This window comes from Rhizobium sp. R339 (assembly GCF_002211395.1).
Lineage (GTDB): Bacteria > Pseudomonadota > Alphaproteobacteria > Rhizobiales > Rhizobiaceae > Rhizobium.
In genome coordinates this window covers 1-56547 of record NZ_LOKV01000026.1, presented here as the reverse complement: position 1 = coordinate 56547, position 56547 = coordinate 1, and the positions used below count along the sequence as shown (strand labels likewise).

The following is a 56547-nucleotide window of genomic DNA, read 5'->3' as shown; positions in this document are numbered from 1 at the left end:
GCCGAATATCGGCACCGCCCTTCTTGCCGGCGGCATGCTCGCTTTCGCGCTTTCCTTCGATGAGGTCATCGTCACCACCTTCACCGGCGGCCAACAATCGACCCTGCCGATCTGGATGCTCGAAGAACTCATCCGCCCGCGCCAGCGCCCCGTGACCAATGTGGTCGCCATGGTCGTGGTGCTCGTCACCTTCCTGCCGATCCTGGCAGCCTATTACCTCACCCGCGACGGCGACCAGATCGCCGGCGCCGGCAAATGACAGGGAGAACGTCATGGACACCCAAATGCTGATCGGTTCCCGCTTCGAAAAGGGCACGGAGACGGACGAGCACATCCTGAACCCGAAGACCGGCGAGACGGTGATCGACCTTCCTGAAGCTTCGCTGTCGCAGATCGATGCCGCCGTCGACGCCGCGGAAAAGGCCTTCACGAGCTGGTCGCAGACGACGCCTTCCGAGCGTTCCGGCTACCTGCTGAAGATCGCCGACGCCATCGAGAAGGATGCCGCGGGCTTCGCCACGCTGGAGGCGCTGAACTGCGGCAAGCCGATCAATTCAGTGCTGAACGACGAGATTCCGGCGATCGTCGATTGTTATCGCTTCTTTGCCGGCGCCGTGCGCAACCTCCACGCACCGGCCGCCGGCGAATATCTGCCCGGCCACACCTCGATGATCCGCCGCGACCCGATCGGCGTCGTCGGCTCGATCGCGCCGTGGAATTATCCGCTGATGATGATGGCCTGGAAGCTGGCGCCGGCGATCGCCGGCGGCAATACCGTCGTCTTCAAGCCTTCGGAACAGACGCCGCTGACGGCGCTGAAGATGGCGAAGCTGCTTTCCGATATTCTCCCCGAAGGCGTCGTCAACGTCATTCTCGGCCGCGGCGAAAGCGTCGGCAACGCGCTCATCAACCACCCCAAGATCGGCATGATCTCGATCACCGGCGATATTGCCACCGGCAAGAAAGTGCTGCAGGCCGCCGCCAAGACGGTCAAGCGCACCCATCTCGAACTTGGCGGCAAGGCCCCGGTCATCGTCTTCGACGATGCCGATATCGACGCCGTCGTTTCAGGCATCCGCACCTTCGGCTATTACAATGCCGGCCAGGACTGCACGGCCGCCTGCCGCATCTATGCCGATGCCAGGGTCTACGACAATTTCGTCGCCGATCTCTCCTCGGCCGTCTCCAGCATCCGCTTCAACCAGGCCGACGATACCGAAAACGAGATCGGCCCGCTGATCTCCAGGCGTCAGCGCGACCGCGTCGAAAGCTTCGTCGCCCGCGCGTCCGAGCACAAGCACATGGAGATCACCACCGGCGGCGCGGTCTCCGGCGACAAGGGCTTCTTCTTCACCCCGACCGTCATAGCAGGCGCCCTGCAGGACGACGAGATCGTCCGCCGCGAGGTTTTCGGCCCGGTTGTCTCGGTCACCCGCTTTTCCCAAGCCGATGACGCCATCGCCTGGGCGAACGACAGCGATTATGGCCTCGCCTCCTCCGTCTGGACCAAGGATATCGGCCGCGGCATGAAGACGGCCGCCCGCCTGCAATATGGCTGCACCTGGATCAACACCCATTTCATGCTGGTCAACGAGATGCCGCATGGCGGCCTCAAGCAATCGGGCTACGGCAAGGACATGTCGGTTTATGCGCTGGAGGATTATACCGCCGTTCGTCACGTGATGATCAATCACGGTTGAGCGGCGGAAGGTAATATATCGCATGAATAAAAGGTTCGCGTGAAGCAAGCAGGCGAACCTTATCGCAGAGGAACAATAAGCCGACAAACATTGCCTGTTATTGTCCTATCGTTGTTACGACAATACGCTTAGATCGTGACGGTAGGTTCGAGGACAGGCCCCGCAACAGATACGATGAGGCAGCATCTTCATGGCGACTCGCATCGATATCTCCGAGCTTGAAAAGGCCATGGACGGGTTGCTGGAATCCGCCCTGGCCCCGGAAAAATGGACCGGTACGCTGGAAGCGATCTCCCGGGCGACCGGCTCTGCAGGTGCCCATATTTTGCCGGCCGTCGGCAAGTTTTCTCCGGGCTTCCTGACGACGCCCAATCTGCTCGAAGCCTTCGGCGTCTATTTCGCCGAAGGCTGGTACAAGCGGGATTTCCGCGAGCGCGGGCTTCCGGTCGCACTCGCCAAAGGCATCATCATCGAGCACGACATTGCCTCGGAAGAAGAGTTCCGTCGGCACGAATTCTACACCGAGTTCCTTGCCCGCTTCGGCCTGCGTTATTCCGCCATGATTGCGTTTACCTCGGGCGATACGCTGCTCACCCTCAACTTGCAGCGCCGCATCGACGATCCACCCTTCGATCGGGAGGAGGAACGCATCCTGCTCTCCATGCAATCGAAGCTGACCGCCTCGGCCGAAATCATCCGTTCGCTGCAGGCGGCAAAGATCGACGGCATGAGCGAGGCTTTCGAACTCAGCGGCACCGCCGCCGTCTTCTTCGACCGCACCGGCCATGTCAGCCATCTGAACAATCGGGCCGAAAGGCTGCTCAACGGCGATATCCGCATCGTCGACCGTGAACTGGTTTCCGCCAGCCAGGAAGAGACCGGCCTGCTGCGGCGGCACTTGAAGGCGGTTCTTGCTGGAGACCCTTTCCTCAGCCCGGCCGTGTCGACGCCGGTGCTTTTCTCCCGCGCCGGCAAGGCCCCGCTCATCATTCGCGCCCAGGCCCTCCGGGGCCTGCCCGCCGATATCTTCGCCCATTCGCGCGCCGTCGCCATCATTACCGACCTTTCCGAACGCGCAAGAACGGACGGCGATCTCCTGCGGCGGCTCTTCGCCCTGACGCCGCAGGAGGCGACCGTCGCCCGGCTGCTGATGGAGGGCTCCTCGCCGCGCGAGATCGCCGAGATTTGCGGCCTCAGCTATGAAACGGCACGCGGCTACGTCAAGAAGCTGCTTGCCAAGACCGGGACGCAGCGCCAGTCGCAGTTGATCTCGCTTCTCTCAGCCGTGAAAATCTAGGGCCTTCCGTTTAACGAAGCATCCTTCAACGATGCCGGAACATTTTCCCCGCTGCCGCGTCTTCTCAGGCAAAGGTAAAAGGATGCTGCCATGCTGAAATGGGCTCTGATATTTTTCGTCATTTCGATCATCGCCGGCTTCTTCGGCTTCTCCGGCGTATCCGCGGCCACCGCGACGATCGCGCGTGTTCTCTTCGGTATCGCCCTGGTGATCTTCCTGATCTTCCTCGTCCTTGCGCTGATGGCAGGCCAGGCAGTCCTCTAAGTGGTCCCAACTATAGGCCGTTGCCGGGAACGCGATCATCGCGGTGATCGCCCGGCTGGCCGGATGTGCCGTCAATGACCTCCTCCACTCTCACCCGCATTGCGGTGAGCAAATCGGCTACAGGATTGCCCTGAGCAAAGGATGCATCTTGCCCACGCGCTTTTCCAGCAGATGGTCGATCGAGGTCGATCCCGCGCCGACGGCTACGAGAGCGAACATGCCGCCGGCAATCGCCAGGTCTTTTTCGAAATGCAGCAGCTCGTTCTGGCTTGCAAAATTGGTATGGAAGAGAAAAGCCGTCGTCAGGCAGAAAAGCGCCAGCGCCAATGCCCCGAGCCGGCTGAGGAAGCCTGCGGCGACGGAAAGGCCGGCGCTTATCTGAAGCGCGATCGTGGCATAAGCAATCGGCGCCGACAGGCCCAGTTTCTCGAAAATCTCGATGGTCGCGGTGAGATTGGCCGCCAGTGACAATCCCTCATGCAGGAAAATCAGGGACAAGAGAAGCCTGCCGAGGAGAAGAATGAAATCGGCCAGGCCCGGCCGGCTTGAGGCGCTTTCCATCATACCCTCCGATTTTGCAGGGCGAGCGGGCCGCCCGCTTTTATTCAGATCCTGTCCGACAGGTCGAGCCCGCGACGGCTCACATTATAGCAGGCTCGCCCCGACATTGATCGCAAGCGCCAGGATCGTCGTGTTGAACAAAAACGACAGCACGGCATGCAGCAGCGTCAGCTTGCGCATGCTGGTCGAACTGACCGCGACATCCGCCGTCTGCGCGGCAACGCCGATGGTGAAGGAGAAATAGAGAAAATCCCAGTAGCCGGGCTCGTCGATGCCGTCGGGGAATTTGAGGCCGCTCTCTTCGTCCGCCCCGCCATAGAAATGGTGGGCATAATGGATGGTGAAGAGCGTGTGCAGAAAGACCCAGGAGATCAGGATCGTCAGCACCGCGCCGCCCGCCCTTGCCAGCGCGACGTCAGGCGCCGCCTCCTTGATCGAATGAAGCTCGAGCCCGATGCCGGCGATACTCGCGAGCGACGCGCCGATCGAAAGCGCTAGCAGGACCGTGTCGGAAAAATCGAGATCCTCGGCGCGTTTGCGGATGCTTTCGACCGTCGCCCGCAGCATCTTGCGCCAGCTGAGCGCAATGAAGACGCCGGCGCTGGCATTCCATCCGAACAGCACATTGCGGGCGCTGACCTCCCGCGATGTCACGGCCAGAAAGACCGCCAGGCCGGCAAGGAAAGCGATGATGAAACTTGCGTGCCGGGAGGAAAGCGCCGTCAGAGACCTTGTCCGTTCCTCGTCCTCCATCTTCGCCTCCGGCCGCATAGGTCCTTGATAACAGCATGAAAAAGGCGCGGTCGCCAGCGGGCCACCGCGCCTTCGATCGTTTTGCCGTGCCCGATCAGGCGGCAGCGAGCTGCAATTCCTTCTGCACCATGGTGCGCAGCGTCGCCAGGTCCTTTGCAAAGGCGCGGATGCCTTCGGCGAGCTTTTCGGTCGCCATCGCGTCTTCGTTCATCATCCAACGGAATGTCTTCTCGTCGACGGCGATCTTCGAAACAGGCTTGATCGTCTCGGACGACAGCTTGCGCTCAAGCTTGCCCTGGTCGTTCGAAAGCTCGTCGAGCAGGTTCGGAGCGATGGTCAGGCGATCGCAACCGGCCAGCGCTTCGATTTCGCCGGTGTTGCGGAAGGATGCGCCCATGACGACCGTCTTGATGTCGTTCGCCTTGTAGTAGTTGTAGATCTCGCGAACGGACAGCACGCCCGGATCTTCCTCGGCGGTGAAATCCTTGCCTGTCGACTTCTTGTACCAGTCGAGGATGCGGCCGACGAAGGGCGAAATCAGGAAAACCTTGGCGTCGGCGCAAGCGATCGCCTGTGCCTTGGAGAAGAGCAGCGTCAGATTGCAGTCGATGCCTTCCTTCTGCAGGATTTCCGCTGCGCGGATGCCTTCCCAGGTGGAAGCGAGCTTGATGAGGATGCGGTCCTTCTCGATGCCGCGCTCCTTGTAGGCGGCAATGATGCTGCGGGCCTTGTTCAGCGACGCTTCGGTATCGAAGGACAGGTCGGCGTCGACCTCAGTCGAAACGCGGCCGGGAACGAGCTTCACCAGGGCGGCGCCAACGGAGATGGCAAGGCGGTCGGCAACCGCTGCGGCGGCAACATTGGCATCACCGCCGAGCTTCTTGCCCCAGGCGATCGCTTCCTTCATGTCGTCGGCGAACATCTCGGTGCCGAGCGCCTTGAGAACGATGGACGGATTGGTCGTGCAATCGACCGGCTTCAGGCGGGCGACAGCCTGAATATCGCCGGTATCGGCGACGACGGTGGTAATCTCGCGGAGTTGGTCAAGCTTGGATGTCATGGTTGGTAATCCTTGTTGAATTTGGGCTGCGGACCGGCGCGAGTTCCGCCCGGCAAAGAGGTGATCTAGGGACAGACGGTTTGCATGCTGCGGACGGAAATACGCGCATCCGTCACGGATGATTGGTAAACGTGAGGGACAGTGGACCTGTTCCGGCCGCGTGCGAACGGCTGTTCGAACGCAAGCGGCGCTGCCTGCGGCTCAAGGGCCGGTCGTGACTTTCGGCATGCCCGCACTATGTCCTCCTCGGACGGACAAGAACGACTTCATCTCGCGAGGACTATCGCCGCGCGGCTAAGGAAAAGTCAAGGACATTTGTGCATTTCAATTGACATAAGTGTCACACCCGTCATTATCCCGACAGCAAGCGCGTCATCGCAGCCTTTGTCCTCGCAAGGGATTTAGGACAGAAATCGTGCGGGAGGAGATGTGGTCAAGCTCAAACGCGGCACACACACGGCCTATTCAGAAGCGTCATCGCTGCGGCTGAGGGCCGCATGGCTCTATTACAATGAGGGCCTGACCCAGAAGGACGTCGCCGAACAGCTCGGCATCAGCCGCACCACCGTCATCCGCCTGCTCGACGAAGCGATGAAGCGCAGCGAAGTCCAGATCTGGATCAACGATTCGATCGGCGATTGCGTCGAGCTTTCGGTAAAGCTGGAGCGCGCCTATGGCCTCGACGAGGCGATCGTGGTGCCGAAGCCCGTCGATTGCGACGTCAACGGGCTGGCGAAGAATGTCGGGCTGGCGCTCGGCCAGTTCCTCTCCGAAGCGATCCCCGACGATTACACCATCGGCGTCGGCTGGGGCCGCACCATGACGGCGTCGCTCGCAAGCTTCCGGCCGCCGCGTCGCGACAACTGCAAGATCGTTTCGCTGCTCGGCGGCATCGTCGCCGTGCACCAGACGAACCCGATCGATTATACGTGGCGGCTGGCAAACCAGCTCGGCGCCGAATGCTATATGTTCCTGGCGCCGCTGCTCGTCGATTCTATCGAGACCAAACGCAATCTCATCGAAAAATGCGGGCTGGACACGATCTATCGCCTTGCCGAGAATCTCGACCTCGCCATCGTCAGCTGCGGCGATATCGGCCCGCACTCGACCTCGCTGTCGGAAGGCTGGATATCGAAAGCCGAGTTGCAGGAACTGATCGACGCCGGCTGCGTCTGCGACACCATGTTCAACTTCCTCGACAAGGACGGCAATTCGGTCGATCACTCGATCAACCGGCGCGTCATGTCCGTCGATCTCGATACGCTGAAGGAGGCCAGACACATCGTCCTCTCCTCCGGCGGCGCGCACCGCGCCGTCGCCATCCGCGCCACCATCAAGCGCATCGGCTGCAACACGCTGATCACCGATGAAAGCGCAGCGCGGGCATTGCTGGAATTGGCTGAACAGAGCTGACGCATGTCTCGCTGAAGAGGCGAGCCGCTCAGGCGTGCGCCGATTCCCAGCCGAGCATCGCCCGCTTGCGGGTCAGTCCCCAATGATATCCGGTCAATGCTCCGTTCTTGCCGAGCGCGCGATGGCAGGGCACGACGAAGGAGATCGGGTTGGCCCCGACGGCAGCGCCCACGGCGCGCATCGCGGTCGGCCGGCCGATGTCCCTGGCGATATCGCTATAGGTCACGGCCTTGCCGAAGGGGATCTTCAACAGGCTCTGCCACACGCTGACCTGGAAATCCGTTCCGATCAGAACCACACGCAGCGGCTGGTCCGAGGTCCAGCGGCCCGGCTGGAAGATCCGTTCCGCATAGAAAGCCGTCGCCTGCCGGTCCTCGATATAACTGGCGTTCGGCCAGCGGCAGCTCATGTCCTCAAAACAAGCCTTCTCGTTGCCGGCATCGCTGAAGGCGAGGCCGGCAAGGCCGCGGTCCGTCGCCATGACGAGCGCCGTGCCGAACGGGCAGGTGTGAAACCCGTAGCGGATTGTCAGGCCGCCGCCCTTCGCCTTCCATTCGCCCGGAGACATCGCCTCGTGGGTGACGAACAGGTCATGCAGGCGGCTCGGACCGGAAAGCCCGACTTCGATCGAGGTTTCGAGCAGCGGCATCTCTTCCCTGCGCAAGAGCCGCTTTGCATGGTCGAGTGTGACAGCCTGCAGGAACGCCTTCGGGGAAAGGCCGGCCCAGCGGGTGAAGGTCTTCTGAAGCTGCGTCGGCGACTGGTTCAGCCGCGCCGCGATCGCCTCCAGCGAGGGCTGGTCGCGATATTCTTCGCTGATGAGTTCGATGACTTGGCGGACGGTATCGTAATCCGGGCCATCGGGGGTGATATCGGTGTCGAGCTTCGCGATCATATTCATCGTTTTTCTCCTTTAGACAGGAGATAATCAAGGGCGGCCGGCCAAACCACCCGTTTCTTGCGCACCATTGCTATCAGCGCATCAGATACGCTGCTTGACCGTGGCGAGCGCCCCTTTGAAAGCCTTGGCGAACGTCTCACGATCCTCGGGATTGAGGAAAGAGCCGATATCGGTGCGCCGGCCCTCACCGAAAATCTGCATGGACAGGATGCCGATCTCCTGATGCCGGCGCACGCGGAAACGCGCCCAGAACGGGTTGAAATGATGCTCCACCATCCGCCCCGACGGTGCGAACTTGCGCACCGAAACATCCGTGCGCGATACCGTGACTTCCTCGCGCGCCCTTCCGGAGCGGTAGCTCAGCCAGAACGCGCCGTAGAGCAGCACGAAATCCAGCCCGAAGAAGAAGCCGATGGGCCAGGCGCCGGTGACGGTGAAGAATAGGCCGTAGAGAAAGCAGACGGCGCCCGACAAAATGAGCAGCACCTTTAAGCCCTTGCGCCCGAGAGACCGGTGGGGAAAGAGTTCGGCGGCGAAAACAGGCTTTTCGTTGAAGCTGTCGGCGTTGCTTTCCATCATGGCCGTTGAGTATAGATTCTCCATGGCGAATCCGAAACTCAAATCTGTTGGCAAACCCTCGCAAAACTCGAATGTGATTGCCCGCCGCAAACCGGCAGCGGCGGTGAAAACCGCCTATTCCGTGGCCGAGCGCGAGGAGATCTTCCGCCGCTTCTCGGTGCAGCGGCCGGAACCGAGGGGCGAGCTCGAACACACCAATCCCTTCACCCTCGTCGTCGCCGTGGCGCTTTCCGCCCAGGCCACCGACGCCGGCGTCAACAAGGCGACGCGGGCGCTCTTCAAGATCGCCGACACGCCGCAGAAGATGCTCGATCTCGGCGAAGAGAGGGTCCGCGATTACATCAAGACGATCGGCCTTTATCGCAACAAGGCAAAGAACGTCATCGCGCTTTCCCAGATGCTGGTCGACGAATTCGCAGGTAAGGTGCCCGAAACGCGCGAGGAACTGGTCCGCCTGCCCGGCGTCGGGCGCAAGACCGCCAATGTCGTGCTCTCCATGGCCTTCGGCCAGGCGACCATGGCCGTCGACACCCACATCTTCCGCATCGCCAACCGCATCAGACTCGCCCCTGGCAAGACGCCCGACGAGGTCGAAGCGCGGCTGATGAAGGTCGTGCCGAAACATTACCTCTATCACGCCCATCATTGGCTGATCCTGCATGGCCGCTACACTTGCAAGGCGCGCCGCCCCGAATGCGAGCGCTGCGTCATCGCCGACATCTGCAAATCGCCGGAGAAGAGTTCGGATATTCCGGCGCCGCTCGTCGAGCTACCGCCGCAGGTGATCGGCGAGGCCGTCGAGTAAGGCCGCGATCGCCCGCTCGTAATCCCGCCGCTCCCCACCGGCGTCGATCGCGATCGCGGCGCGGTCGAAAGCCGCCGACAGCAGTGACGTCAGCGGGTCGAGCAAGGCGCCTGCCTCAGGAAGAAGCGCCGCAAGTCCTTCCCGCAAGCTCGCCTCCGCATTCTCCGCGTCCAGTGCCGCGGCCGTCGGCGATCCGAGAACGGCAGGCGCCTCCATCAGCAGCAGCCGCGTTCGTCCCGACTGCGCCATGGCGGTGAAATAGGCAGAAGCGCCGGCGATCAGCGCAGCCCGGGGCTCTTTTTCCGGCGCCGAAGACGCCTCGATCGCCTTGGCCACGTCTTGCGCCTCGCGGTTGATGACAGCCTCGAAAAGCGCCTTCTTGTCCTCGAAATGATGGTAGAGCGCGCCGCGCGTCACCCCTGCCGCCGCGACGATCTCCGGCGTCGCCGTCTCGGCATACCCCTTCTCGACGAAGATGCGCCGTCCGGCGTCGATCAACGCCTGCCTCGTCTGTTCCGTTCTCTCGCGATTGCTGCGGCTCATGCAATGTATTTACATACAAACTGCATGTATGTTAATACATGAAAACATACAGGCTGTATGTAAAATCGAAGGGAGCGAGAAATGAAATCGACAAGCTATTACCCTGTCATCATGACGAGCGACGTTCAGGGCACCGCCGCCTTCTACTGCACCCACTTCGGCTTCAAGGCGCTCTTTGAAAGCGATTGGTACGTTCACCTGCAATCGGCCGAGACGGAGCAAGTCGCACTCGCCATCCTCGACGGCAGCCACGAGACCATCCCCGCCGCCGCCCGCGGCGAGGTTCGCGGTTTGCTGCTCAATTTCGAGGTCGAGGATGTCGATCGGATCTACGAGGCCTGCGGAAACGCCGGCCTGCCGATTTTGAGAGAGATCCGCGATGAGGATTTCGGCCAGCGGCATTTCATCACCGCCGATCCGAACGGCGTGCTGATCGACATCATCAAGCCGATCCCGCCGAGCGCGGAATTCGCCGCGATGTACGACGCCTCCGCCCTGCCCGGCTGAGCCTCAGGCTCGCGAACCCTCGCGAGCCGAAATCAGCTTGTGCAAATGCACCATCATGCCGGCGGCGAAGAGCGGCGTCAGCAGATTGACGAAGGGGATCATCAGGAAAAGCGCAATCGCCAGCCCGCCGAGGAAGACGGTAGGCGCATGTTTGGCACGGAAGAGCCGCGCCTCCTGCGGCGGGCGGAAACGCATGGCGGCGAATTCGAAGAATTCCCGTCCGAGGAGGTAGCCGTTCACCAGAAAGAAGGCGATGAGATTGACGCCGGGAATCAACAGCAGCAGCAGGGCGACGATATTGCCGGCGATCACCACGCCGAGGAACTTGACCGAGCTTGCCATCGCCGGCCCGATCGGCATGGCGGTGCCCGGCGCGTCCGCGGGATAGTCGCGTTTTTCGATGACATCGGCGACATCGTCGAGAAACAGGCCCGCGATCAAGGCCGTCACCGGCGATAGCAGCAGCGCCAGCAGGAGCGCAAGGCCGATACCCGCAAGAATCGCGAAGACCAGGGTGAACCATCCCGCCCATTCCGGCAGATCGGGAAAAAAGCTAGTCAGCCAGGGAAAGACAAAGGCCATGAAGGCTCCGCGCAACGCGAACCAGAGGCCGACCAACACCAGGATCGTCAGCCCAAGCACTTTCCAGAACACCGAACGTGTTTCGGCGGCGAGTAGGTTGACGAGCGAAAGTCGTGCGGCATCAAGGATCATGTCTTCGGCGTCTCCGGTTGCGCGGAAGATGTAGGGAAGGCGAATGCCACCGGCAAGAGAGAATAAAATTGCATGCTTTACTAGAAACTTGTCGCAAATTAAATGCTAATATAATATTGTGTAACAGCACAATATACATGGACCTGAGAAGCAGCTTCCGAAATAGTTGCAAAGACAAGGGGTCGCAACAGCGCATCCGCGGAACGCCTCTGAGGAAAGACGGGGGAGGCTGATGTGGAAGACTTTGTGCAGAAGCTCAGACAATACGCAAAAACGGGAACGCCTGCTGAGCGTCGTATCGCGAAATATTTCTCCGAACATCTGAACGACCTGCCGTTCGAGACGGCTGCGTCCGTCGCCGACAGGCTGGATCTGTCGCCGATGACTGTCGGGCGCTTCCTGCGCGCCCTCGGCTATCAGGGGTTGGACAGCGTCAAGGTCGAGATTCGCGAGACCGTCGCGACGTCGCCGGCGCAATTGCAGAGCGCCATGACCGAGCTGCATCAGGACGCGGCGGAGGGCAAGCCGCTGGCCGTTCTGGTCGCCGAACAGATCCAGGCGCTCCATCACATCTATCATCTGACGGCGCAGCCGAACTGGTCCGAAGCCGTCAGCCTGATCAGCACGGCCCGCGAAGTGTCGATCGTCACGCATGCGCGGCTCGCAAGCCTCGCCAATCATTTCTGTCAGCGTCTGACGCAGGCCCGTGACGGCGTGCGCACGCTCGACGGCGCCGAAAACCGTTTTGCCGAACTCTTTGCCCGGCTGGCGGTCGACGATGCGCTGCTCGTCATCATCGATTGTCGCCGCTTCGCCAAGGCGCGGCTGCTTGCCAGGACTGCGCGGCGTTACGGCTATAAGGTCGTGCTGATTTCGCCTCAGCATGCGGACTGGATGGCGGACCAGTCGAACGTCATGCTGCCACTGCCGGCCGCCCGCGCTCCGGATCTCGACAATCTTCCGCCGCTGATCGCGCTGCTCGATTGCCTGTCGGAGGCCGTCATTCTCGCAGTCGGAGAGGAGGCAGCGCTTCGCCGCCGCCGCATGCTGGAATTCGCGACAGTCCTCGGCGAGACCGTCAGTCACTAAGCAACAGTGAAAAAGCGGTTTCGCGTCCGGGATAGCGCGTCGCTTTAACTGCTTACTGCATCGCTTCCAGCTCGGCGCGATGCCGGTACATGGCGAGAAGGCGACGGTAATCGCGGTCGTAGAGCGCCTGCTTTGACTTGTCGGGGAGCCTCTCCTCGCCGCCCGGATACATCGCCTCGCCGGCCGACGCCAGATCCCTGTGCAGGCCGCAGGCGACGGATGCCGCGATCGCCGTGCCGAGCAGCACCGCCTCGTTCATCTTCGGCACCACGACCTTGCAGCCGGTGGCGTCGCAATAAAGCTCCATCAGTACAGGGTTCTTCACATGCCCGCCGGCGATATGCAGTGTGTCGGGCACGTAGCCGTATTCCTTCATCCTTTCCAGGATATGGCGAATGCCGAGCGCGATCGCCACGGCGGTCCGCCAATAGAGCGCGCAGAGCCCGTCGAAGGAGACATCGAGCGTCAACCCGCTAACGACGCCGACGGCATGCGGATCGGCAAGCGGCGAGCGATTGCCATGAAAATCCGGCAGGACGAAGATGCGCTCTCCGAAGGCATCGCCTTCCTCGGCCCGCAATTCAGCAATCCGGCTCACGATCTTCTGATGCAGCGCCGAGGTCGGTTCGCCGCCGGCCGCGTGCATGCGCACGATGTGATCGAGCAGCGCCCCGGTCGCCGATTGCCCGGCCTCCACCAGCCAGCATTGCGGGAAGACCGCTTCGTAATAAGGTCCCCACATGCCGTGGCTCGGCTTGCGCTCCTGCGAGAAGGCGACGATGCAGCTCGACGTGCCGGCGATCAGCGCCAGCTGGTGCTCGCGTTTGACGGGATCGGCGGCATAGCCACCGAGCGCGCCGAGTGCGCCGGCATAAGCGTCGATCATCCCGGCCGAGACGTGGCAATCGACGGTGAGCCCAAGTGCTTGGGCTGCATCGGGCGTCAGCCGGCCGACGCTGTCTCCGACGGGCGCGGTCTCATCCGGCAGATTGCCGCGCGCCTGAAGGTCTTCGAGGCCGATCCGCTCCAGGAAATCCTGCTGCCAGCCTTTCTCGAGATGGGCGAGATAGTTCCATTTCGCCGTCAGCGTGCAGCGCGAACGGGCAAGCGATCCGGTCGATTTCCACGTCATGAAATCGGCGAGGTCGAAGAAATAGCCGGCCTTCTCCCATGTGGCGGGCAGTTTCTTCTTCAGCCACATCAGCTTCGGCATTTCCATTTCCGGCGACATCACATGGCCGGAATGCTCGAGCACTCTGTGCTCCGTCGCCGTGCAAAAATCGGCTTCCTTCAGCGCCCGGTGATCGAGCCAGACGATCGTGTCGAAACGTTTCTCGCCACCGGTCGAGACGCTGATCTGCCGTCCTTCGACGTCGCGCACGACGAGCGAGCAGGTGGCGTCGAAACCGATCGCTCCGACCGAGGCCGCAGCAATGCCCGACTGCTCCATCGCGCGGCGCACCGCCGTGCAGACGGCCGACCAGATATCCTCGGAATCATGCTCGGCATGGTTTTCGCGGGGCCGGTTCATGATGATCGTCTGCTCGGCCTTGGCAAGCAGCCGGCCGCGCGCATCGAAGACGCCGGCACGCGCACTGCCGGTGCCGATATCCACCGCAACCACATGATCACGCATCAAAATTTGGTCCCGTCCAGCTTATGGTTGCGGACAAGGTGTATCAAATCCGGCATGGCGTCAAACACCGCTTCCGGCGAAAGCCGGTCGAGTTCGGCGCGGTATCCGGCGAAATTGGCATGCGATCCGCCGGTGAAGGCAAAGACCGTCATACCCGCCGCCTTGGCCGCCGCGATACCGGCCGGACTGTCCTCGATAACGAGGCAGGAAGCCGGTTCCACATGCATTTGCCGGGCCGCATGCAAGAAGAGATCGGGCGCCGGTTTGCCGCGCTTGACCATCGTCGCGCTGAAGATGTCGGGCAGCTTGTCGAGAAGTCCGGTGACGGAGAGCGACAGCCGGATCCGCTCCATCTGGCTGGAAGAAGCGACGCAGCAGGGAATACCGAGCCCGTCGATCGTTGCCGCGATACCCTCGATCGGCTTCAGCTCGGTGCGGAAACGGGAATAGAGATCGGTGCGGATACGCTCGAGGAATTCCTCGCCGGCATGGACGTTGAATTCGGTTTCCAGCGTATCGATGAGGGTCGAGAGACTGCGGCCGAGAAACCGCTCATAGGCCTGATCCTCGGTGATCGAGACGCCGAGATCGTTCATTGCACCGACAAGAACGCTGATCGAGATCGGTTCGCTGTCGACGAGCACGCCGTCGCAATCGAAGATGACCAGCCGTGGTTCAGCATCAGCCATGAAAGACCCAACCTGAGTTCGATTCGGACGCGACCCGCTGTAACCGCAAGGCCGGATGGACGGCGGCAATGGATGCCGCCATGCCCATTCCTACACTGCCAGTTTGCCGTCGAGATAGAGCTGCAAGGTCTCCCGCGTGCCCTTTTCCCACAGGGTTTTGAGCGCATGGGCAAAACGCTTGCGGAAAAGTTCGGATTTTGCCACCTCACCGAAAATGTCGTCGAAGGCGAGGAAGGCTGCGGGATCGTCCTTGGCTTTCAGCGCCGCAGCATGCAGCCGATCGGCACTGGCGTCGTTGAAGACGATATCCTTGCCGCTGTCGGTCTTGCCGGCGAAATAGCGGCACCAGAGCGCCGAGACCAGCGCCAGACCGACGATATCCCTACCCTGGTGGAGATTGTCGAGCGTCGACGGCAGGATGAATTTCGGCTGGCGGTTCGATCCGTCCTGCGCCAGGCGCGGAATGGTGTCGGCAATCTTCGGATTGAGAAGCCGATGTTCGATCAGCGCGAAATAATCGGTCAGCGAGGTGTTCGGCACCGGCGGCACGATCGGGATGATCTCGTCCTTTTCCAGCTTCGCCAGGAAGGCACGGATCAGCGGGTCCTCCATGGAATCATGCACGAAATGAATGTCCATCAGCGCCGCCGGATAGGCGATCGCTGCGTGCCCGCCGTTGAGAATCCGGATCTTCATATGCTCGTAAGGCGTGACGTCGGGAACGAAGGTGACGCCGACTTTCTCCAGCGCCGGCCGGCCGGCCGTGAACTTGTCTTCGAGCACCCATTGCTTGAATTCTTCGCAATAGACCGGCCAGTTGTCTTCGATGTCGAAATTCTCTCGCAGGAAATCGATCTCCCGCTGGCCGGTCGCCGGTGTAATGCGGTCGACCATCGCATTCGGGAAAGCGACATTGGCCCGGATCCAGTCCGCAAGAGCTGGGTCGGAAAGCGCCGCCGTACCGATCACGGCATTGGCGGTGACGACACCGTTATGGGGAATATTGTCGCAGGACATGACGGTGAAGGGCACGAGGCCCTTGTCCTTGCGCGCCTTCAGGCCGGCAACGATCAGGCCGAAGACCGTCTTCGGCGCACCCGGATTTTTCCCGTCGGCGGCGATCGCCGGGTGCGCCGGATTGAACGTGCCTGAAGCATCGATGAAATAACCGCCTTCGGTGATCGTCAGCGAGACAATGCGGATTTCAGGATCGGCGAGCTTCGCGATGGTCGCGGCGGGATCGCCGACCGGCAGGATGTCGATCATCGGCGCGGTCACGCGCGCCGCGGTCTTGTTGTTGTCCTGCTCCACCACCGTCGTCAGAAAATCCTGCGCTGCAAGCTTTTCGCGCATGGCGGCATCGGACGGCAGCACGCCGGCGCCGACGATCGCCCAGTCATGATCGGCGCCCTGGTTGAAGAGATCGTCGAGATAGATCGCCTGGTGGGCGCGGTGGAAATTGCCGACGCCGAAGTGCACGATGCCGGCTTTCAGCGACGCCCTGTCATAGGAGGGGACGGCGGCAGTGCGCGCCGCGTCCGAAAGCGTTGCCAGCGATAGTTTGCACGTCATGTTTCAGTCCTCTTGAAGGTCTTGCCGAGACGGCCGGGCGCCATCGCCCGGCTCGCATGCCTGCCCCCAGCCGGCTGCCCGCCTCAGATGGCGAGGCCGCCCTCGTTAAATTTGTGAATGCGCGAACGGTCCGGCGTCAGGTAGACCGTATCGCCCGCCTTGGCGGCAAAATCGCCGCTGCCGCGCGCCGTCACCATGCCGATGCCGTCGGCATCGATATGCAGGAAGGTGTCGGAACCGAGATGTTCGGCAACCACCACCCTGCCCTTCCAGTCGCCGCTTTCCATCGACAAAAGCACATGTTCGGGACGGATGCCGATCGTATGCGCGCCGAGCTCGGCCGCGTTCTGGCCCTTGATGAAATTCATCTTCGGCGAGCCGATGAAGCCGGCGACGAAAAGGTTGCGCGGGCGGCTGTAGAGTTCGAGCGGCGAGCCGACCTGCTCGATATTGCCCCTGTTCAAGACGACGATCTTGTCGGCCATGGTCATGGCCTCGACCTGGTCGTGGGTGACGTAGACCATCGTCGTCTTCAGCTGCTGATGCAGTTCGCTGATTTCGAGGCGCATGTTGACGCGCAGCGCTGCGTCGAGGTTTGACAGCGGCTCGTCGAAGAGGAAGGCCGAAGGCTGGCGCACGATGGCGCGGCCGATCGCCACGCGCTGGCGCTGGCCGCCGGAAAGCTGACGCGGCTTGCGCTCCAGATAATCGGTGAGATTGAGCACGCGGGCGGCATCCGTCACCTTGCGGTCGATCTCAGCCTTATCGACGCCCGCCATCTTCAGCGGGAAGGCGATGTTGTTGCGCACGCTCATATGCGGATAAAGCGCATAGGACTGGAACACCATCGCAAGGCCGCGTTCCGAGGGAGCCTTTTCGGTGGCGTCCCTGCCGTCGATGACGATTTTGCCGCCGGACACATCCTCAAGACCGGCGATCAGCCGGAGCAGCGTGGACTTGCCGCAGCCCGACGGGCCGACGAAGACGACGAATTCGCCGTCATTGATATCGAGATCGATCGAAGGGATGACCTTGGCTTCGCCGAAGACCTTGGAAACCTTCTGAAGGGTAATGCTGCCCATGTTTCTCTCCCTTTTCTTATTTCACTGCGCCGAAGGTCAGGCCGCGGACGAGTTGTTTCTGGCTGAACCAGCCGAGGATCAGGATCGGCGCGATCGCCATGGTCGAGGCAGCCGAGAGCTTGGCGTAGAACAGGCCTTCCGGGCTGGAATAGGAGGCGATGAAGGCCGTCAGCGGCGCCGCCTTCGAGGCGGTGAGGTTGAGTGTCCAGAACGCCTCGTTCCAGGCAAGGATGATGTTCAGGAGCAGCGTCGAGGCGATGCCCGGCACCGCCATCGGCGTCAGCACGTAGATGATCTCCTTCATCAGCGACGCCCCGTCCATGCGCGCCGCTTCGAGGATCTCGCCGGGAATTTCCTTGAAGTAGGTGTAGAGCATCCAGACGATGATCGGCAGGTTGATGAGGGTAAGCACGATCACCAGACCGGTGCGCGTATCGAGCAAGCCGGAATTGCGGAACATCAGATAGATCGGGATGAGCGCGCCGACCGGCGGCATCATCTTGGTCGACAGCATCCACATCAGCACGTCCTTGGTCCGCTTGGTGGGCGCGAATGCCATCGCCCAGGCGGCCGGGATCGCGATGATCAGGCCGATCAGCGTCGAGCCGAAGGAAATGACCACCGAGTTCATGAAGTGGCTGAGATAATTCGACCGGCTCTGCACCTCCGCATAGTTTTCCGTCGTCCAGTGGAAGAACAGGAACTGCGGCGGCGAGGCGATGGCGTCGGCTTCCGATTTGAAACTGGTCAGGAACGTCCAGAGGATCGGGAAGAAGATCAGGATGCCGAGCGTCCAGGCAATCGCGGTGACGATGACCTTGCGCTGGGTTGTGACTTTTCGAGCCATCTCAAGCCTCCAGATTCTTGCCGACGAGGCGGACGAGGAAGATCGCAACGATATTGGCAAGCACGACCGCGACGATGCCGCCCGCCGAGGCGCCGCCGATATCGAACTGCAGCAGCGCCTGCGCATAGACGAGATAGGTGAGGTTGGTGCTGTCGGTGCCCGGCCCGCCATTGGTAGTGACGAGGATTTCGGCGAAGACCGAAAGCAGGAAGATCGTCTGGATCAGGATCACCACGGTGATGGCGCGAGCCATGTGCGGCAGGATGATGTAGATGAATTTCGAGATCGCCCCGGCGCCGTCCATTTCGGCCGCTTCCTTCTGCTCCTCGTCGAGCGACTGCAGCGCTGTCAGCAGAATGAGGGTGGCGAAGGGCAGCCACTGCCAGGCAACGATGAGGATGACGGAGAGCAGGGGCGCATTCGCCAGCCAGTCGATCGGCTGCAGGCCGAGCGCCTTGGCAAGATGCGCGAAGAGGCCGTTGACCGGGTTCGTGAACATGTTCTTCCAGACCAGCGCCGCGACCGTCGGCATGACGAAGAACGGCGCGATGACGAGGATGCGCACGATCCCCTGCCCGTACATCGGCTGATCGAGCAGCAGCGCGAAGGCGATGCCGCCGATGACGGTGATCACGAGCACGCCGGCGACGAGCAGCAGCGTATTGACCAGCGCCGCGAAGAAGGCCGGGTCCGACAGGAAATATTCGTAGTTCAGAAAGCCGACGAAGCTTTCCATACCGGGATTGAGCAGATTGTAGTTCAGCAGCGAGAAATAGATCGTCATCGCGAGCGGGACGATCATCCACGCGAAGAGGAAAAGCACGGAAGGTGCAATCATCAGGCGCGCTGCGGAGCGTGTGTGTAAAGTTGCCATGGCAATCACCGATCTGATCTGACGCGGGGGCCGGTCGCAGGATAATTTTCTCTGAAAAATGTGGCCGCCGATGCAATTCGGGCGATCGGCGGCCCAGAGGGGCGGATTGTCAAGTATCCGCCTCTTGGCTCAGGAGGTTTTATTTGATGTAGCCGGCTTTGGTCATTTCGCGGGTCGCGAGCTGTTGCGCGCTCTGCAGTGCCTGATCGACCGAAATCTGGCCAGCAAGGGCTGCCGAGAACTGCTGGCCCACGGCCGTGCCGATGCCCTGGAATTCCGGGATCGCCACGAACTGGACGCCGACATAGGGGACCGGCTTGACGGTCGGCTTGGTCGGATCGGCCGAGTTGATCGAGTCGAGTGTCATCTTGGCGAAGGGAGCGGCCTTCTGGTACTCCGCATTCTCATAGAGCGAGGTGCGGGTGCCGGGAGGTGCGTTCAGCCATCCTTCCTTCTCGGCGACCAGCTTGGTGTAATCCTTGCTCGTTGCCCAGGCGACGAACTTCTCGGCGGCTTCGACCTTCTGCGAGCCTGCCGGGATGGCGAGGTTCCAGGCCCAGAGCCAGTTGCCGCGCTTGCCGAGGCCCTTGTCCGGGGCGAGTGCGAAGCCGACCTTATCGGCGACGGTGGAATCCTTCGGGTTGCTCACGAAGGAGGCAGCGACGGTCGCATCGATCCACATGCCGCACTTGCCGGTCTGGAAGAGCGCCAGGTTTTCGTTGAAGCCGTTGGAGGAAGCACCCGGAGGGCCGGCATCCTTCATCAGGTTGACGTAGAAGGTCAGCGTGTCCTTCCACTCGGGCTGATCGAACTGCGGCTTCCACTGCTCATCGAACCAGCGCGCGCCGAAGGAGTTCGACATGGCCGTCAGGAAAGCCATGTTCTCGCCCCAGCCGGCCTTGCCGCGCAGGCAGATGCCGTAGATTTCCTTGTCCTTGTTGGTGATCTTGCGGGCAGCGTCGGCAATGAAATCCCAGGTCGGAGCGTCGGGCATCTTCAGCCCGGCGGCATCGAACAGGTCCTTGCGGTACATGACCATCGAGCTTTCGCCGTAGAACGGAGCCGCATAAAGCTTACCATCCTGGCTAATGCCGCTGCGGATTGCCGGCAGCAGGTCATTCACGTCGTAGCTGTCGCCAAGATTGTCGAGCGGCAGCAGCCAGCCCTGCTTCGCCCAGATCGGAACCTCATAGGTGCCGATCGTCAGAACGTCGTACTGGCCGCCCTTGGTCGCGATGTCGGTCGTAACCTTCTGGCGCAGCACGTTTTCTTCGAGGGTGACCCATTCGAGGTCGATGCCGGGATTCTTCGCCTTGAAGTCATCCGTCAGCTTCTGCATCAGGATCATGTCGCCGTTGTTCACGGTCGCGATTGTCAGCGTCTCGGCCGAAGCCATGCCGGCAAACGCCAGTGCTGAGCAGGCGCCCAGCAGAAAAGTTCTCAATGTCATATCTTCCTCCCAGAAGACGAGATGTGAGCATTCGCTTTGCTCATGGGCAATTACTCACCAAGCGACAAAAAATGTCAATCGGCATTCGATGCTGCGATGCCGAAGAGAATGCCTATCTCATTGATCTAAAATACGAAATTTTTTGCTCAGTTCTTGAGCAAAAACTCAGCCGTATCCTCGTCGGTGATCAGGCCGTTGATCTGATGGCCGACGACGGCGGCTCTGATCGCCTTGTATTTCCGCTTGCCCTTGGCGAGCCCGATGACCGTCGACGACTCGCGCGACGGGATCGGCGCGGAGGCGACGCGCTCGTTGATCGGGTTGTCGATCAGCCTGCCGTCGGCGTCGAAGATCCAGCCGCAGATCTCGCCTGCAGCGCCGCCGCGCATCAGCTCCATCATCTCGTCCTTTTCCAGGAAACCGTCGACGCAGAGCGGCCCGTCGATGCCAAGCTCGCCGATGCCGACGAAGGTGACGTCGGCCTGCGCACTCATGTCGAGCGTCGAGCGCACGAGTTGCTGGCCGTGCAAGAGTTCCCGCTCTTCCGCCGACGTGACGAGCACCGGCAGCGGCATCGGATAATGCCGCGCCTTCACTGCATCCGCCATGCTGAAGATGACGTTGTAATAGGCGGCCGATCCGTCCGGCGCGATGTTGCCGGTAAGCGAAACGATGCGGTGGCCGGGACATTCGATTGCCGGCAGCTGGTCGACGGCCGCCTTCAGTGTGCGGCCCGTGCCGACCGCAAGCACGATCGGCTCCGGCCGCTTCAGCCAGCGCTCGATCTCGGCGGCAGCCGCCTCGGCGATGCCGACGGTTGTCGATGAGGAGCCGGGGTCGCTCGGCACGACCTCCACATGTTTCAGCCCGAATTTCCGTCGCAGCTGGTTGGCCAGCTCGAGACAGGCCGCGATCGGATGGTCGAGCCGCACCTTGATGAGACGTTCGGCGACCGCCAGCGACACCAGCCGCTGTGCCGATTGCCGCGAGATCCCCATCGAGGCTGCGATTTCGTCCTGCGTGCGCCCGGCGACGTAATAAAGCCAGCCGGCGCGTGCCGCATCGTCGAGCCGTCCAGGGGTCTCGGATCTTTTTGCCATTGAATGCCTACCGCACAAAGTGAGCCGGCTTGCTGCCGTCGAACATGATTTTTGAGTCTGTATCGCGCCAGATCAAAACAAAATTCCTGGAAATGTCGAGCCCGTTGCAACCGAGCCCGTGAAATAACCGATGCCGCTCAGGCAAACCATCGCATGACGAGATAGATCGCCGCCTTCGCCAGACCGTAAATCACGCCGCCGGCGATGACGAGCGATACGGCTGTCATGATGAAACCGGCAAGCGCGAATAGCCCGTCGCGCCCCAATATGCCGAAAGCAAAGACCGAGATCGTGATTGCCGGCAGGATATTGCCGAGCGGAACCGGCAGCACCAGCACGATCGACAGCAGCAGGCATGCGAGACCGGCGAAATATTCCGCCGGCGGCTCGGCAAAGATCGCAAGCCTCGGCTTCAGCATGCGCTCGGCCCAGGCGAGCCAGCGATGAATGCGCCCGACGATGGTCTCGAAATCCTCCCGCCGCATCGAGCGGTTGGCAATCGCCTTCGGCAGCCAAGGTTTCAGCCCGAAGGTCAGTTGCACCGCCAGGAAAACCAGCGGCGCCCCAAGCACCGCCGAGGTACCGGGCGGTGTGGGAAAGGCGTTCGGCAGCGCAAAGATCAGCATCAGCGCGCTGATCGCCCTGTCGCCCATGGTCTGGAACAGATCGCCGATCGAAATCCATTCCCGGCTCCGGTCGCCGGCCAGCTGCCGCAGGACGGCTGAGAGGCGGCGGCCCTTGGCGCGGGGTGGACGTGGTCTTCTGCGTCTCTGGGATTCGGCGTTTTCGATGGTCATGATACCAGTGGATGGTGGAAATGTAGGCTGCGATTTTGGCTGCGCAATATGCCAATTGAATGACTTATGAGACAGGATAGTGATGAGGACGAGCCTGTAGCGATTTAAACTCGATCATCGCTCCTTTGTTGCGCGGCGACGGCGGCAGAAGGAATGCAGGCTTGTAATTCCACTGCAACAGTGCGAGCAGACGCTTGCGACCAGAGAGACGGCAGAGTGCAATGATCATTTCATTCGACATCGGCGGTTCCGCCATCAAGGGCGGCATCGCCCGCTCCGAGACAGACATCGTCCCCCTCGGCCGCCGCCCGACGCCGAAGGACGATTTTGCCGCTTTCGTCGAGACCTTGCGCGCCATCATCGCCGAAACAGGCGAACAACCGAGCCGCATCGCGCTCTCCATCGCCGGCGTCGTCGATCCCGATACGCAGCGCCTGACCTGCGCCAATATTCCCTGCATCCATGGCCGCACGCTCGCGGCCGATCTCGAAGCCAAGCTCGATCGGCCTGTTTTGATCGCCAACGATGCCGATTGTTTCGCCATGGCCGAAGCCGGTCTCGGCGCCGGCCGCGGCCACCGCATCGTCTTCGGCGCCATTCTCGGCACCGGTGTCGGCGGCGGCCTGGTAGCCGACGGCCGCCTCGTCAACGAGGCCGGCGGCTTCGCCGGCGAATGGGGTCACGGCCCGATCATCGCTTCGGCGGCCGGCAATCCGCCCGCCGCCATTCCCGCCTATGCCTGCGGCTGCGGCCAGAAGGGCTGTGTCGATACCGTCGGCGGCGCCCGGGGCCTGGAGCGCCTGCACAAGACGCTGCACGATCTCGACCTTTCCAGCGAGGAGATCATCGGAGAGTGGCGGCGCGGCGAGGAGAAGGCGGCACGCACCATCGACGTCTATGTCGATCTCGTCGCCTCGCCGCTGGCGCTGACGATCAACATCACCGGCGCCACCATTGTTCCGGTCGGCGGCGGGCTTTCCAATGTCGAGCCGCTGCTTGCCGAACTCGACCGCGCCGTGCGCACCCGCACCCTGCGCAAATTCGACCGCCCGCTGGTGGTGCCGAGCCAATGCCGCATCGAGCCGGGCCTGATCGGCGCAGCACTCCTCGGACTGAAAGCCGAAGCGGCTGCGTCCTAAAGCATAGGCCACATCCGCACGATCGCCGCGAAACGATCCCAGTCCTTGCGCTCCAACGGCGTCCAGGCAGCTTCGGCGACGGCAGGAAGGCGCGGGAAGACCAGTCGGTTGAAATAGGCGCGCGAGGTGAAGTTTTCGGTCCAGATGCAGGCCTGGATGCCGCGCACCTTCTCCTGCAGCGCCTCCGGCAATTCGCCTGCGGCCTCGTAAGCATAGCTATGTTCCGGCAGCGCATAACCGGCCCATGCCGCGCCGGGCTCGTCCCAGGCTTCGGCCTGCGCCATGTCGAGATAATAGGCCTGCCCTGGTGTCATCACCACGTCGTAACCTTGCTGCGCCAGCTCGATGCCGACGGCCGGCTTCTCCCAGGCCATCAGCAGCGTGCCGTCGCGATCGACGCCGCCGCCATGCGAGACCTCGTTCCAGCCGGCGAGCTTCTTGCCGCGCTCCGACAGCATGGCCTTGATCCGCTTGAGGAAATAGGATTGAAGCTCGGCTGTGCCGGAAAGTTTCTCCCGTTTCATCAATGCCTTGCAGAGCGGCGAGGAAAGCCAGGCGCCCTGCGCCACCTCGTCGCCGCCGATATGGATGTAGTCGCCGGGAAACAGCGCCACCATCTCGTCGAACACCTTGCCAAGGAATTCATAGGTGAATTCGACCGCAGGATTGAGGGCGTTGTTCGGATAACCCTGCACCGCCCGGTAGCTGTCCGGCGCCTCCTGCCCGTCGATAAGCTCCGGCAGCGAGAACAGCGTCGCGGTGCTGTGGCCGGGAACGTCGATTTCCGGCACGACCTCGACATGCAGCGAGGCGGCATGCGCGACGATCCGCCTGATGTCATCCTGCGTGTAATGGCCGGCGCGGGGTTCGGCTCCGTCGCCGAGCTGCGGCACGAGCACCTCGTCCGGCCCGCGTCGCGCGCCGATCGCAGTCAGCGCTGGATAGGTTTTGATCTCCAGCCGCCAGGCTTCGTCGTCGGTCAAGTGCCAATGGAAGATGTTGAGCTTGTTCCAGGCGAGGATATCGATCAGCCGCACGATGTCGGCCACCGGATAGAACTGCCTGGCGACATCGAGATGGCAGCCGCGCCAGTCGTAACGCGGCTGGTCGGCGATGGTGCCGAAATTAGGAAATTTGAAGTGCTCGCGATCGGCGCGGGCGCCGTGCAGCAGCTGCGCCAGGCTGATCAGCCCATATTGCCGCCCCGCTTCATCCGCGCTCGACAGCACGATCTCATGGGCGGTGAAACGCAGCTCGTAGGCAAAGGCTGCGATCGACGATTCGGCGACGAAACGAATAGCGCGCCCGCCTTTGATGGCGCTCAGCGAAAACGGCGCGGTATCGGCGGGATAGAGCCGCTGGTAGAGCCCGAGAACCAGGGAAAGCGTCCTGATCGCATCCGGCCGCGTCTTCTCGGCCGGATAAAGGACGACCGGCAGCTCTCCCGCCTTCAGCCCGAGCGAAAGCGGCCAGGGCAGCAGCGAGTAGGGTTCCTGGACTTGGCCCACCGGCAGCAGCGGCGCCGCCGCGCCGCCGTCCCGGCCTTCGAGAATGAGAGCGCCGAACCCGACGGGAACATGGCGCCCGTCGCCAAGCGTCAGATAGGCCGATTTGACGCCGGCCGTTACATGTTTCGGCTCTCTGGTCAGCCCCTCGACCGTGAACCGCCAATGTCCGCCGGGCCGCACGCTCAACCCCTCGGGCGGCATGAATTCATGGAAATGCGCCACCTGCCGCTTGAGGCTGCCGCCGTCGCAGACATGCTTGTCGGCAACCCGCGTCTCCGACGTATAGGCGAGCGAGAAGCCGGAAAGCGGCTCGGCCGAAAGATTGAAGAGCGTGAAGGTCAAGCACCCGAAACCGCCTTCGACCGGGCGCCAGCTTGTTTCCAGACGATAATCGGCCATGGTCGCATCCTCCCCGTCATCGAATGGCCGGGATCGCGGCTGGTTCCCGGGCATTCTCTAGCAGCTTAGCTTCTTCGAGAGAGCAATGGAATCGGCGCCGGCGGGCTTTGACGAGGACCTGCGGCCTGAAAGGAAAACGGCGCGGCTTTCGCCGCGCCGCCTTCACTCGGCTGCCAACGCCGGCGGATGTCTGGCATCCGCCTCTTCCTGGATGGCGTCGGCATCCCGGCCTGGCTCGTCCTTTGTCTTCGGCTCGCGGCCGAAGAAAAGGGCGTAACCGGCGGGTAGAACCAGAATGGTGAGCACTGTCGCAACGAGGATGCCACCCATCATCGCGTAGGCGAGCGGACCCCAGAAGACACCGCGCGAGATCGGGATCAGCGCCAGCACGGCGGTCAGCGCCGTCAGCATGATCGGCCGGAAACGCCGCACGGCCGCGCCGACGATCGCCTCCTGCCGGTGCATGCCGGCCTTGATATCCTGATCGATCTGATCGACCAGGATGATCGAGTTGCGCATGATGATGCCGAGCAGCGCGATGACGCCGAGGATCGCCACGAAGCCGAAAGGTGCGCCGCTGATCAGCAGGGCGGCCGCCGCACCGATGATGCCGAGCGGGCCGGTGGCGAGCACCAGCATCGCCTTGCCGAAATGCTGCAGCTGCACCATCAGCAGCACGATGATGACGGCGAGCATGATCGGCGCCTTGGCGGCGATCGACATCTGGCTTTCGGCCGCATCTTCGGCGCCGCCCTGGATCTCGACCTTGTAGCCGGCCGGCAGGCTGTCGCGCAGGTCCTTCATGTCGGCATACATCTTCATGACCACGTCGTTCGGCTGTACGCCGTCGGGCAGTGTGGCGCGCACGGTGATGGTCGGCAGTCTGTCGCGTCGCCATTCGATGCCCTGCTCCATGACGGGCACGACCTTGGCGACCTGCGAGACCGGCACGAAGCCGCCGAAATCCGTCGGGACATAGACGGAATTGACCGCCGACAGCAGCGAGCGGCTGGAATCCGGCTCGCGAGCGACGATCGAGACCGTCTCCTCGCCGTCGCGGAAATCGTCGAGCGGCGCGCCGGACATGGCGGTCTGCAGCATCTGGCGCACCCGCTGCGAGGTGACGCCGAGCGCCCGGGCGCGGTCCTGGTCGATCACCAGCTTCATCGCCGGCACCTGTTCCAGCCAGTCGTCATGGATGGCGCCGAGCATCGGATTGGCCTCAAACCGTGCCTTCACCTGATCGGCGATCTCGCGCACTTCCTGGCGATCAGGTCCCATGACACGCATTTGCACAGGCCAACCGGTCGGGGGCCCGAGGAACAGGCGGTCGACCTTGCCCCGGATATCGGGGAAGTCTTCTGCAAGAATCGTGCGCAGCTTGACGATCAGCCGTTCGCGCGCCGGCTCGTCATTGGCCATGACGAGAAGCTGGGCGAAATTCGGATTACGCAGTTGCTGATCGAGCGGCAGGAAGAAGCGCGGTGCGCCTTCGCCGATATAGGTGGCGATGAACTTCTTGTCGGGATCGTCCATCATCTTGGCTTCGAGCGCCTTTGCCTGCACTTCGACTTCCTTGATGCTGGTGCCCTCGGGCAGCCAGAGATCGACGAGAATTTCCGGCCGCGAGGATTGCGGGAAGAAATTCTGCGGAATGAACTGGAAGGCCCAGAGACTGGTGACGAAGGTGCAGAGCGTCAGGAGCAGCACGATGACGCGATGGCGAACCGCCCACGCAACCATGCCGCGCAGCCGGCGGTAGAAACTCGTGTCGAAGGCGTCGTGATGCTCGCCGGCGTGATGGCGCTGCTTGAGGATCATGTAACCGAGCCACGGCGTGAAATAGACCGCGACGAACCACGAGGTCACCAGCGCGATGCCGACGACGTAAAACAGCGAACGCACATATTCGCCGGCCGTCGATGCGGCAAAGCCGACGGGAATGAAGCCCGCCGTGGTGATCAGCGTGCCCGTCAGCATCGGGAAGGCGGTCGAGGAATAGGCGAAGCTCGCCGCCTCCACCTTGACCAGCCCCTCCTCCAGCTTTCGCTCCATCATCTCGACGACGATCATTGCATCGTCGACGAGCAGGCCAAGCGCAATGATCAGCGCGCCGAGCGAGATGCGCTGCAGGTCGATGCCGAGTTCGTACATCAGCGCGAAGGTGGCGGCGAGCACCAGCGGGATGGCGATGGCGATGACGAGGCCCGAGCGCCAGCCGATCGACAGGAACGAGACAACGAGCACGATGACGAGGGCTTCGCCGAGCGCATGCATGAATTCGCTGATCGCATCCGTCACCACGTCGGGCTGGTTGGCGATCTGGTCGACCGCCACGCCATAGGGCAGCGCCTCCTCGAAGCGCTTATAGGTCGCCTCGACATCCTTGCCGACATCGGTGACGTTAAAGCCCTTGGCCATGACGACGCCGACCTGAACGCTTTCGTGGCCGTTGAAACGGTACTTGCGCTGATAGGGGTCCTCGAGCCCGGAACTGACGGTGGCGATATCGCCAAGCCGCGTTACCTGGCCGCCGGCGCGAAGGCGCAGCTCACGGATATCGGCCGCCTTCTTCACGTCGCCTTCGACCGAAATGCGCACCGAGCGTAGGCCGGTGTCGACCGAGCCTGCCGGATCGACATTGTTCTGGCCCTTGATGGCATTCTGCAGGTCGAGGATCGTGAGACCTCGCTCGGCGAGCGACTTGGACGAGACGTCGATATAGATCTTCTCCGGCTGGTCGCCGATGATGACGGCCTTCTCGACGCCCGGCGTCGTCAGGAGCATGTCGCGCGCCTGGATCGCGAATTTCTTCAGTTCCGGATAGGAATAGCCCTCGCCGCTGATCGAATGCAGCGTGATGAAGGTATCGCCGAACTCGTCGTTGAAATAGGGGCCGAGCAGACCCTGCGGCAGCTCGCTGGAGATGTCTCCGACCTTCTTGCGCACCTGGTAGAAGGCATCCGCCACTTCCTGCGAATTCGTGTCGCCCTGTATCTGCAGGGTGATGATCGCGCTGCCCGCCCGGGTATAGGATTTGACCCAGTCGAGATGCGGGGTTTCCTGCAGCTTGCGCTCGATCTTGTTGACGACCTGATCTTCCATCTCCTGGATGGAAGCGCCCGGCCAGAGCGCCTGGACGACCATGACGCGGAACGTGAATTCGGGATCCTCGCGCTGGCCCATGCGCATCAGGCCGAGCACGCCGGTGATGATGATCAGCCCGAAGAGGAAGCGGGCGATGCTCGGATGCGCGATCGCCCAGCGCGACAGATTGAAGGGCCGCTTCTCGGTGGTGGTGGCGTCCATGGTCCTGTTCCCTTTCACGGCGCGCTTAACGGACCGTCTGATCCGTCTTGGCCAGGGCCGACTGCTGGTCCGGCACCTTCACCTTCAGGTTTTCGCTCATGAACTGCGTGCCGGCGGCAACGACGAGATCGCCGGTATCGAGGCCCTCGGTCACATGCACGCCGTCGCCGGTGAAATCGGCGACCTTGATATCGCGGCCGTGCACGGTTGCGGTATCGCGGTCGACGGTCCAGACCATCTGCTTGCCGTCCTTCTCCGCCAGCGCGCTGAGCGGGATCGAGACATAGCTGTCGCCATTATCGACGTCGGCCTCGATCGTCGCCGTCATGCCGAGCAATATGCGCGGGTCGTTCGGCAGGCTCACGCGCACAGCAAAGGTGCGCGACTGCTGATCGGCGCTGCCGGAAACCTCCCGCACCTTGCCGTCGAGCACCAGTCTGTCGTCCGCCCAGAAGCTGGCCTTAACAGTCTTGCCCGGCTTGAATTCGGCAATGTCGTTTTCCGGAACCGCGATCTGCACTTCCTTCTCGCCGTCGACGGCAACGGTGACGACCGGGCTGCCGGAGCCGACTACCTGGCCGATATCGGCATTGATCGATGTGACGATGCCGGTCTGACCGGCCTTGAGTTCGGTATAGCTCACCTGGTTCTTCGCCTGGTCGAGCGCCGAGAGCGCGGCATCGCGCTGCGAGATCGCCTGGTCGTGGCTGAGTGCGGCCTGTTCGAGCTGCGACTTGGGGGCGACGCTCTTGTCGAAGAGTTGCTCGGCGCGCTTATTGGCGAGATCGGCGGTTTCGACGCCACGTTCGGCCGCGGCGAGATTGGCCTCCGCCGTCTTGACCGCCAGCTGGTAATCCGTGGCGTCGACCCGGGCGAGAACATCCCCCGGGCTCACCCGGTCGCCGATATCGACGAGCCGCTCGGTGATCTTGCCCGCGACGCGGAAGCCGAGGTTCATCTCCGTGCGCGCCTTGACCGAACCGGAATAATCGAGCTTGCGCGTATCGCCGGCCTTGGCGATCTCGACCACCTTCACCGGCCGGACAACCACCTTGACCTCAGCTTTTTCTTCCGAGCAGGCCGAAAGGCCAATGCCGATGGCGCCGACGAGCGCGAGGCTTGCGGCGGACGGCATGCGGTTGCTGAGGGTCTTGAGCGAAAACATCTTCCGCACTCCTGGATCGTTTTGGGGTTTCCGGCGGCCGCTGCCGCCCGTTATTTCTTCAGCGCCCTGATCACGTAATCGATCAGTTCGTCGACGCTTGCGCGGTTGGTTTTCGCAAGACACTGCGCGACCATTTGCGGATGACAGAGATTGATGGTCGCCGCACCGAAGCAGCGCGAGGCAACGACCGGGTCCTGCTCGGCGAACTCGCCGGTTGCAATGCCTTCCGCGATGATTTCGGCAATGAGATCATGGACGCGATCGATATGTTTCTCGATGACGTGCCAGTCGCGCTCGATCGCGACAATGATCATCTCGTGCACCTTCATCTCGTCGAGCATCAGATCCAGCGTCAGCTGATGCTGTGTCTTGACGTAAAGGCGCAAACGCTCGGCGGCGCTAATCGGCTGATGGCGGATATCGTAGGCGATCTGATAGGCGGTGGCGAGCATGCGCCCGCAGAGCGCCTGGTGGATCTCCACCTTGGAAGCGAAGAAGCGATAAATATTGGCCGGCGACATGCCGAGATCGCGGGCAATGTCGGCCACCGTCGTCTTGCTGTAACCGTAGTGACGGAACAGCCGCTCGGCCGCATCGAGAATGCGGGTCACATTCTCCTGCCGCGTGACGTCGAGCGTATTTTCCGCAATGTCGTTCATGAGTTTCGATGCCTCGAGTTACGACTGACGATTTTTGAATTTCGTCAGTCGTAAAATATCAGACGTCATTTGTCAATATCGAAGCATGGAACTGCAACAGCGCGAAAGGTTCTGCGACGCTGCTTCCCGGCCCACTGACCACGGCATTTCGGTAAAGGTCTCGGCGCGCGGGAAAAACGAAAGTGCCGCGACGCGGAAGCGCGCGGCACCCCTGCGGCAGCGAAAATCAGGCGAGCTTGACGTCGAGCGTGATCGGAACGGCGGCGAGCGCCTTGGAAATCGGGCAGCCGGCCTTCGCCTTGTTGGCGAGTTCGGTGAAAGTCGCCTGATCGGCGCCGGGGACGCGGCCGGAGAGCGAAAGATGGATGGCGGTGACGGCAAAGCCGCCCTCGACGCTTTCGAGCGTCACCTTGGCGGAGGTTTCCATATGCTCGGCGGTGAAGCCGGCTTCGCCGAGGATCAATGACAGCGCCATGGTGAAGCAGCCGGCATGGGCGGCACCGATCAGCTCTTCCGGATTGGTGCCGGGAATGCCTTCGAAGCGGCTTGCAAAGCCGTAGGGATAATCCTTCAGCGCGCCGCTCTGCGTCGTGATCAGGCCTTTGCCGTCCTTGAGGCCACCGGTCCAATGGGCCGAAGCCGTACGATTGATCTGCATGCCGTCCTCCTGTTTTCAATTGAGCTTTCAGGTAGCGGCGACGTGCCGCTCCAAGCCTGCGGGAGATCAGGTTCGCCTTCCCGACAGGCAATATAACGCTCTATCGGCAGAAGACGACAGGCTTGTAAAAATCCTGCCGGCAATGCCGCTCAGACGGCATGCTGCAGCACGCTGAGGCCGCCGTCGATCGTCAGGCACGTGGCGTTCATGAAGGGGCATTCGTCGGAGATCATGAACACCGCCGCCATGGCGATCTCCTCCGGCGTTGCGATCCGCCCGCCGGGATGCAGCCGCATCGTTTCGGCCTTGGCCGCTTCGGGGTCGGGGAAGCTGTTCCAGTAATCGATCACCTTCTGCGTAGAGACATAGCCCGGCGCCAGAGCATTCACCCGGATATTGCGGGCCGCATATTCCAGACCCAGCGATTTGGTCATGCCGAGCAGCGCATGCTTCGCCAGCGGGTACGGAAAGGTGTGCGGAATGATGGTGAAGGCGTGCGTGGAAGCGATATTGAGGACGACGCCGCCGCCCCGTTCGATCAGGCCGGGCAGCACCGCCTTGCAGCAATTCCATGCGCCCTTGAGGTTGACGTCGAAGCAGCGGCTCCACTGTTCATCCGTCGTGGCGAGCGGTTCGGCGAAGACGTTGACCCCGGCATTGTTGACGAGCGCGTTCAGCGGACCGATCTCCTCATTCGCCTCGGCAACCGCCAGCCTGATCGTTCCGGCATCCGTGATATCGGCCGGCAGATAGCCGACCCGGGCGCCGGTGCTCGCGAGGTCCGCCGCTGCCCGGGCCAACAGCGCCGCATCGCGGTCGACGAGATAGACGGCCGCATTCTCGCTGATGAACGCCTTCGCGATCGCAAGACCGATACCCTGCGCAGCGCCGGTTATCAGGATGTTCTTGCCCTGCAGGCGGTCACCCATCATCTCTCCTCCCGTTGAACCGGCAGCGCCGACAGCGCGATCGTCACCTTGCCGGAAAGAACCTCACCCGGCGCGAGCGGCATGAGGCCTCCGAACTCCGGCAGGTGATGGCCGTTCGGCAGATGGCTCATCGGCTCGAGGCAGAAGAAATCCGTGCGGTCGGTCCGCATATAGAGCATGAACCGGCCGAGCGCGGCATCGGCTTCAAGCGCTGCTTGAATTCCAAGTTCCGGCCAGGCGATGGCTGCCCGCCCGTCCCATCCCTCGAAAGCATTGTTCATCCAGAACCGCGGCAGCGGCTTGCTGGAGCTGAAATCGAAATCATCAGGGACCGAACCGGGTTCTCCGGGGAGATGGTCGTGCCGCTCGTTCCAGAAGCGCTCGGCGGCAATCGTCAACCGCGTTTCCGGCGTCCTGACGAAGAAGGGATGCTGGCCGAGACCGAAGGGCAAAGCCGCCTCACCCCGGTTCTCCACCGAAAGCGTCAGCGCCAGCCGATTGCCGGCAAGACGGATCTCTTGGCGGGCGCGATAGGCGTAGGGCGAAATGCCGTCGGCATCTCTGGAAAAGCTGAGCTGCACATGCTCGGAGCTCGATTCCTCCAGTTGCCAAAGGCTGATCCAGCCATCGCCGTGCAGATAGAGGGAATCGTGGCAATTTCGCTGGAAGACATAATCGCGTCCGCCGAAGGACATGGTATTGCCTTCCACGCGATTGCCGAACGGCACCATGGGAAAACTTGCGAAGATCCCGTCCGGGCCGCCGGCCGGAAGGAGAAAGGGCTTGCCACGAAACGTTGCGGCGGTCAGGGCAGCGCCCCGGCGGCTGACCCGGACCGAGAGATCGCCGTGGCTCAGCTCGATTTCATCTCCGCGATGTCCCTTGTTCATCCACGCCGTCCTGCCGCCGAAGACCTGAGATTGTCGAGCAGCACCGCGATCAACAGGATCAGCCCGCGCACGACATACTGATAGAATGCCTGGATATTCAGCAGATTCATAACGTTTTCGGCAATGCCCATGATCAGCACGCCGACAATGACGCCGCTCATCGCCGCCCGGCCGCCGGCAAGCGAGACGCCGCCGAGAACGCAAGCCGAAATCACCGAAAGCTCAAGCCCGGTCGCCGCATTCGGCTGGCCGGAAGTGATGCGCGAGGCAAGCAGGATGCCGGCAATGCCGCAGACGAGGCCTTGCAGCGCAAAGATCCAGATGCGCATGTTGACGACGTTGACGCCGGCAAGCCGCGAAGCCTCCGGATTGCCGCCGATCGCCAGCGTGTTCTTGCCGAAGACGGTGCGGTTGAGCACGAAACCGAAAAAGACGAACAGGATGAGCATGATCCAGATCGGCGTCGGCACGGTGAGGAAGCGCGACAGCGCAAGCTGGTAGAAGGCGGGATCGTTGATGCCGACGGCGCGGCCATCCGAAGCGATCAGCGCCAGCCCGCGCACGATCTGCATGGTCGCAAGCGTGGTGATCAGCGCGTTGATGCGGAAGCGGGCGATGACGATGCCGTTGACGAAGCCGACGATCGCGCCGCACAGCAGGGCGCCCAGCAACCCGACCGGAATGGAGCCTGTCGCGTTCGAGACCATTACCGCAGCCATGCCGGAAAAAGCGACGATCGATCCGACCGAAAGGTCGAAATCACGCGACGCAAGGCAAAACATCATCGTGCAGGCGACGATGCCGATCGTGACCACCGACTGCAGCAGCCCCAGCATGTTCCGCTCGGTCAGGAAGTTCGGGACGAAGAGCGAAACGATGACGAAGGCGGCGGCGAAGATCACCACCAGTCCCTGTTCGCCGAGAAGGATTTTTTTCAACGAGTTCATCGTCCGTGTTCCTGATGCTGGATGGTGCCGGCGGCATTCTTGTCGGGAAGCGCTGCCGTCAGAATGCTGCGCTCGTCAAAATCCGGTCGGGCGACATCGGCCGCCACCCTGCCCTGGCACATCACCATGATGCGATCGGAGATGCCCATGACCTCGGGCAATTCGCTCGATATCACCACGATCGCCATTCCACCGGCGGCCAGCTCATAAAGAATTTCGTAGATCTCGGATTTCGCCCCGACGTCGATGCCGCGCGTCGGCTCGTCGATGACGAGAACCTTGACACCCTGTTCGGAAAGCCATCGGCCGAGAATGACCTTCTGCTGGTTGCCGCCGGAAAGATTGATGATGTCCTGCTTGCGCGAGGGCGTTCGCACCCGAAGCCGCGCAATGAACTCGTCAGCCAGCGCCGCCTCCTTTTTGGGATTCAAAATCCCGAAGGGGGAGAAATGCCGGCGCGAGGAGATCGCGATATTCTCTTCGATCGACCGGCCCTGAACGATGCCGTCGGACTTGCGGTCCTCGGGGCAGAGCACCATGCCGGCATCGATCGACGCTTTCGGATCGTTCGGCAAAACGGCGGCGCCATCGATCCGCACCTGGCCCTGGTCTCTCGCATCAGCGCCATAGAGCAGCCGCGCCATCTCGCTGCGGCCGGCGCCGATCAGGCCGAAGAAGCCGAGGATCTCGCCCCGGCGGACCGAAAAGCTGATCGGATTGCGCAGTCTCGGTCCCGATAGGTCCTCGACCTGCAGCCTCACGTCGCCGAGCGGGCGCTCGCGCCATCCCCAGATATCGCTGATCTCGCGGCCGACCATCTCGGAGATGATCTGCTCGCGCGTCGTTCCGGCGATCTCGGGATGATGGGCGGCAAGCTTGCCGTCGCGCAGCACCGTCAGGCTGTCGCAAAGCCGGAAAATCTCGTCGAGACGATGCGAGACGTAAAGAATGACCGCGCCCTTCGCCTTCAGCTTTTCGATGAGCGAAAACAGGATTTCGCTTTCGCGCGAGGAAAGCGAGGACGTCGGCTCGTCGAGCGCGATGACCCTGGCGTCGAGCATCACGGCCTTGGCGATCTCGACCATCTGCCGGGCACCGATCGAAAGCGAGGAGACTTTGGCCGACGGATCGACATCGATACCGATCTCTTCGAGCTTCGACCGGACTGTCTCGATCAGGGTTTTCCCATTGATCACGCCCCCCTTGGCAGGAAAGCGGCCAAGCCAGAGATTTTCGGCCACCGTCAGCTCCGGAACGAGCTGCAGTTCCTGATGGATGACGATGACGCCGGCGTGGAAAGCGTCGCGAACGGATCCGTATTTCTGCTCTTCGCCGTCGATGAGAATGCTGCCGGCGTCCGCGGCTTGATCGCCGGAAAGCACACGGATCAGCGTCGATTTGCCGGCGCCGTTCTCACCCATCAGGCCGTGCACGGCGCCCTTCTCGACGCTGAAGGAGACATCGGCCAGCGCCTGCACGCCGGGATAGCCCTTGGAAATGTGTTTGAATTCGAGGAAAGCCATCATCACTCCGCCGCGAAAGTCCCGGCGGCACGCGTAAGCGGCCGCCGGAGATGCATCATTCGGGAATGATTACTCGATGCCGAGGTCCTTGCGGACCTTCTCGTAATCGCCGCGCAGCGCCAGCGAACCGGACGTCAGCGTCAGCTTTTCCGGCTCCTTGCCGTTGGCGATCCAGTCGTACATGTTGAGCGCCGTCTCATAGCCGTGGCGTTTCGGCGAGATAATGACCGTACCGAAGAAGCCCGTCGCGGCCGGCTTCTTGAATTCGTTGATCGCCGACTCCGCACCGCCGATGCCGACGCCGATGACGTTGGCCGCCGGGATGCCGACCGATTCGGACGCGCGGACGGCGCCGAGAACGGCTTCGTCGTTGAGGCCGAAGGCGACCCAGTATTTAACGTCGGCATGCTTGTTGAGAACCGTGGTCGCGGCATTCAGCGCCGCTTCCGTATCGGTCTTCGCCTGTGGCGCGTCATAGATGTTCTCGGCAGGGAAGCCTGCAGCCTTCAGCACCGAGATGGCGCCCTCGACGCGATCGACGGCGGTCGGCAGCTGGTCGTAGGAGACCCGGATCGCGCCGACATTCTCCATGTCCCAGCCGCGCTTCTTGATCTCGTCGACGATGGCCTGGCCGACCGTTTCACCGATCTTGGTCGCCGAAATCCCCATATGCGGCACGTCTTCCAGCGGCTTGCCGTCGGCGCTGACGAGGCGATCGTCGACCGTCATCAGCTTCAGCTGGTTGGCTTCGGCCTTGGCGACGATGCCGGGACCGAGCTTGACGTCAGGGGTGCAGATGATGAAGCCCTGGGCGCCCTGGGCACCGAGATTGTCGATCGCCGACTGCACCTTCTCGCCATCCTCCGCACCGATCTTGACGACCGTGAAGCCTTTTTCCTTGGCGGCCTGATCGGCAAACTTCCATTCGTCCTGGAACCACGGCTCCTCGGGCTGCTTGACGATAAACCCTATTTTGACGTCCGCGGAAAATGCCGAGCCGGCTGTCAGAATGGCGAAAGTGCCAGCCACAATAGCTGCTTTGAACAAGCGCATGTCTCTCTCCCTAAACTCTGAAATCGAGCAACTGCCTCCCCGGCAGTGTGTTATGAATTATGTTAAATCATCATACCAGTCAATTGCCAATGTATGATGATTAGAATAATAGGATAGCAATGGGAGCCGGAGGACCCGTCGCAAAGCCGATGGAATTCGGATAATGAGGTTCGGTTTGTTCCCGGGGAGGGTTGCGGAGAGGTGAAGTTGGAATCTGAGGGACAAAGCCGGGCGGAAAAAAGCTCCAGCAGCAGCGAACGCCGGCCGCGCGTACGCCGCAACGTGACAGTGGCGATCGCTCAGGATATCTGTGCGGACCGCTATCCCTCGGGCTCGCCGCTGCCCCGTGAGAACGACCTCTGCGAACTCTACGGCGTTAGCCGCACCGTCATTCGCGAATCGCTTAAAGTTTTGGAATCCAAGGGGCTCGTCCGCGGCAAGCCGCGGGTCGGAACGACCGTTTGCGACAGGGACGAGTGGAATATCCTCGATGCCGAAGTGCTCGATTGGATGGGGCCTTACATCAAGGACTTCGACCTGCTTGGCTGCATTCTCGAGGCCCGGCGCACCATCGAACCGGCAGCCGCCGAATATGCCGCCGAACGCGCCAGCGCCCAAGAGATCGCCGATCTCGACAAGGCCTGGCGACAGATGCGCGACAGCGCCGGCGAACCGGAAAGCTTCACCGATGCCGACGTGATGTTTCATACGGTGCTGCTCACCGCCAGCCACAACCAGGTGTTCCGCCGCCTGTCGAGCGCCATCCATGCGGCGCTGAAATATGCGTTGCATGCCTCCAACATCGCCGTCGAAAACCGGGAGGATGCGGTGCTCGTTCACGGCGAGCTCGTCGAGGCCCTGCGCATGCGTGACAAGGCCGGCGCCCGCGAATGCGCCAACCGCATGCTCGATCTTGCGGTGCGCGACCTGGCCGCTGCCGAGAAGGCAATCGGCAGAACGAAATAATCGATCCCACCACCTCTGCGGAAATGCCGCCAGTCGCAACCCCCAGGAAGAGCTGAAGAACCGCGATGAAGATCACCAAACTCACCACCTATATCGTTCCGCCACGCTGGCTGTTCCTGAAGGTCGAGACCGATGAAGGCATCGTCGGCTGGGGCGAGCCGGTCGTCGAAGGCCGCGCGCTGACGGTCCAGGCCGCGGTTCACGAGTTGGAAGACTACCTGATCGGCAAGGACCCCTTCCTGATCGAGGACCATTGGACGGTGATGTATCGCGGCGGCTTCTATCGCGGCGGCGCCGTCCATATGAGCGCGATCTCCGGCATCGACCAGGCGCTTTGGGACATCAAGGGCAAGGCCCTTGGCCAGCCGATCCATTCGCTGCTCGGCGGCCAGTTGCGCGACCGCATAAAGGTCTATTCCTGGATCGGCGGCGACCGGCCTGCTGACGTCGCCAACAATGCCAAGGATGTGGTTGCGCGCGGTTTCAAGGCGATCAAGCTGAACGGCTGCGAAGAAATGCAGATCGTCGACACCAACGAGAAGGTCGAGAAGGCGGTCGAGACCATCGCCGCCATCCGCGAGGCGATCGGCCCACATATCGGCATCGGCGTCGATTTCCACGGCCGCGTCCACAAGCCGATGGCCAAGGTTCTCGCCAAGGAGCTTGAGCCCTACAAGCTGATGTTCATCGAGGAGCCGGTTCTTTCGGAGAATAAGGAAGCGCTGCGCGATATCGTCAACCACACCTCGACGCCGATCGCGCTCGGCGAGCGGCTCTATTCCCGCTGGGATTTCAAGCAGGTGCTTTCGGACGGCTATGTCGACATCATTCAGCCGGACCTTTCGCATGCCGGCGGCATCACCGAATGCCGCAAGATCGCAGCCATGGCCGAAGCCTATGACGTGGCGCTGGCACCCCATTGCCCGCTCGGCCCGATCGCGCTTGCCGCCTGCCTGCAGGTCGATGCCGTCAGCTACAATGCCTTCATCCAGGAACAGAGCCTCGGCATCCATTACAACACCGGCAACGATATCCTCGACTATGTCTCCAACAAGGAGGTGTTCCACTATGCCGACGGTTTCGTCTCGATCCCGCAGGGGCCGGGCCTCGGCATCGAGGTCGACGAGGCCTATGTCATCGAGCGCGCAAGGGAGGGACATCGCTGGCGCAATCCCGTCTGGCGCCATGCCGATGGCAGCTTTGCCGAATGGTAAAAAGGGGAAGGGTCGCGCAAGCGGCCCTTTTTCATTCGCCATGTCGGAAATCAGGCGGCTCATCCGTCATAATGGAAGCTCAAGAGGAGGTTTCCATGGCCAGAGCAATCGCAATCATCGCAGCCCGCATCATTTTCAGCTTCATCTTCTTCATGGCCGCCGGCTTCAAGTTCGCCGATATCGGCGCGACATCGGGCTACATCGCCGCTGCCGGTTTTCCGATGGCGACGTTCCTGACCTGGGTCGCGGCCTTCTTCGAGATCGCGCTGGCACTCGCCTTCATATCGGGCGCCTTCTTCAGCGAAGCGAGCCTGCTCGCAGGCGTCTACGTGATCTTCCTCGGTTTTGCCTTCCACGGCCCATCCCACTGGCAGCAGAACCAGGCGGAATTCGGCTTCTTCGTCGATCACTTCACCTTCCTCGCCGGCCTGCTCTTTGCCGCCGTCCATGGGCCGGAGAAATGGGCCTTAAAGCCGACGCTGCTGAGATAAGCGCGACGGCCCGCCCTCATCCGGAACCAACTGCCGTGCCGGACATTGGCATACGGCAGAACGTCAAGGAGGGCCGCTGATGGAGCTGAAGGGAAAGATCGCATTGGTGACGGGCGCCGGTTCCGGCATCGGCAAGGCAGCCGCGTTAAGGCTTGCTGCCGAGGGAGCAAGGGTCGCAGCTTTGAGCCGCACGGCGGACGAGGTCGAAAAGACCTGCGCCGAGATCAAGGCGGCCGGTGGCGAGGCGATCGCGCTGACGGCCGACACCAGCGACGAAGCTCAGATGCGCGCGGCCGTGCAGAAACTTGCGGATAGCTTCGGCGGCCTCGACATCGTCGTCGCCAATGCCGGGATCAACGGCGTCTGGGCTCCGATTGACGATCTGAAGCCGGACGAGTGGGACAAGACGATCGCCGTCAATCTGCGCGGCACCTATCTGACCCTGCATCTGACGGTTCCGCATTTGAAGCGTCGCGGCGGCTCGATTATCGTCGTCTCCTCGATCAACGGCACCCGCACCTTCACCACGCCGGGCGCCACCGCCTACACGGCCACCAAGGCCGGCCAGGTCGCCATGGTCCAGCAGCTCGCTCTGGAACTCGGCCGGCACGGCATCCGCGTCAATGCCGTCTGCCCCGGCGAGATCGAAACCAATATCAACGCCAATACCGCCAGCCGTGGCCGTGAGGAAACCGAGGTTCCGGTCATCTGGCCGGAAGGCGATATCCCGATCGCAGGCGGCAAGGCGGGCAAAAGCGAGGATGTCGCCGAAACCATCCTCTTCCTCGCCTCCGAACGGGCCCGGCACATTACCGGCACGCCGATCTGGATCGACGGCGGCCAGGGCTTGCTGCGGTAGAGCCCGCATCGCCAGACGGTCAATCGCCCAGCCGTGCGCTTTCCAAGGTGTAGAGTTCCTGCGCGCGCTGCACGCCGCGCAGCGCATAACGCCCGACGCAGGCGAGCGCGGCGCGCTCCTCTTCCGGGATGGCCGCGGCGAAGTCGGAGGAGATCAACAGGTTGAGGTCGACCGAGCGGCACATCGAAGCGATCCGGCTGACCTCGTTGACGGCCGGGCCGATGACGGTGAAGTCCAGCCGGTCCTGGCTGCCGATATTGCCGTAGAAGACATCGCCGATATGCAGGCCGATATAGACATCCGTCGTCGGCCTGCCGTCAGCCGCGCGCGCGGCATTCAACGTGACGAGCTTCTCCCGCAGCAGCGATTCGGCGCTGAGCGCCGCGCGACAGGTCTCGGCCGGCACCTCGCCCTTGAAGATGGCGAGCACGCCGTCGCCGATCAGCTTCAGGACGTTGCCGCCCGCCTCATGAATCGCCGAGATCGCCACCTCGCTGTAATCGTTGAGCAGCGGAATGATTTCCTCCGGGGGCACGCGGTCGGAGATCTTGGTATAGTTCAGCAAATCGGAAAACCAGAGTGCGGCTGAAATCCGCTCGGACTTGCCGCGGCTGATCTTTCCTTCCATCACCTGGCGCGCCGCATCTTCGCCGAGATAGACTTCCGCAATGGTGCGGGCGATGCGCCCGAGCGCGATGCATTTGATCGCCAATCCGAGAACCGGCACCAGCTTGCGCAGGATGGCGAGATCGTGATCGGAAAAGCCCTGCGGATGTCTGGTTGCGAAATGCGAGAAGAAGCAATCCATTTCGCCGATCGTGCCGGCTTCGTTGAAGCGATGCATCATCGCCACGAAATCTGTGTGACCGGCTTCGGCAATCTTGTCGAGCATGCTGAAATCGGTCGGATCGCCGAAGCCCAGGCGTCGGCGTACCTCCCGCTCGTTACCGGACCAAAGATGATAGAAGGCCGAGCGCTGCCAGTTCGCCGCCGCTTCGCCGGAGCTCGTCGGACCATATTCGAATTCGGTTTCGATCTCCTCGACGCTGTCCCAGCGGAAGGCGCGGCCCTCATGCACGGGATGCAGCGTATCCATCAGCGCCAGACCGCGGTCGAGCGGCAGCCCGGCGTTTCGGCAGGCCGCGCAGAAGCCGGTCATCAGTTCGGCTTCCGAAACGCCCTTGAGGCCTTGCTCGGTAATCCAGGCCGCAATCGTGCTGACGTCGCTGTAATCCATGCCGCTCACCTTTGCTCTGCCCAAGCTGTAGCCGAAAATCACTGCGGAAGGAACGCCGACGCCTCAATCGCCGGCGGGCATGTTGTAGGGCGTGACGATTTCGACCGATGAAAGCGAGGCCGGAACCGCCCGCCCCGGTGACGTCGCCCGGCCCATGATCGCCCTGAAGGCCGAACGCGCATCGGTTCTGAGATCGTGATGCAGCACGAAACCGATGCGGCGTGCCGAAAGCAGCGCCCGGTTGTCGGCATCGAGGTCATGGGCGACGAAGACGCGGACCGGACGATGGGCAGCATCGAAGGCGGCCAGCACCGCCCGGTTGCCGCCACCGATCGAATAGACGGCGTTGATATCGGGATCAGCCGCAAGCGCTACCGCCGCAAGCGTTCCCGTCGCGGCATCGGTGCCGTGTCCCTCGCTGATTTCGGTGATACCGACCCCGGCATAATGGGCGCGGATGACCCGGCGAAAGCCGATTTCGCGCTCTTCCTCGCCGCGGAACCGCCCGCTCGACAACGTCACCAGCACCTTGCCGCCGTGGTTCCCGAGCACCTCGCCGATGAGATAGGCAGCGGTCTCTCCAGCCGCGCGGTTGTCCGCGCCGGCATAGGCGATGCGCGACGAATTCGGAAGATCGGTCACCAGCGTCACCACGGGAATCCCGGCCGCATCCGCCCGGGCAACGGCGGCCGCCACTTCCGCAACGTCTGGCGCCTTGAGCACGATACCATGCGTGCCGCGCAGCCGGATGCGATCGAGAAGCTGGACCAGCTCGGCCGGCTTCATCACCTCGGCGAAATGGAAGCGGCAGCGAAAGACGCCGGGCAGAAAGGCGGCCATCTCGGCTTCGAAGGCGGCGCATACGGCGTCGCTGAAACGTTGCGGCGTCTCCATGACGATATCGATCGCCAGCGTGCGGCCGCTGCCGATCGCGCCTGCCTGCTGCTTTTCCAGCTCGACGATCGCCGCCCTCACCCGCATTTCCGTTTGCTGGCGCACACCCGGCCGGCCGTTCAGAACCCTGTCGACGGTGGCAGTGCTCAATCCTGCCTGAAAGGCGATGTCCTTGACGAGAAAGGTGCGTGCCACAAGCCGTCCTGATGGTTTTTTGATGGATTCCTGATCTACATCACCGAACAGCGCGGCGTATAGTGCCTCCATCGAAAACAGGGAGGAGCACCTGATGAAAACGGACAACCAGCAGAAAATGCGCGCTGACCGCGTCTGGCTGAGCGAAGACGCCTGCGATCTTGAAGATTTTCGCAGACTTGCAGAAAAAAACACCGTGCTTGCCGATTTTCCGACGGCCTCGGCAGTGGAACGGAATGTCCTGATCTACGACAGCCGCAAGGTGATGGAAGCCGCCTCAGCGCCGGAAGGCCGGCGCGCCGTACTGGCTGAGATCTGCGAGGCCTTCGGCGAAGGTCCCGGCGTCGTGGTGTTCAGGCGTGCTTACGAGGACACCGGCATCATCGACCGCGCCAGCGCCATCTTCGATGCGATCATCGAGGAGCAGCACCGCACATCGACCGGCGGCGGCGATCACTTCGCCAAGCCTGGCGCGAACGACCGTATCTGGAATTCCCTGGAGAAGCATTGCCTCGCCGATCCCGAAAATTTCGCCGAATATTACGGCAATGCCATCATCGCTCTGGCGAGCGAAGCCTGGCTCGGCCCGAGCTACCAGATGACGGCGCAGGTCAACCGCGTCAATCCGGGCGGTGCGGCGCAGTCGGCGCATCGCGACTACCATCTCGGCTTCCAGTCGTCTCAGGTGATCGAGCAGTTTCCGGCGCATGTGCATCGGCTCTCGCCGGTACTGACGCTCCAAGGTGCGGTCGCCCATTGCGACATGCCGCTCGAAAGCGGCCCGACGCTCTTCCTGCCGCACAGCCAGACCTATGTGCCAGGTTATCTCGCGCTGAAACGTCAAGAATTCCGGGATTATTTCGAAGCCAACCATGTGCAGCTGCCGCTCGAAAAAGGCGACGTCGTCTTTTTCAATCCGGCACTCTTCCACGCCGCCGGCACCAATCGCTCGGCCGACATCAAGCGCGTCGCCAACCTCCTGCAGGTTTCCTCCGCCTTCGGCCGCGCTATGGAAACCGTCAACCGCGAAAGGATGAGCGCCGCCCTCTTTCCCGCGTTGAAAACATTGCAGGGCAAGCTGTCCGCCAACGAAATCGCCAATGCCGTCGCAGCCTGCGCCGAAGGCTACTCCTTCCCCACCAATCTCGACCGCGACCCGCCGCTCGGCGGCCTGGCGCCGAAGACACAGGCGCAGCTGATGCACGAGGCGCTGCGGGAAGGCTGGAGCGACGAAGCCTTTACGGCAGCGCTTGCCGAGCAGGCGAGGAAGAAATTGAGCTGAACTTGGAGACTGGAGCCCCCTCATCCGCCTACCGGCACCTTTACCTGGGTCGAGCCACCGGTCTCGACCCGTCCTTCGGACCCCCAAGGGGAGAAGAGACTTGCCGCGCCGTCTCGATTCCCCCTTCTACCCAGCGGGGAGAAGGTGCTCGTAGGGCGGATGAGGGGGCCACCCGCACTGCCATAGCCTCCTCCCGCACGCCGGAGGCCATTTACATATCACCAAGGAGGAACCACATGAGCACAGACCACGGCCGCCTCGACGGCAAGATCGCCATCGTCACCGGCGGCACGCAAGGGCTGGGCGCCGCCATTGCCCGTCTTTTCGCCGAACGCGGCGCGGAAGGCATCGTCATCTGCGGGCGCAACGAAGCCAAGGGCAAGGCGAAGGCCGCCGAGATTTCCGCCGCCACCGGCACGCGGGTCGTCTACGTCAAGGCCGACCTCGGCAAGGTCGAAGACTGCAGGAATGTCGTGCATGCCTGCGATGAGGCCTTCGGCCGTGTCGATGCGCTCGTCAATGCCGCCGCCATCACCGACCGCGGCACCATTCTCGACACCAGCCCGGAACTCTTCGACGCGATGTTCGCCGTCAACGTGCGGGCGCCGTTCTTCCTGATGCAGGAGACGGTGAACATCATGCGTAGGGAAAAGACCGAGGGAACCGTCGTCAACATCGGCTCCATGTCGGCCAAGGCGGGCCAACCCTTCATCGCCGCCTATTGCGCCTCCAAGGGCGCGTTGGAAACGCTGACGAAGAACACGGCCTATGCGCTGCTGCGCAACCGCATCCGCGTCAATGGCCTCAACATCGGCTGGATGGCCTCGGAAGGCGAAGACCGGATTCAGCGCGAATATCACGACGCACCCGCCGACTGGCTGGAGAAGGCGGCCGCCGGCCAGCCCTTCGGCCGTCTCGTCGATCCGCATGAGGTAGCGCGCGCCTGCGCTTATCTGTCATCTGCCGAATCCGGCCTTATGACCGGCTCGGTCATCTGCTTCGACCAGTCGATCTGGGGTGCTTATGACGGCTCGCCGCATCCGGTCGCCGCTCTCTAAGAAACTGAGCCCGGCATTTCCCCCGCCGGGCTCTGGCACCTGCCGGTATTTGCCGCTAGGAAAAGGTCAGCAGCATTCAGGGAGGAAACCGGCGTGGCCGACAATCCGCTTTACGACATCCGCGACGAGCGCTTCGGCGCTCTGGTCATCGGCAGCGCAGTCCTCGAGGAGCTCTATTCCGGCTGCCGCTGGACGGAAGGCCCGGTCTGGTTTTCCGACCTGAACTGCCTGCTCTGGAGCGACATCCCGAACGAACGCATCATGCGCTGGATGCCGGATGGAACCGTCTCGGTCTTCCGCTCGCCCTCCAACTACGTCAACGGCAATACCCGCGACCGGCAGGGCCGGCTCGTCTCCTGCGAACATGGCGGCCGCCGCGTCACCCGCACCGAGCCGGATGGCGCCATCACCGTTCTCGCCGACAGCTACAAGGGCAAGCGGCTGAACTCGCCGAACGACGTCGTCGTGCATTCCGACGGTGGGATCTGGTTTACCGATCCCACCTACGGCATCCTGTCCGATTATGAGGGTCACAAGGCCGAGCCCGAGCAGCTGACCCGCAATGTCTACCGCATCGACCCCGCCAGCGGCGCGATCGAAGCCGTCGTCGAGGATTTCATCCAGCCGAACGGCCTCGCCTTCTCGCCCGATGAGACGAAGCTCTACATTGCCGATTCCGGCTCGGCCAAGCATGAAGTGCCGCGCCATATAAGAGTTTTCGACGTCGTCGATGGCAAAAGGCTCACGAATGGCCGCTATTTCTGCAGCCTCGACGTCGGCAACCCGGACGGTTTCCGCTTCGATGTCAGCGGCAATCTTTGGACAAGCGCGTCCGACGGTGTGCACTGCTTTTCGCCGGATGGAACCCTGCTCGGAAAGATCAGAGTGCCGCAGACGGTGTCCAATCTCACCTTCGGCGGCCCCAAGAAAAACCGGCTCTTCATCACCGCGACGCGCTCTGTCTATTCGATCTATACCAAAACGAACGGCGCGCAATATCCGTAAGGATCGGCGCGCCGCCGAAATGCGCGCGGCTTCAGGCCTTCACTGCGGCTGGCCTGCCGTGCAGCGGCTCGGCGCGGTGCCAGTTCTCCAGGATGCGGCCATCCGTGTGTTTCTGCCGCGCCCAGCGAATGCCGTTGGAAATGACCTTATGCACGATCTTGTCGTGATAGATCGGGTAGGTCTCGTGACCGGGGCTGAAGAAGAAGATGCGGCCGCGGCCGCGCTGGAACGTGCATCCGCTGCGGAACACCTCGCCGCCGGAATACCATGAGATGAACACCAGCTCGTCCGGCTGGGGGATGTCGAAGGGTTCGCCGTACATTTCCGAGGCATTGACCTCGAAATAGGGCGGCAAACCCTCCGCGATCGGATGCGACGGATTGACCACCCAGACGCGCTCCAGGTCGCCATCCGGCGTCTCGCGCCAGGAGAGATTGGCATTCGTGCCCATCAGCCGGCGAAAGAGCTTGGAGTGGTGGCCGGAATGCAGCACCAGCAGGCCCATGCCCTTCAGCACGCGTTGCTGCACGCGATCGATCAGCCCGTTGCTGACCTCCTCATGCGCCATATGCCCCCACCAGAGCAGCACGTCGGTATCGTTGAGCACCGAGTCCGGCAGTCCTTCTTCAGGATCGTCGAGCGTGCCGCGGCGGATTTCGAAATCCGGATGGGCAATACCGGCGGCGATCGCGCCGTCGATACGATCCGGATAGATATCCTGGACCTCCTTGTGAACCTGCTCGTGGCGTCCCTCGTTCCAGATCGTGACCTTGATTGTCATGCCAGTCCTCAATGTTTTGGCGTCGATGTTTCAGGCTTGAGCCGGACGGATCACCCGGCCGGCGGAATCAAACAGATGGCAGGCGGCCCGCTCGGCCGTCAGCGACACGCGGTCGCCCGGACGGATGGTCATGTCACCCTCCGCGCGCACGACGATCGGCTGCTGCTGCGAACCGACCGTCAGATAGGTCTCGACGCCAAGCCGCTCGACAATGACCACCTCGGCGGAAAAATCGCCCTGCCCCTCCGACGCGAGCTTCAGATGCTCCGGCCGGATGCCGAGCTTCGCCTCGCCCTGCGGCACAGCGCCGTTCCCATCCGGCAGATCGATGGCAAGGCCGAGCGGGCTTTCCAGACGAACAGTGCCGGCATCCCGGCGTGTCGCCGTCATCGCCAGCACATTCATCTTCGGCGAACCGATGAAGGTCGCCACGAACTCGTTGTCCGGCTGATGATAGAGCTCCATCGGTGCGCCCTGCTGGGCGACGACACCCTTGTTCAGCACGACGATACGGTCGGCCATCGTCATTGCTTCCACCTGGTCGTGAGTGACGTAGACGACGGTCGCCTTCAGCTCGCGGGGCAGGCGCTGCAGCTCGGCGCGCATCTGCACCCGGAGTGCTGAATCGAGGTTCGACAGCGGCTCGTCGAACAGGATCAGCGACGGCTTCTTGATGATGGCGCGGCCGATCGCCACGCGCTGGCGCTGGCCGCCGGAAAGGGCCGCGGGCTTCCGATCGAGGTAGTCGGTCAGCTGCAGGATCTCGGCGACAGCTTCGACCTGCTTGCGGATTTCCGCTTCAGGCACCTTCTTCAGGCTGAGCGAGAAACCGATATTTTCCGCGACCGTCATATGCGGATAGAGCGCATAGGACTGGAACACCATGGCGATGCCGCGCTTGTCGGGCGGCACGTCGTTGATGCGCTTGCCGTTGAGGATGAGGTCGCCTTCATCGATACCCTCGAGGCCGGCGATCATGCGCAGAAGGGTCGACTTGCCACATCCGGACGGGCCGACGAAGACGGCGAATTCCCCGTCCTCAACGGTGATGTCGACGCCCTTGATGACCTCGAGCGCGCCGTAGAACTTGCGAACGTTTCTGAGAGTGATCATCCGTTTCTCTTTCTTGATCTCAGCCCTTCACACCGCCCGAGAACGTCTGGACGAGGAAGCGCCGCGCAAAGCCGAAGGCGACGACGGCGGGCAGCAGATAGATGAAGGCGAGTGCAGTCAGCAGGCCGTAATCGATCTCGTTGATGCGCAAGAAGGCGCGGAAGAGACCGAGCGGCAGCGTCTGCAGCTCCGGCGACGAGAGAAAGATCAGCGGCAGCAGGAAATCGCCCCAGGCCGACATGAAGGCAAACAGCCCGGCGGCGGCAAGCCCCGGCAGCGCCAGCGGGATCAGCACCCGGCGGATGCGCTGGATCAGCGTTGCTCCGTCCATCAACGCCGCCTCTTCGTAATCCCTCGGCAGCCCGTCGAAGAAGGTCTTCATGATCCAGAGCGCCAGCGGCAATTGCATCGTCGCGAGCACCAGGATCAGTCCGAGATAACCGTCGATGAAGCCGGTCCAGCGCATGATGTCACGCGCATAGCTGCCGAAGATCGGCCTCAGCACCGCCGCTTCGGCGTTGTTCAAAGTCAGCAGGAACTTGTAGAGCGGCACGACGAGCGCCGTCGGCGGCAGCACGCGGATCAGCAGGATGGCATAGAGGAAGGGCAGCTTCCACCAGGCCCGCGTGCGCGACAGCGCATAACCGCCGAGGCCTGCAAGCACCATGACGAGCAGCGTGGCGCTGCCGACCACGAAGAGCGAATTGAACAGCCATTTCGCTCCGTCCTCCTTGGTGAAGACCCTGACATAATTGGCGAAGGTCCACTGCTGCGGCCAATGCAGGAAGAGCCGCGCATTGCCGTCGAAGGAGGCGAGCAACACCCAGAAGAAAGGCACGGCGCAGAAGATCGAGATCAGCGACAGCGTCGCATAGGCGATGAGGTCGGAACGGCCCTTGTTTGCGGTCTCGCTCGGGGAAACGACGCCCATGTCAGACCTCCACCTTCATGGCCCGGACATAAGCGATGCCCAATATCAGCGAGATGATGAGGGCGACGACGGCGACCGCCGCGCCATATCCGAGCTGAAACGCCGTAAAGGACTGGTTGTAGATATAGATGCTGACGACTTCGGTCGCTCCGCCCGGTCCGCCGCGCGTCAGCGCATAGACGAGGCCGAAGACGGCGATGGTCGAGACGGCCGAGATCAGCATGTAGAGCAGGATCGTCGGCATCATCAGCGGCAGGGTGATACGGCGGAACATCTGCGACGGCGTCGCGCCGTCCATGCGCGCGGCCTCGTAGATCTCCGCCGGAATGGTGCTGAGGCCGGCGGTCAGCAGGATCATCGCGGTGGCGATGCCGCGCCAGGTGTTGACGATGATGATCATCGACAGCGGGAAGACCTGCAGCCAATCGGCCGGCGTGACGCCGAAAAAGCTGACGATACGGCTGAGCGTGGCATTCTCGCCGCCGGCCAGCATCGAGATCCACATGAAGCCGGCGACGACTTCGGGGGCGGCGTTCGGCAGCAGGATGATCGACGAGAAGATCCTGCGGAAGCGGATCGACCGGCGCAGCGCCATTGCCGAAACGAGGCCGAGCACGAACTGGCCGATCACCGCCGAACCGATGACGAAGACGAAAGTGACGAAGAGCGCGTTCCAGAATTTTGCGTCGTGGAAGAGCCGCGCGTAATTCCGAAAGCCCACGAAGCGCGGCCGCAGTGCCGCCGCCCCGGTCAGGGCCTCGTTGGTGAAACTCAGATAGATGGAATAGATGGCCGGATATATGACGAAGGCCAGAAGCAGCACCAGCGAAGGCAGCAGAATCAACAGCCACTGCCGCTCGGCGCGCTTTTCATGAGAGTTTCGGACCATGGAAGCTCACAACTGATCGAATGAACCGGAACGCGGCGATCGACGCCGCGCCCCGGCAAAGGCAAGAAACGGACGTTTACTTGACCATGTCGTCGCCGAGCGTTTCCTTGACGTAGTCGACAAGGATCTTCTGGGCGCCGGCCGCATCGGTTTCCTTGCGCAGCAGCGCTTCGGTCGCCCGCGCCACACCTTCCGAGACTGTGCCGAAGCCGGAAGCCTGCTTGAGGAACACACCGTTTTCGGCAGCCGCATGGATCGGAACGAGTTCCGTCAGCTTCTGGAACTCGGCATTCCCGGCCGCATCTTTGCTTGCCGGAATATTGCCGATGCGGGCCGCGTAGGAGACCTGGGTTTCGATGGAGCCAATCTCCATCAGCGCCTTGATCGCAAGCTCTGTATTGGCCGACTTGGCATTGACTGCCCACGGCGCCGCCAGATTGGCGAGCACATATTGGCCGCTGCTCTGGCCGGGAACCGTCCAAGTGCCGACCACCTTCGTCACCTCGGGAATCGGGTTCTTGCTTTCGCGACCCCAGTCGAAAATGTAGCACCAGGAGCCGCACGTGGTCGCCGCAAGCTTACCGGCCGGGAACATCTGGTACTTCGGCACGACCCAGGGCTCAGGCCCGAGCAACGGCTGCGTCGGCATCAGATCCTTGTCGATCAGCTCCTTGTAGACGTTGAAGACATCCTTGATGCCTTCACCGTTGAGATCGAGCTTGCCGTCCGCATCGACCAGCTGCGGCGTCTTGGAGCCGACGAGCAAGTGCTGGAAGCCTTCGTCGAAAGCGCCGCTGCCCCAGGAGACGCCGGCTGGGAAGAGCAGGCCGTAGGCGCCGGTCTTCTGTTTGATCTCAGCCGCGCGGTCGAGAAGCTCCTGCCAGGTCTTCGGCTGTTCGGTCGAGATGCCGGCCTTTTCGAGAACGTCCTTGCGGTAATAGATTTCCTGGATGCCGAGCATGAACGGCATCACATAGGTCTCGCCATCCGGGCTGACGGCAAGCTGCTTGGCGACGTCATAAAGATTGGCATAACCGTCCCAGGCCTTGAACTGCTCGGTGATCGGCGCGAGGTAGCCCGCTTCCACCATGTCGGCGACAGCAGCCGTCGTCGGAATGGAGAACAGGTCGGGCGCATTGCCGGCGCCGAGCTCGGTCAGCAGCTTGGTCAGGTAGTCCTTATCGGGCGCCGGATATTCGACGACCTCGACGGTCACGCCGTATTTCTTTTCGATCCGCTCGACCGTCGACTTCATCGCGTCGATGCCGGCCTGACCGTGATTGGCAATTCGGATTGTCTCAGCCTGCGCCAGCGTTGAAACCGCGCTCAGCAGAATGGCGCACAGGCCACCAAGAACCGTCTTCCTCAACGAAAGTCCTCCCTCTTTTAGAGATACGGCGCCCTCCAGCACCGCCGGCGAAAATGTACACGCATTCCAATCACTGGCAAGGCAGATTTTGAAAAGATTCGATTTCGAAGTCTAATCCATTGATTTATTTCAATTATTTAAGACTTGCGTACGGAAGTGCATTTGTGTAATCGTGTGCACACTTGATTGAGGGAGGAGTTTCATGACTCAGAAATTGCGCCTCGGCGTCATCGGCGCAGGATTGAAGGCGGCGGAATACGCCGAGAGCTGGGCAAGGATGCCGGAGATCGAATTCGCGGCACTGGCGGACACGACGGCCGCGTCACGCCAACGCCTGATCGACGTCTGCCTCGCCGCAGGCGCGCCCGAACCGAAAAGCTTCGAGGATTATCGCGCGATGCTCGCTGCCATGAGGAGCGAACTGGATATCGTCTATATCTCCACCCCACATGCCTTCCATGCCGAGCAGGCGACCGCCGTCGCCGAGGCCGGCCTCGATCTCTTCCTGGAAAAGCCGATGGTGACGACGGTCGCCGAGGCCGAGCGGCTGATCGCCGCGCAGAAGAAGAGCGGCGTCACCATTGTCACCGCCTTTCAGGGCGGCCTGTCGCCGCTCGTGCTCGACACAAGCAGGCGGGCGCTGGCCGGCGAGTTTGGCGAACTGATCGCCATATCGGGCATGATCTGGGAAAGCTGGTCGTCCAACTATGACGGCCACTGGAAGCAGCAGCCGGAGATATCAGGCGGCGGCTTCATGTTCGATACCGGCGCCCATATGATGAACACCGTCTGCCTGCTCGCCAATTCCGATTTCGACAGCGTCTCGGCCTACATGGCCAATCACGGCAAGACCATCGACATCGCCACCGCCGTCTCCGCCCGGCTGAAGAACGGCGCGCTGGCGACACTGACGGCCGCCGGCGACGGCCCGCCCGGCTGCGCCTCCCACATCACCTTCTTCTATTCGAAAGCAATCGTGCGCATCGACGCTTGGGGCGGCTGGCGTGAGATCAGTGTCGGCCGCACCGCCGAGCCCCGCGAGGAAGCCGAAATTCTCGGCAATCCGATGAAGAATTTCCTCGCCATTCGCGATGGTAAAATGGAAAACTCCGGCTCCGTTGAAATGGGCCTCAGATTCGCTAGGCTCTGGGATGCAATCAAGGAATCGGCAGCGGCCGGCGGCGCCTCCGTCAGAATCGCCGCCTGACAGGCACTGAAGATGAGCGGAACGAACAAACGGCGGATCACTTCGAAGGAACTGGCCAAGCTCGCCGGCGTCTCCTCCGCCACCATTTCCCGCGCCTTCTCGCCGGATTCGCGCATCGGCAGGGCAACGCGCGACCGCATCCTCGCCGTCGCCCGCGAATATGGCTATCAGCCGAACGCCATCGCCCGTTCGCTGAACAATCAGCGCTCGCGGCTCGTCGCCCTCGTCGTCAACGCGATCGGCAATCCTTGCGAGGCCGAGGAACAGCAGCTTCTCGTCCACCGTCTCCAGGCAAGACAGCTGCTGCCGATCATCCTCTGCTGCGCCGATCATTCCGACCGGCTGCAGCTGATGCGGCTTGCCTCCACCTATCAGGTGGATCACGTCGTCATTTTTTCCGACATGGTGTCGATGCAGGACGCCGTCGATATCTTCCATACGACGAAGCCGATCATCGTCTCCTTCGAGCCGCTCGAAAACGAAAACGTCTCCTCGATCCGCATCGACGGCTCCGCCGCCGCAGACGCGATCATCGACAAGATCGTCCGCGACGGCAAGAAACGCTTTGCCTATCTCTCCGGCACCAATTCGAGCTGGATCGACAAGCTGAGGCGCAGGTGGTTCGCCGAGGCGCTCGCTAAGCGCGGCCTCGCCTTCGAAGCACAGGCCTTCGGCGATTATTCCTATGATTCCGGCTTCAAGGAAGCCGTGCTGCTGCTGCACCGCGACAAGGTCGACGTCATCATCTCAGGCAACGACGTCATGGCGATCGGCGCGCGCGATGCGGCGCGCCGCGTGCTCGGCCGGAATACGCCCGGCGATATCGCCATCGTCGGCCAGGATGGCATCGCCATGGCAGCCTGGGATTGCAATGATCTCACCACGCTGAGCCTCGACCACGTCGCCTTCATCGATGCTGTGGTCGAACTGATCGAGCGCCATGACGCCGGGATCGAAGGACCGCACAGCATCACACTCACCTGCACGCCCCGCTGGGGCTCGACCGCCTAACGCATCTCATTAGCCCATGTGAAATGGTTGCGGATGACGGCATCGCTGAAAAACGCTAAACGCGTCGCATGAATCAGATTTGACGCGAAGCGCTGAAGCGGCCGCGCCTTATTGCATCAAGGAGGAATAGACGATGATCCGATTTTCACGCGCCGAGGCGCGCCGCACGGCTCCTGATGCCATGAGCGGGAGAGCCTGAATGCGTTCCGTCCTTTCCTTCAACGAAGGCTGGAGTTTCCACGAAGGCTTCGGCCAGCGTCTGCTCGAAAACTTCGACGCCGCCAAAATGGTCAGCCTGCCGCATACCGCCGTCGAACTGCCCTTCAACTATTTCGACGAAACCAGCTATCAGCGCGCCTTCACCTATCAGAAGATGCTGCGCTGGCTGCCGGAATTCGAGGACCGCGAGGTCTCGCTCGTCTTCGACGCCGCCATGGCCGACAGCGTCGTCTATCTGAACGGCGAGGAAATCATCGTCCACAAGGACGGCTACACTCCCTTCGAGGCCCGCCTGACCGGTAAGCTCATCAAGGGCGAGAACCTCGTGACCGTCAAAATCGACGGCAGCGAAAACCCTGCCATTCCGCCCTTCGGCGGCCGCATCGATTATCTCACTTATGCCGGCATCTATCGCGACGTCTGGCTGAAGGTCACCGACCCCGTCTCGATCCGCAATCTCAAGATCGAAACCACGGATGTTCTTGCCTCGGAAAAGTCGGCGAGCGTGCGCGTCGATATCGCCAATCCCGAGGGCCGCAGCTTCTCGGCGACCGTCACCGCCACGCTGAGGCAGGCCGACGGCACGGTGATCGCCACCGCTGCAACCGAAACGATCGGCGAGCGCACCAGGCTTTCCTTCGGCGGCCTCACCAACATTAACCTCTGGGACATCACCGATCCGACGCTTTATGAGGTCATCGTCGAACTGAGGACCGAGCACGGCTCCGACCGTGTCTCGACCCGCTTCGGCTTCCGCACAGCCGAATTCACGCCCGACGGCTTCCTGCTGAATGGCAAGCGGCTGAAACTGCGCGGCCTCAACCGCCATCAGTCCTTCCCCTATGTCGGTTATGCCGCCGGCCGTTCCGCCCAGGAGCGCGATGCCGACATCATGAAGTCGGTGCTGAAGTGCAATATCGTCCGCACTTCGCATTATCCGCAATCGAAATGGTTCCTCGATCGCTGCGATGCGATCGGCCTGCTCGTCTTCGAGGAAATTCCCGGCTGGCAGCATATCGGCGATGCCGACTGGCAGAAGGAATCGATCGAGAACGTCCGGCGCATGATCGAGCGCGACTGGAACCATCCCTCGATCATCATCTGGGGCGTGCGCATCAACGAGTCGCAGGACAGCCACGACTTCTACGTCGAGACCAATCGCCTCGCCCGCGAGCTTGACAGCACCCGCCAGACCGGCGGCGTGCGGTATATCACCGAGAGCGAGTTGCTCGAAGACGTCTACACGATGAACGATTTCATCCTTGGCAATGAAGAACTGCCGGGCGCCAATCGCCCGCGCACGGCGCTACGCGGCCAGCAGGAAAATACCGGCCTGTCGCAGAAGGTGCCGTACCTCATCACCGAGTTCAACGGCCACATGCACCCGACGAAGATCTATGACCAGGAACAGCGCCAGGCCGAGCATGTGCGCCGTCACCTGGAAGTGCTGAATGCCGCCTATGGCGATCCGGATATTTCGGGTGCGATCGGCTGGTGCATGTTCGATTACAACACCCACAAGGATTTCGGCTCCGGCGACCGCATCTGCTATCACGGCGTCATGGACATGTTCCGCGAGCCGAAATTCGCGGCCTATGCTTATATCAGCCAGTGCGACCCGTCCGAGGAGATCGTCATGAAGCCGGCGACCTTCTGGGCGCGCGGCGAGCGCAATATCGGCGGCGTGCTGCCGCTGATCATCCTGACCAATTGCGACGAGGTGGAGCTGCAATACGGCGCGCTGTCCAAGCGCATCGGTCCGGACCGCGAGAACTATCCGCACCTGCCGCATCCGCCCATCGTGCTCGACCACCGGCACTTCACCGCAGACGAACTCGGCACCTGGGGCCTCGAATGGATCGACGGCACCTTGACCGGCTATATCGGCGGCCAGGCGGTGGCGAGCCTGACGCTCGCGGCCGATCCCCTGCCGACGACGCTGGAAATCGTTGCCGACAGCCGCACGCTGAAAGCCCGCGAACGCGATAGCACCCGTGTCATCATCCGCGCGCTCGATCAATGCGGCCAGCGCCTGCCGTTCATGAACGACAGCATTTCGCTGAAGGTGCATGGACCGGCAAAGATCGTCGGCCCGGTCAACGTGCCGTTGCAAGGCGGCACATCAGGCTTTTGGTTGGAGGCGACGGGACTGACCGGCGAAATCACCGTCGAGGCCGTCTCCTCGCGTTTTGCGCCGGTGACGCTTAACGTGACGGCTGTCGCCTGACGGCGATCACGAAATCCTGAGCTGGCTTTCCGGATCGAAGAACACCGCCTTGTCGAGATTGAAGGCAAGGCGGGCGCTCTGGCCGGGCGCTATGCCGGCATCGGCGCGCAGGCGGGCCACGACTTCCTTGCCGCCGAGCTTGGTGACGGCGAAGGTGTCGGAACCGGCGGGCTCGATCACCTCGATCAGGCAATCGCCCTCGGTCAGCGACCGCGCCTTGCGATCGGCGCCGTCGAGATCGGTCAGCGCTTCCGGCCGGATACCGAAGACCACCTGCCGGCCGGCATAGGAGTTGAGGCCGTTATTGGCCGCCATGACGGGCAGCTTGAGCGGCGCGGCATTCGGCCGCTCCAGCGACACCGTGAGCCCGCCCGCGCCGTTTTCAATTGTTCCGGCAAGCAAGTTCATCGCGGGTGATCCCATGAAGTCTGCGACGAACATGTTGGCGGGATTGTTGTAGATCTCGGCGGGCGTTCCGAACTGCTGGACGATGCCGTCCTTCATGACGGCGATGCGGGTGGCGAGCGTCATCGCCTCGATCTGGTCGTGGGTGACGTAGACGATGGTCTTGCCGGTCGCCTGATGCAGCCTTTTGATCTCGATGCGCATGTCGACGCGCAGCTTGGCGTCGAGGTTGGAAAGCGGCTCGTCGAACAGGAAGAGCTTGGGATCGCGCACCAGCGCCCGGCCCATGGCGACGCGCTGGCGCTGGCCGCCCGACAGCTGGCTCGGCTTGCGGTCGAGCAGATGACCGATCTGCAGCACCTTGGCGACCTTGTCGATCGCCTGCTTGCGCTCCTGTGGCGGCACGCCGCGCATCTCCATGCCGAAGGCGATGTTGCCCGCCACCGTCATGTTCGGATAGAGCGCATAGGACTGGAACACCATGGCGATGTCGCGCTTGGAAGGATGCAGACCGTTGACCGGGCGCCCGTCGATCCGGATCTCGCCCGACGTGATCGTTTCCAGTCCGGCAATGGTGTTGAGCAGGGTCGACTTGCCGCAGCCGGACGGGCCGACCAGCACCAGGAAGCCGCCCTTTTCGAGTTCGAGGTCGATCCCCTTGAGGATGTCGACGGCGCCGAAGCGCTTTCTGAGGCCGGAGATTTCGAGGAAAGCCATGGGTTACCCTTTGACTGCGCCCGCCATCAGGCCACGCACGAAGTAGCGGCCGGCGAGGATGTAGA

Annotated in this window: 53 protein-coding genes (1 of these 53 only partly in view); 19 read left to right on the top strand and 34 right to left on the bottom strand. The window is 62.2% G+C overall.

Annotated elements, in window-relative coordinates; all coding sequences use genetic code 11:
• The 4 genes from ATY76_RS27270 to ATY76_RS27255 form a co-directional block, all read left to right on the top strand.
• Positions 1 to 259, top strand: partial view of an ABC transporter permease gene (locus tag ATY76_RS27270; protein ID WP_088677781.1) — the 3' end only. It extends 554 nt beyond the left edge of the window; only the last 259 of its 813 coding nucleotides appear in the window; its start codon lies beyond the left edge, outside the window; the stop codon is at positions 257 to 259.
• 13 nt (positions 260 to 272) lie between these two features.
• Positions 273 to 1700, top strand: coding sequence for a gamma-aminobutyraldehyde dehydrogenase (locus ATY76_RS27265; RefSeq protein WP_088677780.1), 1428 nt, complete (start codon positions 273 to 275; stop codon positions 1698 to 1700).
• A 190-nt stretch (positions 1701 to 1890) separates the two neighbouring features.
• The gene (locus ATY76_RS27260; protein WP_088677779.1) at positions 1891 to 2997 is read left to right on the top strand and encodes a helix-turn-helix transcriptional regulator; all 1107 of its coding nucleotides are present in this window, start codon (positions 1891 to 1893) and stop codon (positions 2995 to 2997) included.
• 90 nt (positions 2998 to 3087) lie between these two features.
• Positions 3088 to 3261, top strand: a complete 174-nt coding sequence (locus ATY76_RS27255; RefSeq protein ID WP_004678026.1) for a DUF1328 domain-containing protein — start codon at positions 3088 to 3090, stop codon at positions 3259 to 3261.
• A 117-nt stretch (positions 3262 to 3378) separates the two neighbouring features.
• Here ATY76_RS27255 and ATY76_RS27250 read toward each other — a convergent pair whose 3' ends face one another.
• The 3 genes from ATY76_RS27250 to tal form a co-directional block, all read right to left on the bottom strand.
• Positions 3379 to 3825, bottom strand: a complete 447-nt coding sequence (locus ATY76_RS27250; RefSeq protein ID WP_088677778.1) for a DoxX family protein — start codon at positions 3823 to 3825, stop codon at positions 3379 to 3381.
• A gap of 81 nt (positions 3826 to 3906) precedes the next feature.
• A complete protein-coding gene (locus tag ATY76_RS27245; protein WP_088678040.1) occupies positions 3907 to 4575 on the bottom strand; it encodes a DUF1345 domain-containing protein in 669 nt (222 codons plus the stop codon).
• A gap of 94 nt (positions 4576 to 4669) precedes the next feature.
• Positions 4670 to 5635 carry a transaldolase gene (gene tal, locus ATY76_RS27240; RefSeq protein ID WP_088677777.1) on the bottom strand — a complete coding sequence of 322 codons (966 nt, stop codon included), beginning with the start codon at positions 5633 to 5635 and terminating at the stop codon, positions 4670 to 4672.
• A 429-nt stretch (positions 5636 to 6064) separates the two neighbouring features.
• On the opposite strand from tal, the gene ATY76_RS27235 reads away from it, so the two are divergent.
• Complete coding sequence (locus ATY76_RS27235) at positions 6065 to 7048, top strand: sugar-binding transcriptional regulator (protein ID WP_088677776.1); 984 nt, start codon at positions 6065 to 6067, stop codon at positions 7046 to 7048.
• 28 nt (positions 7049 to 7076) lie between these two features.
• On the opposite strand, the gene ATY76_RS27230 is transcribed toward ATY76_RS27235, so the two are convergent.
• Both ATY76_RS27230 and ATY76_RS27225 read right to left on the bottom strand, forming a co-directional pair.
• Positions 7077 to 7949, bottom strand: a complete 873-nt coding sequence (locus ATY76_RS27230) for a bifunctional helix-turn-helix domain-containing protein/methylated-DNA--[protein]-cysteine S-methyltransferase (RefSeq protein WP_088677775.1) — start codon at positions 7947 to 7949, stop codon at positions 7077 to 7079.
• Positions 7950 to 8030: 81 nt separating this feature from the next.
• Entirely contained in the window at positions 8031 to 8528 is a 498-nt protein-coding gene (locus tag ATY76_RS27225; RefSeq protein WP_088677774.1) for a DUF2244 domain-containing protein, read from the bottom strand.
• On the opposite strand from ATY76_RS27225, the gene nth reads away from it, so the two are divergent.
• Positions 8527 to 9333 carry an endonuclease III gene (gene nth / locus ATY76_RS27220; RefSeq protein ID WP_190233742.1) on the top strand — a complete coding sequence of 269 codons (807 nt, stop codon included), beginning with the start codon at positions 8527 to 8529 and terminating at the stop codon, positions 9331 to 9333. The genes ATY76_RS27225 and nth overlap by 2 nt on opposite strands.
• On the opposite strand, the gene ATY76_RS27215 is transcribed toward nth, so the two are convergent.
• Positions 9298 to 9876 (bottom strand): TetR family transcriptional regulator, encoded by a 579-nt coding sequence (locus ATY76_RS27215; protein WP_088677772.1) that lies wholly within the window; start codon positions 9874 to 9876, stop codon positions 9298 to 9300. The two genes, nth and ATY76_RS27215, sit on opposite strands and share 36 nt — an antisense overlap.
• 81 nt (positions 9877 to 9957) lie before the next feature.
• Here ATY76_RS27215 and ATY76_RS27210 point away from each other — a divergent pair, with 81 nt between their 5' ends.
• Positions 9958 to 10383: a VOC family protein gene (locus ATY76_RS27210; protein WP_088677771.1), complete on the top strand. Its 426-nt coding sequence runs from the start codon at positions 9958 to 9960 to the stop codon at positions 10381 to 10383.
• Between the two features lie 3 nt (positions 10384 to 10386).
• On the opposite strand, the gene ATY76_RS27205 is transcribed toward ATY76_RS27210, so the two are convergent.
• A complete protein-coding gene (locus ATY76_RS27205) occupies positions 10387 to 11097 on the bottom strand; it encodes a sulfate transporter family protein (protein WP_088677770.1) in 711 nt (236 codons plus the stop codon).
• 234 nt (positions 11098 to 11331) lie between these two features.
• Here ATY76_RS27205 and ATY76_RS27200 point away from each other — a divergent pair, with 234 nt between their 5' ends.
• A complete protein-coding gene (locus tag ATY76_RS27200) occupies positions 11332 to 12186 on the top strand; it encodes a MurR/RpiR family transcriptional regulator (protein ID WP_088677769.1) in 855 nt (284 codons plus the stop codon).
• Between the two features lie 52 nt (positions 12187 to 12238).
• On the opposite strand, the gene ATY76_RS27195 is transcribed toward ATY76_RS27200, so the two are convergent.
• The 9 genes from ATY76_RS27195 to ATY76_RS27155 all read right to left on the bottom strand — a co-directional run bounded on the left by ATY76_RS27195 (position 12239) and on the right by ATY76_RS27155 (position 22152).
• On the bottom strand, positions 12239 to 13822 hold the full coding sequence (locus ATY76_RS27195) for an FGGY-family carbohydrate kinase (RefSeq protein ID WP_088677768.1): 1584 nt from the start codon (positions 13820 to 13822) through the stop codon (positions 12239 to 12241).
• Positions 13822 to 14511 (bottom strand): HAD family hydrolase, encoded by a 690-nt coding sequence (locus ATY76_RS27190; protein ID WP_088677767.1) that lies wholly within the window; start codon positions 14509 to 14511, stop codon positions 13822 to 13824. The genes ATY76_RS27195 and ATY76_RS27190 overlap by 1 nt, the downstream gene beginning before the upstream one ends.
• Before the next feature lie 90 nt (positions 14512 to 14601).
• Entirely contained in the window at positions 14602 to 16083 is a 1482-nt protein-coding gene (locus ATY76_RS27185; protein WP_088677766.1) for a mannitol dehydrogenase family protein, read from the bottom strand.
• Positions 16084 to 16166: 83 nt separating this feature from the next.
• The gene (locus ATY76_RS27180; RefSeq protein WP_088677765.1) at positions 16167 to 17165 is read right to left on the bottom strand and encodes an ABC transporter ATP-binding protein; all 999 of its coding nucleotides are present in this window, start codon (positions 17163 to 17165) and stop codon (positions 16167 to 16169) included.
• Positions 17166 to 17181: 16 nt separating this feature from the next.
• The gene (locus ATY76_RS27175; protein WP_088677764.1) at positions 17182 to 18012 is read right to left on the bottom strand and encodes a carbohydrate ABC transporter permease; all 831 of its coding nucleotides are present in this window, start codon (positions 18010 to 18012) and stop codon (positions 17182 to 17184) included.
• Position 18013: 1 nt separating this feature from the next.
• Positions 18014 to 18886: a sugar ABC transporter permease gene (locus tag ATY76_RS27170; protein ID WP_088677763.1), complete on the bottom strand. Its 873-nt coding sequence runs from the start codon at positions 18884 to 18886 to the stop codon at positions 18014 to 18016.
• A 139-nt stretch (positions 18887 to 19025) separates the two neighbouring features.
• The gene (locus tag ATY76_RS27165; RefSeq protein WP_088677762.1) at positions 19026 to 20336 is read right to left on the bottom strand and encodes a sugar ABC transporter substrate-binding protein; all 1311 of its coding nucleotides are present in this window, start codon (positions 20334 to 20336) and stop codon (positions 19026 to 19028) included.
• A gap of 146 nt (positions 20337 to 20482) precedes the next feature.
• Positions 20483 to 21436 carry a sugar-binding transcriptional regulator gene (locus tag ATY76_RS27160; RefSeq protein WP_088677761.1) on the bottom strand — a complete coding sequence of 318 codons (954 nt, stop codon included), beginning with the start codon at positions 21434 to 21436 and terminating at the stop codon, positions 20483 to 20485.
• A gap of 137 nt (positions 21437 to 21573) precedes the next feature.
• The gene (locus tag ATY76_RS27155) at positions 21574 to 22152 is read right to left on the bottom strand and encodes an exopolysaccharide biosynthesis protein (protein WP_190233748.1); all 579 of its coding nucleotides are present in this window, start codon (positions 22150 to 22152) and stop codon (positions 21574 to 21576) included.
• A gap of 302 nt (positions 22153 to 22454) precedes the next feature.
• Between ATY76_RS27155 and ATY76_RS27150 the strand changes: the two genes are divergently transcribed.
• Positions 22455 to 23372, top strand: a complete 918-nt coding sequence (locus tag ATY76_RS27150; protein WP_088677759.1) for an ROK family protein — start codon at positions 22455 to 22457, stop codon at positions 23370 to 23372.
• Here the strand turns inward: ATY76_RS27150 and ATY76_RS27145 are convergent.
• The 10 genes from ATY76_RS27145 to ATY76_RS27100 form a co-directional block, all read right to left on the bottom strand.
• On the bottom strand, positions 23369 to 25279 hold the full coding sequence (locus tag ATY76_RS27145) for a family 20 glycosylhydrolase (protein WP_088677758.1): 1911 nt from the start codon (positions 25277 to 25279) through the stop codon (positions 23369 to 23371). The two genes, ATY76_RS27150 and ATY76_RS27145, sit on opposite strands and share 4 nt — an antisense overlap.
• Before the next feature lie 162 nt (positions 25280 to 25441).
• Positions 25442 to 28588, bottom strand: coding sequence for an efflux RND transporter permease subunit (locus ATY76_RS27140; protein WP_088677757.1), 3147 nt, complete (start codon positions 28586 to 28588; stop codon positions 25442 to 25444).
• 25 nt (positions 28589 to 28613) lie between these two features.
• On the bottom strand, positions 28614 to 29753 hold the full coding sequence (locus ATY76_RS27135) for an efflux RND transporter periplasmic adaptor subunit (RefSeq protein WP_088677756.1): 1140 nt from the start codon (positions 29751 to 29753) through the stop codon (positions 28614 to 28616).
• A 50-nt stretch (positions 29754 to 29803) separates the two neighbouring features.
• Positions 29804 to 30412, bottom strand: coding sequence for a TetR family transcriptional regulator (locus ATY76_RS27130; protein WP_088677755.1), 609 nt, complete (start codon positions 30410 to 30412; stop codon positions 29804 to 29806).
• Between the two features lie 226 nt (positions 30413 to 30638).
• Entirely contained in the window at positions 30639 to 31070 is a 432-nt protein-coding gene (locus ATY76_RS27125; RefSeq protein WP_088677754.1) for an OsmC family protein, read from the bottom strand.
• A 149-nt stretch (positions 31071 to 31219) separates the two neighbouring features.
• Positions 31220 to 31999 carry an SDR family oxidoreductase gene (locus ATY76_RS27120; RefSeq protein WP_088677753.1) on the bottom strand — a complete coding sequence of 260 codons (780 nt, stop codon included), beginning with the start codon at positions 31997 to 31999 and terminating at the stop codon, positions 31220 to 31222.
• A complete protein-coding gene (locus ATY76_RS27115; protein ID WP_088677752.1) occupies positions 31999 to 32889 on the bottom strand; it encodes an aldose 1-epimerase in 891 nt (296 codons plus the stop codon). Before ATY76_RS27115 ends, ATY76_RS27120 begins: the two co-directional genes overlap by 1 nt.
• The gene (gene araH, locus ATY76_RS27110) at positions 32886 to 33836 is read right to left on the bottom strand and encodes an L-arabinose ABC transporter permease AraH (protein ID WP_088677751.1); all 951 of its coding nucleotides are present in this window, start codon (positions 33834 to 33836) and stop codon (positions 32886 to 32888) included. Before araH ends, ATY76_RS27115 begins: the two co-directional genes overlap by 4 nt.
• Positions 33833 to 35359: an L-arabinose ABC transporter ATP-binding protein AraG gene (gene araG, locus ATY76_RS27105; protein WP_088678039.1), complete on the bottom strand. Its 1527-nt coding sequence runs from the start codon at positions 35357 to 35359 to the stop codon at positions 33833 to 33835. Before araG ends, araH begins: the two co-directional genes overlap by 4 nt.
• Before the next feature lie 69 nt (positions 35360 to 35428).
• On the bottom strand, positions 35429 to 36412 hold the full coding sequence (locus ATY76_RS27100) for an arabinose ABC transporter substrate-binding protein (protein WP_088677750.1): 984 nt from the start codon (positions 36410 to 36412) through the stop codon (positions 35429 to 35431).
• Between the two features lie 207 nt (positions 36413 to 36619).
• Here ATY76_RS27100 and ATY76_RS27095 point away from each other — a divergent pair, with 207 nt between their 5' ends.
• From ATY76_RS27095 to ATY76_RS27080, 4 genes are all read left to right on the top strand, one after another.
• Positions 36620 to 37378, top strand: coding sequence for a FadR/GntR family transcriptional regulator (locus tag ATY76_RS27095; RefSeq protein WP_088677749.1), 759 nt, complete (start codon positions 36620 to 36622; stop codon positions 37376 to 37378).
• Positions 37379 to 37443: 65 nt separating this feature from the next.
• Positions 37444 to 38592: a galactonate dehydratase gene (gene dgoD / locus ATY76_RS27090; RefSeq protein ID WP_088677748.1), complete on the top strand. Its 1149-nt coding sequence runs from the start codon at positions 37444 to 37446 to the stop codon at positions 38590 to 38592.
• A gap of 95 nt (positions 38593 to 38687) precedes the next feature.
• Entirely contained in the window at positions 38688 to 39083 is a 396-nt protein-coding gene (locus ATY76_RS27085) for a DoxX family protein (protein WP_088677747.1), read from the top strand.
• Between the two features lie 79 nt (positions 39084 to 39162).
• A complete protein-coding gene (locus ATY76_RS27080) occupies positions 39163 to 39942 on the top strand; it encodes an SDR family NAD(P)-dependent oxidoreductase (protein ID WP_088677746.1) in 780 nt (259 codons plus the stop codon).
• 19 nt (positions 39943 to 39961) lie between these two features.
• On the opposite strand, the gene ATY76_RS27075 is transcribed toward ATY76_RS27080, so the two are convergent.
• The gene (locus ATY76_RS27075; RefSeq protein WP_088677745.1) at positions 39962 to 41179 is read right to left on the bottom strand and encodes an adenylate/guanylate cyclase domain-containing protein; all 1218 of its coding nucleotides are present in this window, start codon (positions 41177 to 41179) and stop codon (positions 39962 to 39964) included.
• A 63-nt stretch (positions 41180 to 41242) separates the two neighbouring features.
• Positions 41243 to 42268 (bottom strand): LacI family DNA-binding transcriptional regulator, encoded by a 1026-nt coding sequence (locus ATY76_RS27070; protein ID WP_088677744.1) that lies wholly within the window; start codon positions 42266 to 42268, stop codon positions 41243 to 41245.
• Between the two features lie 94 nt (positions 42269 to 42362).
• Between ATY76_RS27070 and ATY76_RS27065 the strand changes: the two genes are divergently transcribed.
• From ATY76_RS27065 to ATY76_RS27055, 3 genes are all read left to right on the top strand, one after another.
• On the top strand, positions 42363 to 43550 hold the full coding sequence (locus ATY76_RS27065; protein WP_088677743.1) for a phytanoyl-CoA dioxygenase family protein: 1188 nt from the start codon (positions 42363 to 42365) through the stop codon (positions 43548 to 43550).
• A gap of 236 nt (positions 43551 to 43786) precedes the next feature.
• Positions 43787 to 44608, top strand: coding sequence for an SDR family oxidoreductase (locus ATY76_RS27060; protein WP_088677742.1), 822 nt, complete (start codon positions 43787 to 43789; stop codon positions 44606 to 44608).
• Positions 44609 to 44701: 93 nt separating this feature from the next.
• On the top strand, positions 44702 to 45613 hold the full coding sequence (locus tag ATY76_RS27055) for an SMP-30/gluconolactonase/LRE family protein (protein WP_088677741.1): 912 nt from the start codon (positions 44702 to 44704) through the stop codon (positions 45611 to 45613).
• A gap of 31 nt (positions 45614 to 45644) precedes the next feature.
• On the opposite strand, the gene ATY76_RS27050 is transcribed toward ATY76_RS27055, so the two are convergent.
• From ATY76_RS27050 to ATY76_RS27030, 5 genes are all read right to left on the bottom strand, one after another.
• Positions 45645 to 46394, bottom strand: coding sequence for a ThuA domain-containing protein (locus ATY76_RS27050; protein ID WP_088677740.1), 750 nt, complete (start codon positions 46392 to 46394; stop codon positions 45645 to 45647).
• Between the two features lie 30 nt (positions 46395 to 46424).
• Complete coding sequence (ugpC, locus tag ATY76_RS27045; RefSeq protein ID WP_088677739.1) at positions 46425 to 47507, bottom strand: sn-glycerol-3-phosphate ABC transporter ATP-binding protein UgpC; 1083 nt, start codon at positions 47505 to 47507, stop codon at positions 46425 to 46427.
• Between the two features lie 19 nt (positions 47508 to 47526).
• Positions 47527 to 48438 carry a carbohydrate ABC transporter permease gene (locus ATY76_RS27040; protein ID WP_088677738.1) on the bottom strand — a complete coding sequence of 304 codons (912 nt, stop codon included), beginning with the start codon at positions 48436 to 48438 and terminating at the stop codon, positions 47527 to 47529.
• Between the two features lies 1 nt (position 48439).
• Positions 48440 to 49327: a sugar ABC transporter permease gene (locus ATY76_RS27035; protein WP_088677737.1), complete on the bottom strand. Its 888-nt coding sequence runs from the start codon at positions 49325 to 49327 to the stop codon at positions 48440 to 48442.
• Between the two features lie 76 nt (positions 49328 to 49403).
• Positions 49404 to 50696, bottom strand: coding sequence for an extracellular solute-binding protein (locus ATY76_RS27030; RefSeq protein ID WP_088677736.1), 1293 nt, complete (start codon positions 50694 to 50696; stop codon positions 49404 to 49406).
• Between the two features lie 202 nt (positions 50697 to 50898).
• Between ATY76_RS27030 and ATY76_RS27025 the strand changes: the two genes are divergently transcribed.
• The 3 genes from ATY76_RS27025 to ATY76_RS27015 all read left to right on the top strand — a co-directional run bounded on the left by ATY76_RS27025 (position 50899) and on the right by ATY76_RS27015 (position 55360).
• Positions 50899 to 51903, top strand: coding sequence for a Gfo/Idh/MocA family oxidoreductase (locus ATY76_RS27025; protein ID WP_088677735.1), 1005 nt, complete (start codon positions 50899 to 50901; stop codon positions 51901 to 51903).
• A gap of 12 nt (positions 51904 to 51915) precedes the next feature.
• Positions 51916 to 52914, top strand: a complete 999-nt coding sequence (locus tag ATY76_RS27020) for a LacI family DNA-binding transcriptional regulator (RefSeq protein ID WP_088677734.1) — start codon at positions 51916 to 51918, stop codon at positions 52912 to 52914.
• A 199-nt stretch (positions 52915 to 53113) separates the two neighbouring features.
• Positions 53114 to 55360, top strand: coding sequence for a glycoside hydrolase family 2 TIM barrel-domain containing protein (locus tag ATY76_RS27015; RefSeq protein ID WP_088677733.1), 2247 nt, complete (start codon positions 53114 to 53116; stop codon positions 55358 to 55360).
• 6 nt (positions 55361 to 55366) lie between these two features.
• Here the strand turns inward: ATY76_RS27015 and ATY76_RS27010 are convergent, their stop codons facing one another.
• On the bottom strand, positions 55367 to 56482 hold the full coding sequence (locus ATY76_RS27010) for an ABC transporter ATP-binding protein (RefSeq protein WP_088677732.1): 1116 nt from the start codon (positions 56480 to 56482) through the stop codon (positions 55367 to 55369).
• Positions 56483 to 56547 lie beyond the last annotated feature (65 nt).

Excerpts from the sequence above, each read along its gene's own strand:
- ATY76_RS27060 (WP_088677742.1), top strand. The coding sequence starts at position 43,787 with ATGAGCACAGACCACGGCCGCCTCGACGGCAAGATCGCCATCGTCACC.
- ATY76_RS27180 (WP_088677765.1), bottom strand. The coding sequence starts at position 17,165 with ATGGGCAGCATTACCCTTCAGAAGGTTTCCAAGGTCTTCGGCGAAGCC.
- ATY76_RS27205 (WP_088677770.1), bottom strand. The coding sequence starts at position 11,097 with ATGATCCTTGATGCCGCACGACTTTCGCTCGTCAACCTACTCGCCGCC.
- ATY76_RS27160 (WP_088677761.1), bottom strand. The coding sequence starts at position 21,436 with ATGGCAAAAAGATCCGAGACCCCTGGACGGCTCGACGATGCGGCACGC.
- ATY76_RS27050 (WP_088677740.1), bottom strand. The coding sequence starts at position 46,394 with ATGACAATCAAGGTCACGATCTGGAACGAGGGACGCCACGAGCAGGTT.
- ATY76_RS27175 (WP_088677764.1), bottom strand. The coding sequence starts at position 18,012 with ATGGCTCGAAAAGTCACAACCCAGCGCAAGGTCATCGTCACCGCGATT.
- ATY76_RS27140 (WP_088677757.1), bottom strand. The coding sequence starts at position 28,588 with ATGGACGCCACCACCACCGAGAAGCGGCCCTTCAATCTGTCGCGCTGG.
- tal (WP_088677777.1), bottom strand. The coding sequence starts at position 5,635 with ATGACATCCAAGCTTGACCAACTCCGCGAGATTACCACCGTCGTCGCC.
- ugpC (WP_088677739.1), bottom strand. The coding sequence starts at position 47,507 with ATGATCACTCTCAGAAACGTTCGCAAGTTCTACGGCGCGCTCGAGGTC.
- ATY76_RS27130 (WP_088677755.1), bottom strand. The coding sequence starts at position 30,412 with ATGAACGACATTGCGGAAAATACGCTCGACGTCACGCGGCAGGAGAAT.
- ATY76_RS27010 (WP_088677732.1), bottom strand. The coding sequence starts at position 56,482 with ATGGCTTTCCTCGAAATCTCCGGCCTCAGAAAGCGCTTCGGCGCCGTC.
- ATY76_RS27185 (WP_088677766.1), bottom strand. The coding sequence starts at position 16,083 with ATGACGTGCAAACTATCGCTGGCAACGCTTTCGGACGCGGCGCGCACT.
- ATY76_RS27210 (WP_088677771.1), top strand. The coding sequence starts at position 9,958 with ATGAAATCGACAAGCTATTACCCTGTCATCATGACGAGCGACGTTCAG.
- ATY76_RS27115 (WP_088677752.1), bottom strand. The coding sequence starts at position 32,889 with ATGAACAAGGGACATCGCGGAGATGAAATCGAGCTGAGCCACGGCGAT.
- ATY76_RS27075 (WP_088677745.1), bottom strand. The coding sequence starts at position 41,179 with ATGGATTACAGCGACGTCAGCACGATTGCGGCCTGGATTACCGAGCAA.
- ATY76_RS27255 (WP_004678026.1), top strand. The coding sequence starts at position 3,088 with ATGCTGAAATGGGCTCTGATATTTTTCGTCATTTCGATCATCGCCGGC.
- ATY76_RS27125 (WP_088677754.1), bottom strand. The coding sequence starts at position 31,070 with ATGCAGATCAATCGTACGGCTTCGGCCCATTGGACCGGTGGCCTCAAG.
- ATY76_RS27170 (WP_088677763.1), bottom strand. The coding sequence starts at position 18,886 with ATGGCAACTTTACACACACGCTCCGCAGCGCGCCTGATGATTGCACCT.
- ATY76_RS27035 (WP_088677737.1), bottom strand. The coding sequence starts at position 49,327 with ATGGTCCGAAACTCTCATGAAAAGCGCGCCGAGCGGCAGTGGCTGTTG.
- araH (WP_088677751.1), bottom strand. The coding sequence starts at position 33,836 with ATGAACTCGTTGAAAAAAATCCTTCTCGGCGAACAGGGACTGGTGGTG.
- ATY76_RS27250 (WP_088677778.1), bottom strand. The coding sequence starts at position 3,825 with ATGATGGAAAGCGCCTCAAGCCGGCCGGGCCTGGCCGATTTCATTCTT.
- ATY76_RS27065 (WP_088677743.1), top strand. The coding sequence starts at position 42,363 with ATGAAAACGGACAACCAGCAGAAAATGCGCGCTGACCGCGTCTGGCTG.
- ATY76_RS27120 (WP_088677753.1), bottom strand. The coding sequence starts at position 31,999 with ATGGGTGACCGCCTGCAGGGCAAGAACATCCTGATAACCGGCGCTGCG.
- ATY76_RS27015 (WP_088677733.1), top strand. The coding sequence starts at position 53,114 with ATGCGTTCCGTCCTTTCCTTCAACGAAGGCTGGAGTTTCCACGAAGGC.
- ATY76_RS27230 (WP_088677775.1), bottom strand. The coding sequence starts at position 7,949 with ATGAATATGATCGCGAAGCTCGACACCGATATCACCCCCGATGGCCCG.
- ATY76_RS27195 (WP_088677768.1), bottom strand. The coding sequence starts at position 13,822 with ATGCGTGATCATGTGGTTGCGGTGGATATCGGCACCGGCAGTGCGCGT.
- ATY76_RS27245 (WP_088678040.1), bottom strand. The coding sequence starts at position 4,575 with ATGGAGGACGAGGAACGGACAAGGTCTCTGACGGCGCTTTCCTCCCGG.
- ATY76_RS27080 (WP_088677746.1), top strand. The coding sequence starts at position 39,163 with ATGGAGCTGAAGGGAAAGATCGCATTGGTGACGGGCGCCGGTTCCGGC.
- ATY76_RS27225 (WP_088677774.1), bottom strand. The coding sequence starts at position 8,528 with ATGATGGAAAGCAACGCCGACAGCTTCAACGAAAAGCCTGTTTTCGCC.
- nth (WP_190233742.1), top strand. The coding sequence starts at position 8,527 with ATGGCCGTTGAGTATAGATTCTCCATGGCGAATCCGAAACTCAAATCT.
- ATY76_RS27020 (WP_088677734.1), top strand. The coding sequence starts at position 51,916 with ATGAGCGGAACGAACAAACGGCGGATCACTTCGAAGGAACTGGCCAAG.
- ATY76_RS27145 (WP_088677758.1), bottom strand. The coding sequence starts at position 25,279 with ATGGCCGATTATCGTCTGGAAACAAGCTGGCGCCCGGTCGAAGGCGGT.
- ATY76_RS27085 (WP_088677747.1), top strand. The coding sequence starts at position 38,688 with ATGGCCAGAGCAATCGCAATCATCGCAGCCCGCATCATTTTCAGCTTC.
- ATY76_RS27260 (WP_088677779.1), top strand. The coding sequence starts at position 1,891 with ATGGCGACTCGCATCGATATCTCCGAGCTTGAAAAGGCCATGGACGGG.
- ATY76_RS27165 (WP_088677762.1), bottom strand. The coding sequence starts at position 20,336 with ATGACATTGAGAACTTTTCTGCTGGGCGCCTGCTCAGCACTGGCGTTT.
- ATY76_RS27265 (WP_088677780.1), top strand. The coding sequence starts at position 273 with ATGGACACCCAAATGCTGATCGGTTCCCGCTTCGAAAAGGGCACGGAG.
- ATY76_RS27150 (WP_088677759.1), top strand. The coding sequence starts at position 22,455 with ATGATCATTTCATTCGACATCGGCGGTTCCGCCATCAAGGGCGGCATC.
- ATY76_RS27215 (WP_088677772.1), bottom strand. The coding sequence starts at position 9,876 with ATGAGCCGCAGCAATCGCGAGAGAACGGAACAGACGAGGCAGGCGTTG.
- ATY76_RS27100 (WP_088677750.1), bottom strand. The coding sequence starts at position 36,412 with ATGCGCTTGTTCAAAGCAGCTATTGTGGCTGGCACTTTCGCCATTCTG.
- ATY76_RS27025 (WP_088677735.1), top strand. The coding sequence starts at position 50,899 with ATGACTCAGAAATTGCGCCTCGGCGTCATCGGCGCAGGATTGAAGGCG.
- ATY76_RS27040 (WP_088677738.1), bottom strand. The coding sequence starts at position 48,438 with ATGGGCGTCGTTTCCCCGAGCGAGACCGCAAACAAGGGCCGTTCCGAC.
- araG (WP_088678039.1), bottom strand. The coding sequence starts at position 35,359 with ATGGCTTTCCTCGAATTCAAACACATTTCCAAGGGCTATCCCGGCGTG.
- ATY76_RS27135 (WP_088677756.1), bottom strand. The coding sequence starts at position 29,753 with ATGTTTTCGCTCAAGACCCTCAGCAACCGCATGCCGTCCGCCGCAAGC.
- ATY76_RS27190 (WP_088677767.1), bottom strand. The coding sequence starts at position 14,511 with ATGGCTGATGCTGAACCACGGCTGGTCATCTTCGATTGCGACGGCGTG.
- dgoD (WP_088677748.1), top strand. The coding sequence starts at position 37,444 with ATGAAGATCACCAAACTCACCACCTATATCGTTCCGCCACGCTGGCTG.